This is a genomic window from Prevotella marseillensis (assembly GCF_900625065.1).
Classification (GTDB): Bacteria; Bacteroidota; Bacteroidia; order Bacteroidales; family Bacteroidaceae; genus Prevotella; species Prevotella rara.
The window spans coordinates 1-50,830 of the sequence record NZ_UYXY01000006.1 but is presented as its reverse complement, the minus strand read 5'-3'; the positions used below and the strand labels follow the sequence as shown (position 1 = coordinate 50,830).

The 50,830-nt window shown below is 47.0% G+C and carries 40 protein-coding genes and 1 tRNA gene; 24 read left to right on the top strand and 17 right to left on the bottom strand.

The window, feature by feature from the left end; translation table 11 throughout:
- Window positions 1-555: 555 nt before the first annotated feature.
- The 3 genes from EJL04_RS15170 to EJL04_RS15160 all read right to left on the bottom strand — a co-directional run bounded on the left by EJL04_RS15170 (window position 556) and on the right by EJL04_RS15160 (window position 4,017).
- Window positions 556-1,140, bottom strand: a complete 585-nt coding sequence (locus EJL04_RS15170) for a septal ring lytic transglycosylase RlpA family protein (protein WP_125105558.1) — start codon at window positions 1,138-1,140, stop codon at window positions 556-558.
- 16 nt (window positions 1,141-1,156) lie between these two features.
- Entirely contained in the window at window positions 1,157-2,500 is a 1,344-nt protein-coding gene (gene gdhA, locus EJL04_RS15165; RefSeq protein WP_021855223.1) for an NADP-specific glutamate dehydrogenase, read from the bottom strand.
- A 230-nt stretch (window positions 2,501-2,730) separates the two neighbouring features.
- Entirely contained in the window at window positions 2,731-4,017 is a 1,287-nt protein-coding gene (locus EJL04_RS15160; protein WP_021855224.1) for an O-acetylhomoserine aminocarboxypropyltransferase/cysteine synthase family protein, read from the bottom strand.
- A gap of 616 nt (window positions 4,018-4,633) precedes the next feature.
- Here EJL04_RS15160 and EJL04_RS15155 point away from each other — a divergent pair.
- From EJL04_RS15155 to EJL04_RS15135, 5 genes are all read left to right on the top strand, one after another.
- Complete coding sequence (locus EJL04_RS15155; RefSeq protein WP_125105557.1) at window positions 4,634-5,506, top strand: PepSY-like domain-containing protein; 873 nt, start codon at window positions 4,634-4,636, stop codon at window positions 5,504-5,506.
- A 361-nt stretch (window positions 5,507-5,867) separates the two neighbouring features.
- Entirely contained in the window at window positions 5,868-6,077 is a 210-nt protein-coding gene (locus EJL04_RS15150; protein WP_021855226.1) for a hypothetical protein, read from the top strand.
- 9 nt (window positions 6,078-6,086) lie between these two features.
- Window positions 6,087-9,056, top strand: a complete 2,970-nt coding sequence (locus EJL04_RS15145; protein ID WP_125105556.1) for a PEP/pyruvate-binding domain-containing protein — start codon at window positions 6,087-6,089, stop codon at window positions 9,054-9,056.
- Between the two features lie 864 nt (window positions 9,057-9,920).
- Window positions 9,921-11,750 (top strand): MutS-related protein, encoded by a 1,830-nt coding sequence (locus EJL04_RS15140; protein WP_125105555.1) that lies wholly within the window; start codon window positions 9,921-9,923, stop codon window positions 11,748-11,750.
- A gap of 582 nt (window positions 11,751-12,332) precedes the next feature.
- Complete coding sequence (locus EJL04_RS15135; protein WP_021855229.1) at window positions 12,333-13,343, top strand: class II fructose-bisphosphate aldolase; 1,011 nt, start codon at window positions 12,333-12,335, stop codon at window positions 13,341-13,343.
- Window positions 13,344-13,977: 634 nt separating this feature from the next.
- Here the strand turns inward: EJL04_RS15135 and rodA are convergent.
- From rodA to EJL04_RS15100, 7 genes are all read right to left on the bottom strand, one after another.
- Window positions 13,978-15,447 carry a rod shape-determining protein RodA gene (gene rodA / locus EJL04_RS15130; RefSeq protein ID WP_125105554.1) on the bottom strand — a complete coding sequence of 490 codons (1,470 nt, stop codon included), beginning with the start codon at window positions 15,445-15,447 and terminating at the stop codon, window positions 13,978-13,980.
- On the bottom strand, window positions 15,428-17,281 hold the full coding sequence (gene mrdA, locus EJL04_RS15125; protein ID WP_021855232.1) for a penicillin-binding protein 2: 1,854 nt from the start codon (window positions 17,279-17,281) through the stop codon (window positions 15,428-15,430). The genes rodA and mrdA overlap by 20 nt, the downstream gene beginning before the upstream one ends.
- Before the next feature lie 27 nt (window positions 17,282-17,308).
- On the bottom strand, window positions 17,309-17,809 hold the full coding sequence (mreD, locus tag EJL04_RS15120) for a rod shape-determining protein MreD (protein WP_021855233.1): 501 nt from the start codon (window positions 17,807-17,809) through the stop codon (window positions 17,309-17,311).
- Window positions 17,810-17,825: 16 nt separating this feature from the next.
- Window positions 17,826-18,689, bottom strand: a complete 864-nt coding sequence (mreC, locus tag EJL04_RS15115; protein ID WP_021855234.1) for a rod shape-determining protein MreC — start codon at window positions 18,687-18,689, stop codon at window positions 17,826-17,828.
- A 3-nt stretch (window positions 18,690-18,692) separates the two neighbouring features.
- Window positions 18,693-19,715 carry a rod shape-determining protein gene (locus EJL04_RS15110; RefSeq protein WP_021855235.1) on the bottom strand — a complete coding sequence of 341 codons (1,023 nt, stop codon included), beginning with the start codon at window positions 19,713-19,715 and terminating at the stop codon, window positions 18,693-18,695.
- 110 nt (window positions 19,716-19,825) lie between these two features.
- A complete protein-coding gene (locus tag EJL04_RS15105) occupies window positions 19,826-20,419 on the bottom strand; it encodes an IMP cyclohydrolase (RefSeq protein ID WP_021855236.1) in 594 nt (197 codons plus the stop codon).
- Between the two features lie 1,071 nt (window positions 20,420-21,490).
- A tRNA-Met gene (locus EJL04_RS15100) sits at window positions 21,491-21,564 on the bottom strand.
- A 130-nt stretch (window positions 21,565-21,694) separates the two neighbouring features.
- On the opposite strand from EJL04_RS15100, the gene EJL04_RS15095 reads away from it, so the two are divergent.
- From EJL04_RS15095 to EJL04_RS15050, 10 genes are all read left to right on the top strand, one after another.
- A complete protein-coding gene (locus EJL04_RS15095; protein WP_021855238.1) occupies window positions 21,695-22,093 on the top strand; it encodes an START-like domain-containing protein in 399 nt (132 codons plus the stop codon).
- A 303-nt stretch (window positions 22,094-22,396) separates the two neighbouring features.
- Window positions 22,397-24,316: an LptF/LptG family permease gene (locus EJL04_RS15090; RefSeq protein ID WP_082335109.1), complete on the top strand. Its 1,920-nt coding sequence runs from the start codon at window positions 22,397-22,399 to the stop codon at window positions 24,314-24,316.
- A gap of 26 nt (window positions 24,317-24,342) precedes the next feature.
- Window positions 24,343-25,551 carry a bifunctional 3,4-dihydroxy-2-butanone-4-phosphate synthase/GTP cyclohydrolase II gene (locus EJL04_RS15085; RefSeq protein ID WP_021855240.1) on the top strand — a complete coding sequence of 403 codons (1,209 nt, stop codon included), beginning with the start codon at window positions 24,343-24,345 and terminating at the stop codon, window positions 25,549-25,551.
- A 122-nt stretch (window positions 25,552-25,673) separates the two neighbouring features.
- On the top strand, window positions 25,674-26,867 hold the full coding sequence (locus EJL04_RS15080; protein WP_125105553.1) for a pyridoxal phosphate-dependent aminotransferase: 1,194 nt from the start codon (window positions 25,674-25,676) through the stop codon (window positions 26,865-26,867).
- Window positions 26,868-27,082: 215 nt separating this feature from the next.
- On the top strand, window positions 27,083-27,916 hold the full coding sequence (locus tag EJL04_RS15075; protein ID WP_053397316.1) for a MotA/TolQ/ExbB proton channel family protein: 834 nt from the start codon (window positions 27,083-27,085) through the stop codon (window positions 27,914-27,916).
- A gap of 29 nt (window positions 27,917-27,945) precedes the next feature.
- Window positions 27,946-28,557 (top strand): ExbD/TolR family protein, encoded by a 612-nt coding sequence (locus EJL04_RS15070; RefSeq protein WP_021855243.1) that lies wholly within the window; start codon window positions 27,946-27,948, stop codon window positions 28,555-28,557.
- 3 nt (window positions 28,558-28,560) lie between these two features.
- Window positions 28,561-29,208: an ExbD/TolR family protein gene (locus EJL04_RS15065; RefSeq protein WP_021855244.1), complete on the top strand. Its 648-nt coding sequence runs from the start codon at window positions 28,561-28,563 to the stop codon at window positions 29,206-29,208.
- A 30-nt stretch (window positions 29,209-29,238) separates the two neighbouring features.
- Window positions 29,239-30,066: an energy transducer TonB gene (locus EJL04_RS15060; protein ID WP_053397317.1), complete on the top strand. Its 828-nt coding sequence runs from the start codon at window positions 29,239-29,241 to the stop codon at window positions 30,064-30,066.
- A gap of 9 nt (window positions 30,067-30,075) precedes the next feature.
- Window positions 30,076-31,035 (top strand): PstS family phosphate ABC transporter substrate-binding protein, encoded by a 960-nt coding sequence (locus EJL04_RS15055; RefSeq protein ID WP_021855246.1) that lies wholly within the window; start codon window positions 30,076-30,078, stop codon window positions 31,033-31,035.
- Between the two features lie 104 nt (window positions 31,036-31,139).
- Complete coding sequence (locus tag EJL04_RS15050; protein ID WP_021855247.1) at window positions 31,140-32,546, top strand: tetratricopeptide repeat protein; 1,407 nt, start codon at window positions 31,140-31,142, stop codon at window positions 32,544-32,546.
- Between the two features lie 462 nt (window positions 32,547-33,008).
- Here the strand turns inward: EJL04_RS15050 and EJL04_RS15045 are convergent, their stop codons facing one another.
- From EJL04_RS15045 to EJL04_RS15035, 3 genes are read right to left on the bottom strand one after another with little or no spacing between them, the layout of a single operon-like run.
- A complete protein-coding gene (locus EJL04_RS15045; protein ID WP_125105552.1) occupies window positions 33,009-33,479 on the bottom strand; it encodes a gliding motility lipoprotein GldH in 471 nt (156 codons plus the stop codon).
- Complete coding sequence (locus EJL04_RS15040; RefSeq protein WP_021855249.1) at window positions 33,476-34,684, bottom strand: PSP1 domain-containing protein; 1,209 nt, start codon at window positions 34,682-34,684, stop codon at window positions 33,476-33,478. The genes EJL04_RS15045 and EJL04_RS15040 overlap by 4 nt, the downstream gene beginning before the upstream one ends.
- 45 nt (window positions 34,685-34,729) lie before the next feature.
- Window positions 34,730-35,869 (bottom strand): DNA polymerase III subunit, encoded by a 1,140-nt coding sequence (locus EJL04_RS15035; RefSeq protein ID WP_125105551.1) that lies wholly within the window; start codon window positions 35,867-35,869, stop codon window positions 34,730-34,732.
- A 303-nt stretch (window positions 35,870-36,172) separates the two neighbouring features.
- Between EJL04_RS15035 and xylE the strand changes: the two genes are divergently transcribed.
- Window positions 36,173-37,648, top strand: coding sequence for a D-xylose transporter XylE (gene xylE / locus EJL04_RS15030; RefSeq protein WP_021855251.1), 1,476 nt, complete (start codon window positions 36,173-36,175; stop codon window positions 37,646-37,648).
- Window positions 37,649-38,241: 593 nt separating this feature from the next.
- Here xylE and EJL04_RS15025 read toward each other — a convergent pair.
- From EJL04_RS15025 to EJL04_RS15015, 3 genes are all read right to left on the bottom strand, one after another.
- A complete protein-coding gene (locus tag EJL04_RS15025) occupies window positions 38,242-39,579 on the bottom strand; it encodes an MATE family efflux transporter (RefSeq protein ID WP_125105550.1) in 1,338 nt (445 codons plus the stop codon).
- A 388-nt stretch (window positions 39,580-39,967) separates the two neighbouring features.
- On the bottom strand, window positions 39,968-40,159 hold the full coding sequence (locus EJL04_RS15020) for a hypothetical protein (RefSeq protein WP_021855253.1): 192 nt from the start codon (window positions 40,157-40,159) through the stop codon (window positions 39,968-39,970).
- Between the two features lie 121 nt (window positions 40,160-40,280).
- Window positions 40,281-41,462 (bottom strand): phosphoribosylaminoimidazolecarboxamide formyltransferase, encoded by a 1,182-nt coding sequence (locus tag EJL04_RS15015; protein ID WP_125105549.1) that lies wholly within the window; start codon window positions 41,460-41,462, stop codon window positions 40,281-40,283.
- A gap of 505 nt (window positions 41,463-41,967) precedes the next feature.
- Between EJL04_RS15015 and EJL04_RS15010 the strand changes: the two genes are divergently transcribed.
- The gene (locus EJL04_RS15010; RefSeq protein ID WP_021855256.1) at window positions 41,968-42,522 is read left to right on the top strand and encodes a C40 family peptidase; all 555 of its coding nucleotides are present in this window, start codon (window positions 41,968-41,970) and stop codon (window positions 42,520-42,522) included.
- A 1-nt stretch (window position 42,523) separates the two neighbouring features.
- Window positions 42,524-43,648, top strand: coding sequence for a CapA family protein (locus EJL04_RS15005; protein ID WP_125105548.1), 1,125 nt, complete (start codon window positions 42,524-42,526; stop codon window positions 43,646-43,648).
- A gap of 554 nt (window positions 43,649-44,202) precedes the next feature.
- Here EJL04_RS15005 and rplS read toward each other — a convergent pair.
- Window positions 44,203-44,568 (bottom strand): 50S ribosomal protein L19, encoded by a 366-nt coding sequence (gene rplS / locus EJL04_RS15000; protein ID WP_021855258.1) that lies wholly within the window; start codon window positions 44,566-44,568, stop codon window positions 44,203-44,205.
- A 202-nt stretch (window positions 44,569-44,770) separates the two neighbouring features.
- Between rplS and EJL04_RS14995 the strand changes: the two genes are divergently transcribed.
- From EJL04_RS14995 to EJL04_RS14970, 6 genes are all read left to right on the top strand, one after another.
- Entirely contained in the window at window positions 44,771-45,541 is a 771-nt protein-coding gene (locus EJL04_RS14995) for a 5'-nucleotidase C-terminal domain-containing protein (protein WP_125105547.1), read from the top strand.
- Window positions 45,538-46,380, top strand: a complete 843-nt coding sequence (locus EJL04_RS14990; protein WP_053397324.1) for a bifunctional metallophosphatase/5'-nucleotidase — start codon at window positions 45,538-45,540, stop codon at window positions 46,378-46,380. The genes EJL04_RS14995 and EJL04_RS14990 overlap by 4 nt, the downstream gene beginning before the upstream one ends.
- Window positions 46,381-46,493: 113 nt before the next feature.
- Window positions 46,494-47,237, top strand: a complete 744-nt coding sequence (gene porT, locus EJL04_RS14985) for a type IX secretion/gliding motility protein PorT/SprT (protein WP_021855261.1) — start codon at window positions 46,494-46,496, stop codon at window positions 47,235-47,237.
- A 129-nt stretch (window positions 47,238-47,366) separates the two neighbouring features.
- Window positions 47,367-47,534, top strand: coding sequence for a 4Fe-4S binding protein (locus tag EJL04_RS14980; RefSeq protein WP_021855262.1), 168 nt, complete (start codon window positions 47,367-47,369; stop codon window positions 47,532-47,534).
- A gap of 594 nt (window positions 47,535-48,128) precedes the next feature.
- Window positions 48,129-49,859 (top strand): hypothetical protein, encoded by a 1,731-nt coding sequence (locus EJL04_RS14975; protein ID WP_125105546.1) that lies wholly within the window; start codon window positions 48,129-48,131, stop codon window positions 49,857-49,859.
- 124 nt (window positions 49,860-49,983) lie between these two features.
- Entirely contained in the window at window positions 49,984-50,370 is a 387-nt protein-coding gene (locus EJL04_RS14970; RefSeq protein ID WP_125105545.1) for a hypothetical protein, read from the top strand.
- The last annotated feature ends 460 nt before the right edge of the window (window positions 50,371-50,830 follow it).

Genomic DNA, 50,830 nt, shown 5'->3' with positions numbered 1-50,830 from the left:
ATTCCCAAAAAACTTACACCTGAAGAGCGAAGATCTATCACTTTTTGAAGATATTGACCCTTTTGTGATTTATTTTTCCTCATAATTATTTTATTTATGAGTCAACTTTTTTCAGGGTAAGACAATGTCCTCTTCTAAATTTTAAGAACTTAAACAGGGTATATCTTGATAAAGCCCAAATTGGGTATTTGATTTTTGAGTGAAATCTCTTCGGTTAAGCAGACAGCTGTTGAGGCTTGGCTCTGTTATTCGATGAATAGAATATTATTGTGAAATTTAAGGCATGCATTTTGTACTTGACGTATGCCGGTATGCACATATTGCTTGTATTGCTGCGTGCTCGGTTATGCCATATTGTGGCTGAAAATATTAATATGTGATGAGTTGTGATGAGTTGAGAATGCAACTCGTCACACTGTATGTTGTTGAATACGAATGTGTTACGTGCAGATGTGATGAGTGACGTTTCTCTTTGAAAAACTTTTTCTGTTGCGTGTGCGTTGCGAGTTTTGCCGTGTAAGCCACGCGTTATGCATACGGGACACATAAGTCAGACTATTGTTTTTTGTTCTTCTTGTTATGTTCCTTATGTTCTTTATGCTTTTTGTTTTCCTTATGTTTCTTGTCTTTTGGCTCCTTGCCTTTGTGCTCTTTGCCTTTCTTGCTGTTCGTCTTGCTTTGCTCTGTGCTGTTTCTCATCCATTCCGGCGTGAAGTCGTCGTCCTTCTCCGTTATCTCATAGTCAAGTTCGGGCAGCTCAATTTTTTTCTCGTTTCTGAACGGAACGCCCTTCTCCTCTTCATATTTTTCCACCCTGACCATGGCCACGCCAGCCCTTATGATGCCTATCTCCTTTGCCGCGGCGTATGACAGGTCGATAATGCGATGACCGCTGCATCTGTCGGCCACTCTCACGACAACGCTTTTGCCGTTTTTAATGTTTGTAACCTTCAGCATGGTGCCCAGTTCGTATTTCTTGTGGGCGCAGATGAGGCTGTCTCTGTGGTATCTTGTGCCGTCGCTCATCCTCCGTCCATGCAGACGGTTAGAATAATAGCTGGCCATACCTTTCTCCTGTGCCGGGAGAAAAGTATGGCCAAGCCATAAAAATGTAATTATGAGAATTATTCTGTTTATCACTTATATCTCTAAGGTATTAGATAATACCCTGCTCGAGCATAGCCTGAGCCACCTTCATGAAACCTGCGATGTTAGCACCCTTAACGTAGTCGATAGTGCCGTCGGGCTGTGTACCATATTTAACACAAGCCTCGTGTATGCTCTTCATGATGAAGTGGAGCTTAGCGTCAACCTCTTCAGCTGCCCATCCTAAGTGAGCTGCGTTCTGTGTCATTTCAAGACCAGATGTTGCAACACCACCTGCGTTAACAGCCTTACCAGGAGCGAACAGTATGCCGTTAGACTGGAATTCGTGGATAGCTTCAGGTGTACATCCCATGTTAGATACCTCGCAGCAGCACCATGTACCGTTAGCGATAAGTTCTTTAGCGTCGTCACCGTTCAGCTCGTTCTGGAATGCGCAAGGAAGTGCGAGGTCACACTTAACAGACCATGCTTTCTTTCCAGGAGTGAATATAGCCTTGCCAGGGAATTTGTCTGCCATCATAGAAACCTGGTTGCGGTTAGAAGCGCGCATTACCAACATGTAGTCGATCATGTCCTTTGTGATGCCTTCAGGTATCTCGCATACGCCGTCCGGACCAGATATTGCGATAACTTTTGCACCGAGTTCAACAGCCTTTGTTGCAGCACCCCATGCTACGTTACCGAATCCAGACAATGCAATTGTCAGACCCTTGATGTCTTTGCCAGCCTTGTGGAGCAAGTGCTGTGTGAAGTAGAGAGCACCGAAACCGGTTGCCTCAGGACGAAGGATAGAACCGCCCCATGTAGCACCCTTACCTGTTAACACACCTGTGTTGTATTCGCGAGCGAGCTTTTTGTACATTCCGTACAAGAAACCGATTTCACGTCCGCCAACACCAACGTCACCTGCAGGAATATCTGTGTCAGGACCGATGTTCTTCCAAAGTTCGAGCATGAATGCCTGGCAGAAACGCATGATTTCAGCGTCAGACTTGCCTACCGGGTTGAAATCAGAACCACCTTTACCGCCACCCATAGGCAGAGTGGTCAATGCATTCTTGAATGTCTGCTCGAAGCCTAAGAATTTAAGCATAGATACGTTTACAGCCGGGTGGAAACGCAAACCGCCTTTGTACGGGCCGATAGCGCTGTTGAACTGAACGCGGTAACCGAGGTTGTTCTGTACCTCACCTTTATCGTCAACCCATGTTACACGGAATGTGATGATACGCTCAGGTTCTACCATTCTTTCAACAATCTTGGCTTTCTCAAACTCAGGATGCTGATTGTAAGTGTCTTGAATTGATTCCAACACTTCTCTTACGGCTTGTAAGTACTCTTTTTCGCCCGGATGCTTCATTTCCAGGTCTTGCATTATTTTCTGGACTTCCATAGTATATGTTTTTAGTTAAACTAACATTGTGTCGTTTTCTTGATGACAAATGTAGTCTTTTCTTGTGTAACTGCCAAGGAAAATCCAATTTATTTGATATATGAAACTTACTTTTTGTACTTTTTTACATTATAATTGGCATTTTTGCCCCCTAATGGCTAAAAATAAGCGGAGGCAACATGTGTTACAATGTCGCCTCCGCTGTTGTCGCTATATGAAAAATGTAACTTTTAGTCGATTTTCGACAGAGCCTGCTTCAGGTCGTCAATGAGGTCGTCGGCATCCTCGATACCTATCGACAGACGTATCAGGTCGGGGGCTATGCCGGCTTCTTTCAGCTGCTGTTCGCTCAGCTGGCGGTGTGTGTGGCTTGCCGGATGCAGCACGCATGAGCGGGCGTCGGCCACGTGTGTGGCTATGTTTATAAGCTCGAGCGAGTCCATAAACTTTATTGCTGTGTCGCGGTCGCCCTTCAGTCCGAACGACATTACGCCGCATGAGCCGTTGGGCAGGTACTTGCGGCCCAGCTCGTAGCTTGCGTCATCCTTCAGTCCGCAGTAGGTTACCCATGCCACGTGCGGGTCATTGTGCAGAAACTCTGCCACCTTCTGGGCATTGGCGCAGTGCTGGCGCACGCGCAGCGCGAGTGTCTCGAGCCCGAGGTTGAGCAAGAAAGCATTCTGCGGCGACGGTATAGAGCCGAGATCGCGCATCAGCTGTGCCGTGAGTTTGGTCATGTAAGCCATCTTGCCGAAGGCCTTTGTGTATGTAAGTCCGTGGTACGACTCGTCGGGAGTGGTCAGTCCGGGGAATTTGTCGGCATGTGCGTCCCAGTCGAAGTTGCCGCTGTCAACCACGCAACCGCCCACCTGTGTTGCGTGTCCGTCCATATATTTAGTGGTAGAGTGGGTAACTATGTCGCATCCCCATTCAAACGGGCGGCAGTTTATTGGTGTAGCAAAGGTGTTGTCTATGATGAGAGGCACGCCGTTCTTGTGGGCGATGCGTGCAAACTTCTCAATGTCGAGCACCTTGCAGCCCGGGTTAGATATTGTTTCGCCGAACAGAACCTTTGTGTTAGGTCTGAAAGCCTTCTGTATTTCCTCCTCGCTGCTTTCGGGGTTGACGAAGGTGCACTCTATGCCGAGCTTCTTCATCGTTACGCCGAACAGGTTGTAGGTTCCGCCGTAAATTTCGTTTGACGTTACGATATGGTCGCCTGCCTCACAGATGTTGAACACGGCGTAGAAGTTGGCAGCCTGACCTGACGATGTAAGCATAGCGCCGACGCCGCCCTCAAGGGCAGCAATCTTCTTTGCAACATTGTCGTTTGTCGGGTTCTGCAGGCGTGTATAGAAATATCCTTCCTTTTTGAGGTCGAACAGCATTGCCATCTCTTCGCTGTTGTCATATTTGAATGTGGTGCTCTGAACTATCGGCGGCTGCACCGGTTCGCCGTTTTTAGGTTCCCATCCTCCGCGCACGCAGAGTGTAGACGGTTTCAGATTTTTCTTCATCTTTCCAGTTTTGTTAGTTTATATATGTTATGCTTTTTTGTTATCCTCTATGCAGCGGCCTGTTGCTGAGGGCCTGTCTTCAGCGGCATAATGATGTGCCGCTCATGTCCAGGGGCCGTTCTGCCGGGTTGTTACCTATTGTTTGCTTTGTCGTCGCCGTTGCCTTATTGTCAGCATAAGTGTGCTTATGTCTGTCAAAATGCCATGTGCGTTGCTTAAAATACAATGACATTTAAACGGTATGCACGCTTTGTCTTACATGGCTGACAGCTGAGTTAAGTGTTGCAAAGTTAGCATAAAATTTTGATTGAACGAATATTCTATGGCTTAATTGACTTTTGTTATGATGCGTTTACGCATTACTAATATTATAATAAGGTGTAAATGCCGCCGCATGAACTTTTCGCTGCTTATGGCCGGATAAAATAAAAAAAGCAGAAAATAATCTCATATTTTCCTGATTTTTCAGATTGTTTTCAGATTCGGTTGCTTTATTTGCAAAAAACAAAGGGAGAATATATGCCGCGCGGCGATGTTGCCTAGGGGCAGACAAGGCTCCTCTGAGAAAAATAAATGTAAAAAAGAAACAACAGTATAAACAGAAAAAAGGATTATTATGAGAACAATTGATTTTTTGAAGATGACAGCAATCTGCGCTTTCGGCGCACTGGTTACAACATCCTGCAATGACGACGACGATGACGACAAGGTTCAGGTGCCTGGCGTTGTGCAGGAAGCCTTCAGTCAGAAATATGCCGGAGTGCAGCATGTAGAGTGGGAGATGGAGGCCAACGGATATCTCGTTGCCGAGTTTATCAAGGACAGCAAGGAGCATGATGCATGGTATATGGGCGACGGAACATGGATGATGACCGAGGTTGACCACGGCCGCGACCTTACGGCTCTGCCGCAGGCTGTGCAGGACGGATATGCACTTACGGTGTATGCGCAGCAGCAGTGGACTGTGGACGACATCGACGAAATACAGCGCAAGGGCTATGAGACAATTTACAAGATTGAGGTGGAAAAAGCCGGACAGCCCGACCACGACCTCTACTTTGACATAGCCGGAACACTGTTCAGAGACGTTCAGGACCAGGACGACGACCGCAACGAAGGACTGCTGCCGGGACAGATGCCAGCCGAAATACAGGCTTATGTAGACGCCAACTATGCAGGAGCCATGGTGGTTGACTTTGAGAAGGAGCGCAACGGATACGAGCTTGACATCCGCCACGGCGGCAAGAGCATAGAGATACGCTTTGACAGCTCATACAACTGGGTGCAGACTTCAACCGACTGCAAGAGAGACATTCCTGCCAACATTCTTGCTGCTGTCAACGCCGCATATCCCGGAAAGGTTATAGACGACTGCGACTATATCGAGACAGCTGCCGGAGAGGCTTATTATCTGATTGATCTCGACAACTATGACAAAGACCTTAAGGTTACCGCCGACGGCGCTATAACCGAGGTGATAGATTACTAAATAATTTTAACGCTGCGGGCGGGGGCACATGTTTGTGCCTCCGTTCGTTTTTTAGTGGGATAATGTCAAAAAACTTTGATATTGTTTCACTCTTTTCTTACTTTATTAGTATCTTTGCGGAAAAAGACTTTTAACCCAAATCGTTATTAGTATTCGGTCAGGATTTTGCTTAATATAGAGCGGCTTTTCGTTAGATTTATTTCAGGCATAGCGTGCTATGTCAAGAAGAAGCCGGCAAAAAGACGCCAATAGAGACAAAAATACGGGCTGAAAGCATGAAAGCACAAAATAGGTAAAGCTATGTGCGGTCTAATGACCGGTTGGGGTTTAATCTTGTCTAATCTGAGAAAGACTGTAAAGTATGGGCTTGTTTAAGTTTTATTCGCATTTAGCCAAGCCGGTGGCACGTCGCCGTGAGCTGTTCCTGCTGCTTTTGGGCGCAGCCATGCCAGCCCTGTTGCTGCTGCCTTTTGTCGGCAGTTTCAGCCTGTTTGTCATTATTCTCATGTTCTGGTGCATGCTTGTAGCCACGCTTTATTGTCTTTATAAGGAGAAAAAACATAATAACTGACATAACGATATGAGCGAAAACGAGCCACAGCAGTGGAAAAAATTTTATCTGAAGGATGTGTCGTTCATGAACCTTATGACACATCGCATATTCAATGTGCTTATAGTTGCCAATCCGTATGATGCCTTCATGCTTGAGGACGATGGCCGTGTTGACGAAAAGATATTCAACGAATACACCGAGCTAGGTCTTCGCTATCCGCCGACGTTCACCCAGGTGAGCACCACGGAGGAGGCTGCCGAGGTGCTGGCCTCTACCAGCATCGACCTCGTGATATGCATGCCCGGTAATGCAGACAACGACGCCTTCACGGTGGCACGTTCCGTAAAGGCAAAGTTTCCCGACATTCCCTGCGTCGTTCTTACGCCCTTCTCTCACGGCATAACGCGCCGCATGGTCAACGAAGACCTGTCAATCTTTGAGTATGTGTTCTGCTGGCTGGGCAACACCAACCTGATTTTGTCCATCATAAAACTGATAGAGGACAAGATGAACCTTGAACACGACATTGCCGAGGCAGGCGTGCAGATGATTCTGCTCGTGGAGGACAGCATACGCTTCTACTCGTCTTTGCTGCCCACTCTCTACAGTTTTATCCTCGCCCAGAGCCAAAGCTTCGCCACGGAGGCACTCAACCCCCACAGCGCCGCGCTGCGAATGAGGGGCAGGCCTAAGGTGGTGCTGGCAAGAAACTATGACGAGGCTATGGAGCTCTACACGAAATACCGCGACAATACGCTCGGAATAATCTCTGACTGCCGCTTCCCGAAGGGCGAAGAGAAAGACCCCGAGGCCGGACTGAAACTGCTCCGCGAGATAAGGAAGGACAACGAATACATACCGCTGATACTGCAAAGCAGCGAGAGCGAAAACCGCAAGAAGGCCGAGGCCGAACGTTTCCTGTTTATTGACAAGAACTCAAAGAAGATGAACCTCGACCTGCGCAGACTCATGGAGGAGCACATGGGCTTCGGCGACTTCATATTCCGCGACCCGAAGACGCACGAGGAAGTGATGCGCGTGCGCACGCTGAAGGAGCTGCAGGACAACATTTTCAAGATTCCTTACGACTCGATGCTCTATCACATATCCCGAAATCACATGAGCCGATGGCTGTGTGCCAGGGCGATATTCCCCGTTTCGGAGTTTCTGAAGAACGTTACGTGGCACAAACTGCAGGACGTTGACCTTCACCGCAAGATTATCTTTGAGGCCATTGTGCAGTATCGCCACATGAAGAACATAGGCGTCGTGGCCGTGTTCGACCGCGGAAAGTTCGACCGCTACGCCCACTTTGCACGTATCGGCGACGGCTCTCTTGGCGGAAAAGGCCGCGGACTGGCCTTCCTCGACAACATAATAAAGAGCCATCCTGAGTTTAGCGAGCGCGAAGGCGTCAAGGTGTCGATACCCAAGACGGTGGTGCTCTGCACCGATGTGTTCGACAGGTTCATGGAGAGCAACAACCTCTATCAGATAGCCCTGAGCGATGCCAGCGACGAGGAAATACTGCACCACTTCCTGAAGGCGCAGCTTCCGGACAAGTATATATCAGACTTCCTCACCTTCTTCGAGGCAACCGACCGTCCTATAGCCATACGTTCGTCGAGCCTGCTCGAAGACTCTCACTATCAGCCCTTTGCCGGCATATATTCGACATATATGATACCGAAGCTCGACGACAAGTATCAGATGCTGCAGATGCTTGCCGCCGCCATAAAGAGTGTGTATGCCTCGGTCTACTATCGCGACTCGAAGGCATACATGACGGCCACGAGCAACGTGATAGACCAGGAGAAGATGGCTGTCGTGCTGCAGGAAGTGGTCGGCAAACAATACGGAGACCGCTATTATCCTAATATATCAGGCGTGTTGCGTTCCATCAACTATTATCCTGTAGGCAACGAGACATCAGAGCAGGGCATTGCGAGTCTTGCGCTCGGACTGGGTAAGTATATCGTAGACGGAGGACAGACGCTGCGCGTAAGTCCGTATCATCCTGACCATGTCATGCAGACAAGTAAGGTGGAGCTTGCGCTTAGTCAGACGCAGACACAGTTTTATGCTCTTGACATGAAGGATGTAGGCGACGACTTTAAGGTTGACGACGGATTTAATATTCTCAAGCTTGACGTGTCTGATGCCGACAAGGACGGTGCCCTGACATACATAGCCTCTACTTTCGATCCTTATAACAACATGCTGCGCAAGGGGGCGTATGATGAAGGCTGGAAGGTGGTTTCGTTCTGCGGCGTCTTGCAGAACGGGGCTTTCCCGCTGCCCGAACTGATGCAGATGGCTATGAAATACGGAGCCGAGGGCATGAGGCGTCCGGTTGAGATAGAGTTCGCATGCAATATAAACAACGACCGCACGGGAGAATTCTATCTGCTGCAGATGCGTCCTATCGTAGACTGCAAGCAGATGCTTGACGAAGACTTGACCAAGATTGACGACAAGCGATGCCTGCTGCGTTCTCACAGTTCGCTCGGACATGGCGTCAGCAACGAGATAATGGACATAGTATACGTTAAGGCAGACGAGAATTTCACGGCGGCAAACAATCCGCTCATTGCAAGTGAAATAGAGCATATCAACCATAAGTTTGTTGAAGAAAACAGGAACTACATTCTTATCGGACCGGGCCGCTGGGGCTCGAGCGACTCATGGCTTGGCGTTCCCGTAAAGTGGGCATACATCAGTGCTGCCTGTCTGATTGTTGAGGCCGGACTGGCAAACTATCGCATCGATCCGAGTCAGGGCTCACATTTCTTCCAGAACGTAACAAGTCTTGGCGTTGGCTATTTTACCATTGACGATTACAAAGACGACGGTATCTACCGTAAGGATTTGCTCGACGCCATGCCGGCAGTGTACGAAACGGAGTTTGTGCGCCACGTGCGCTTCAGCCGTCCGCTTAAGATAATGATGGACGGCATGAAGCAGGAGGGCATCGTTCTGCTGCCTGAAGATGACTGACGCTTACTTTTTATTATTATATCGCGGCTGTTCCACTTAGCGGTGGGGCAGCCGTTTTTTTTGTGCTGTCATGTGTTATGGAGGTGCCTGTATGCACATTTGTTAGACGGTTGCGTATTTGCTTCTGATAAGTTCCATGTGTCGTGAGAACAGAAAACTTTGCGGTCTGAACAAACCGGTTGAGCCCCTGAGACGGCAGTATTTGAAATCGGAATGCATTTTGGCGTGAAAACGGCAGAAAATGTGCAGTTTCTGTAATTCTCTGATATGTAGTGCTTTACGGCGTTTATTGTGGCTTGAGAAACAGAAATTCTGCCTATCCCGTTGTGAAATGCAGTCTTTTACATGGCAAAACATGGCCTTTTATGTTATGAAAAGCAGTGGATTGCAGTGTGAAAACATATCTTTTTGAGCGTAAAACGTCTTTTATGTGTTAAATACATTAACCTTTCTGCCTTTTGATGTCAAATGCCTTAACATTTCGTAAGACTTGAATTTCTATTTCGTCAGAAAACTTTGTAAAAGTTTTTCTTGCCCTTTCTGTCAGCCTGCTCCTGTATGTTCGGTGGCACGTATTGGCTGTTTGTAGTGTCATGGCATGACGTAACGCTTTCATTAAGTAAACGTCAGGCCGGATAAAGGCTGTTGTAAGTCTGCCTGAATGATGCTGAAAGACAAATGAAAGCATTATGGCGCCTGGCGGATGAAAACAATATTAGGCCGGGAGTGCAGATAGGGGTTTAACTCTTTTTACGTAGGCAGATGCCCCGAAAGCCGCGTTAAAGCATTATTTTTGCAGTGAAATTAACGCCGTTCTGGCAAAACCGAAGACATAATAATAACAATAAAAAGAAAAAACAGAATATGGACAACAGACAAGAGTTTTATTCGCGGCAGGTAGAAAGCCTGTCGGCCATGATACAGCGGCTGAAGCGCAAGGGGCGCACCTATGTGGCAATGGAGCTTGTAACGTTTTGCCTTGCCGTGCTGGCCTTTGTGTTCTTCTGTCTGCGCGGACTGCCCTTAGGTCTGCTTTGCCTTGCCGTGGCGTTTATGGCAGCCTATGTAGTGGCTCGCCGTGCCGACGTGCGCAACAGCGAGACCACCGACATGCTGCGCCGCCGGCGCCAGGTGTATGAGAAGGAACTGAGCTATCTGCGCGGCGACTACAGCTGCTTTGGCAGCGGAAGCCGCTACATCGACTCGTCGCATGTGTTCACTTACGACATGGACGTGTTCGGCCGCGACTCGCTCTTCAACCGCATTAACCGCACGGTAACCACCGGCGGAAGCGACTTTCTGGCTTCATCGTTCCAAAGTCTGCTTAAAGACAAGGCTGAGATAGAGGCACGCCGCCGCGCCATAGCCGAACTGGCGGGCATGGAGAGCTGGCGCACGGAATTTCTGGCGCTCGGTCAGCGCCTGGCGTCGGACACAAAGAAGAAGGGCGAAGCCATAGACACGGCGATGATAAACCGTGTTGTAAGTGAGATTAGCGCCATGAACATTGCTCCTCAGGCAGGCAGCATGCTTGCCCTCGTGGTGGCATGGGCCGCCATAGCAGGCTTCATTGCCGTTATGGTATTGGCAATAGTGGGCATTGTCCCGTCGTCGCTTGCCGTCATGTGGGGCGTGGTGCAGATGTTCCTCGTCATAGCCCTCAACATGAGGTCGCTGCGCCAGATAAGTCGCGCCGTCGAGAAGCTGCACGCACATCTGCACGACTATATCGGACTGATACGCCACATAGGCAGTGAAGAGTTTGAGAGCGAATGCCTGCGCGACTTGCGCAACAGGCTGACATCGGGCGGCGACGGCGCGCTGACTTCGTTTGGAGAGCTGTCAGATATTCTGAAAAGTCTCGACCGCCGTGGCAACTTCATCGGACTTATTCTGTTCAACATGTTTGCCCTGAGCGACTTTTTCCTCGTGCGCCGTTTCCTCAGATGGCAGCGCCACTATATGGAGCGTATAGCCGACTGGACCGGATGCGTGAGCCAGATCGACGCTCTTGTGTCGATGGCCGTATACAGCTACAACGAGCAGCAGGCTGTGGCGGCAGAGGTGGTTGAGGCAGACGGAGTGGTGTATGAGGCCAAGGGCATTTATCATCCCTTCCTCGGAGCCAAGGCCGTGCGCAACGATTTCACCATTGATGACGGCAACTATTATATCGTAACCGGTGCAAACATGGCCGGCAAGAGCACCTTCCTGCGCTCTATCGGCGTCAACTACATTCTAGCAATGAACGGAATGCCCGTGTTTGCCGAGTCGCTGCGCGTGTCGGTGTTCAACCTTTTCAGCAGCATGCGCACCGCCGACGACCTGAGCCGCGGCATATCCTACTTCAACGCTGAGCTGCTACGTCTGCGCCAGTTGATAGAGAGCTGCAAGCATGCAGCCCGCACGCTGATAATACTCGACGAGATTCTGAAGGGCACCAACTCGCTCGACAAGCTCAACGGTTCGCGTCTTTTCCTTCAGGAGATATCCCGCCTGCCCGTGTCAGGCATAATAGCCACCCACGACCTCGAACTGTCGAAGATGGAGGACGACGCCCCGTCGCGCTTCCACAACTGGTGCTTTGAGATAGAGCTGGGCGGCAACATAACCTACACCTACAAGATAACGCCCGGCGTGGCACGCAACCAGAACGCCACGTATCTGCTTAAGAAGATAATCGAGGAGATATAGTTCCGTTTAAGGAGTTAAAGTAGTTAGAGGAGTCAGAGTAGTTAAAGTCATTAGTATTCAGGTTATGTCCGGTTTGTAAAGATAGCAGAAAATTTATTGAAATATATCAACAAAACCAATGACTTTAACTACTCTGACTCCTCTAACTACTTTAACTCCTCGCCTTAAATATTGATTTAAATCAACAAATCACTGTTATATTGCATTTTATACACTCAAAATATTGCATATTAGTAAAAAATCCGTACCTTTGCATCGTGTTTTTCATAGTATTAGATTTAAGGTTAACAAGGTTGGAGTACAGCGGTACTCCTTTTTTTATGCCCTTATCTAAATAACCGTCTTTTAACAGTTTTGCTTCCTTTATGTTTTTATGCCGCGGCACATGTCTGGCATTCTGCAATTAATTGTAAAACTCACATTGCAAAATATTATGCCGTTTTTGGGCAATGTACAATTAATCTGAAAATTCACCGGAATGCAACACTAAAAGTTGGATTATTCTTTTGTATTGAGAAATTAAAATACTAACTTTGCGCTGTGTAACAGAACGTTTATTTATAAAACATAAAAAAAGGTATTATGGTAAGTTATAAGACACTAGGCTTGGTAAACACCCGCGAGATGTTTAAAAGAGCCATTAACGGCGGTTACGCCATTCCGGCATTCAACTTCAATAACATGGAGCAGCTTCAGGCTATCATCAAGGCTTCTTCAGAACTGAAGTCTCCGGTAATCCTGCAGGTTTCTAAAGGTGCGCGCAACTATGCCAACCAGACACTGCTCGAGTATATGGCTCAGGGTGCTGTAGAGTATGCTAAGGAACTTGGCTGCGCTCATCCTGAGATAGCACTTCACCTTGACCACGGTGACAGCTTCGAGCTTTGCAAGAGCTGTGTAGACATGGGCTTCTCTTCTGTTATGATAGACGGTTCTGCCCTGCCTTATGACGAGAATGTTGCTCTTACTAAAAAGGTTGTTGAGTATGCTCATCAGTATGACGTTACTGTAGAGGGTGAGCTCGGTGTGCTCGCCGGCGTTGAGGACGAGGTTGCTTCTGAGGTTTCTCACTATACAAAGCCTGAGGAAGTTATCGACTTCACAAGCAAGACTGGCGTTGACTCTCTCGCTATCTCTATCGGTACAAGCCACGGAGCTTACAAGTTTAAGCCGGAGCAGTGCACACGCGACCCGAAGACTGGCCGCCTGGTTCCTCCTCCATTGGCATTCGATATTCTTGATGCTATCATGCAGCAGCTTCCCGGATTCCCAATCGTGCTCCACGGTTCTTCTTCAGTTCCTCAGGAGTATGTTGACATCATCAACCAGTACGGCGGCAAACTGCCTGACGCTGTTGGTATTCCTGAAGAGCAGCTTCGCAAGGCTTCTAAGAGCGCCGTTTGCAAGATTAACATCGACTCTGACTCTCGTCTGGCTTTCACAGCTGCTGTTCGTAAGACATTGGCTGAGAAACCTGCTGAGTTCGACCCGCGTAAATACTGCGGACCTGCACGCGACCTCATGGAGGAAATGTACAAGCACAAAATCACAAACGTGCTCGGTTCAGACAACAAGCTGGCTCAGCTCGACTAATTCTGACATTCGGCACATTAAGAAATATAAGTGCATAGATATTTATAAAAGTGAAAATTCCATAGTGAATTTTCACTTTTATTGTTTTCAGCCCTACCTCTCATCCCATTTCCCGACATTTATAATTGTTGATATCTTGCGGGATATGCCGTAATGCTGGCATTACTTTCATTTGTATATATGCTGCTATTGTTTGTAAAAGGCGCTAAACCGCATTGTGAAACGTGTGCTTTTGCATGCCGGAATACGTCCTTTTGCGTTGCGAAAGCTATGCTTTGGCATAGGCTGTGGCCAGTGTCGGTTTAATTGAAAAATATTTTTCTTAGAAACTCATCACTCATCACAAGCGCCATTAACGTTTTGACAGTCAGTGAGATATGGTGTGATGAGTTGAGGCTTCAACTCGTCACACTCTAAGATATTGAGATCCAATATGTTAAGCACTTATGTGATGAGTGATGAGTTTTTAAGAAAATTTTTTTAGTTAAAGTCTGTCCTGATTCTTGTTTCTGAGAAAATATAAATGCGGCATCACGTACCTGTTGTGCGTAATGCCGCATTTGTTGCTTTTATAATATATTTATGCGCATATAGCCTCGACGGCTTGTTGCCGTGGTTATAGCGGTTTTCTGCGTTATGTCCTTATCAGGTTGCGTCCCGCGTCAATTCTAAGGAAAATGAACAGCAGTATGGTGAAGCCCCATAATGACGAGCCTCCATAGCTGAAGAAGGGCAGGGGGATACCTATGACAGGCGTAAGACCGAGCACCATGCCCACGTTGATGAACACGTGGAAGAGGAATATGCTCAGCACGCAGTAGCCGTAGACACGGCCAAACTTGAACGGCTGCCGTTCGGCCATCTTTATAAGGCGAAGTATGAGCGCAAGGAACAGCAGCAGCACTCCTGCCGAACCGAGGAAGCCTTCTTCTTCTCCCACGGTGCAGAAGATGAAGTCGGTGTCCTGTTCGGGCACGAATTTCAGTTTGGTCTGTGTGCCGTTCAGGAATCCTTTGCCTTTCAGTCCGCCCGAGCCGATGGCTATCTCGCTCTGGTGGACGTTGTATCCCGCTCCGGCAAGGTCTTCGTCGAGGCCAAGCAGAACGTTGATACGCACCCTCTGGTGGGGCTCCATGATATTGTTGAGCACATAGTCGGCCGAATAGAAGAAGGCTATTGAGCCGATTGTGAAAAGCAGAATATAAAGATAGTGCTTTATGCGCCTGTTCATCCATAGGTAGACCAGATATCCCACAAGACATGCGCTGACAGCCAGCTGCACCCATACGATGTCGAACGGGATGACGAACACGGCGAAAAGAAGCGCAAGGAGAGTTATGCCTACAGAGTAGACAAGTATGGTCAGGGCCTGCTGCTTGTCCTTGCAGTAGACGTAGACCATGCCCGACGTGAATATCTGTACGAGCAGCAATACGGCAAACTTGCCTATTGATGTCGTAGTGTCGAACATCAGAGCTTCCTCGTAACGTATGCCCACAACGAAATAGATAACCATTGCAACGCCCGTGAACAGTACGCTGCCGGTCATTCCCTCGCGGTAGAACATGAGGAAGAAGGATATGTAGACCAGTGCCGAGCCTGTTTCTTTCTGTGCCACGATGAAGAGCATCGGCAGCAATACCACCGCGAAGGCGGCCGCCATGTCTTTCCATCTGTGCATGTTGAAGCCGTATGTGCTCATAAGTTTCGACACGGCAAGGGCTGTGGCAAACTTGGCAAACTCGGCAGGCTGCAGTCGCAGCGGGCCAAGCACGAGCCATGAGCGCGAGCCTTTTATCTCGTGGGGGTTGAATATCGTTGCAAACAGCAGCAACAGCAGTATGGCGTATATGATATAGGCGAACGTGTCGTAGAAGCGGTCGTCGAGCATCAGCAGCACGAAGCCGAGGCAGATAGACGTGCCTATCCACACTATCTGCATGCCCGAGCGTGTGCTCAGACTGAATATGTCGGTGTCTCCGTAGGTATAGCTTGCACCGCACACGCTCAGCCAGCCGAACGCCAGCAGAGCCAAATATATGCCTATCGTCCACCAGTCGAGCGAACGAAGTACGCTTGGTTGTTTATCTGTTTGCTGCCCCATAACTTATACGTCTGCGCTGGAAGTCGGTCGCCCTCTTCTCTGATTCGGGCGAGAGCTTGCCTTTGATATACTGTTCCATCATAAGTGCGCCGATAGGCACACCATAGTCGGCGCCGAATCCGCCGTTTTCAACATACACGGCGATGGCTATCTTAGGATTGTTCATCGGCGCGAAGCCCATGAATATAGAGTGGTCTTGTCCGTGGTTCTGTGCCGTACCGGTCTTTCCGCACACCTCATAGTCGGCCCTGTCGGCGGCGCGGCAGGTTCCTCCGGTTACTGCACGCCTCATGCCTGCCACGATATATTCGTATGCCCTGCGGCTGGCTTTTGTGTAATGTTTCTCTCTGAACTTGGCTTCAAGCTGTTCGCCTTTCACCTTCTTCACCACGTGCGGTGTGTAGAAGTATCCGCGGTTGGCTATCGTTGCCCCAAGGTTGGCTATCTGCAGCGGCGTAAGCAGCACCTCGCCCTGTCCTATGGCGATGCTGATTACGGTCAGGGCATTCCATGAACCCCTGTATGCCTTGTCGTAATATTGTGCGTTTGGTATCAGGCCTCGTTTCTCTCCGGACAGGTCGATGCCCAGTTTGTAGCCGAATCCCATGCTCACCATGTAGTCGCGCCATGTGTTCATGCCTTCCTGTACATTCTTGTATTTCTTCCTGTTGCCGAGCATATAGTAGAGTCCCCAGCAGAAGTAGCCGTTGCAGGATGTTCCTATTGCTGGTACAAGGCTTATGGGTGAGGCGTGGCCGTGGCATCCTACGTGGAGTCCGCGGCAGTAGAATCCGTGGTGACAGGGGAACGATGTGCCCGGGCCGATTATGCCTTCGGTAAGGAAGGTGAGGCCTTGTGTGGTCTTGAATGTTGAGCCCGGAGGATACATACCCATGATTGAACGGTTGAGCAGCGGCTTCCACGGGTTGCGTGAGAGCATGGCGTGCATCTTTCCGCGCTTGCGTCCAGTTACCGTCCTCGGATCGTATGTAGGCGATGATACCATGCACAGCACCTCGCCGGTGGACGGCTCGATGGCCACGATGCTGCCTATCTTTCCCTCAAGGAGCCTCTCGCCCAGTGCCTGCAGCTTTATGTCGAGGCTCAGAGTGAGGTCTTTGCCCGGCACAGGCCTGCGGTCGAACTTTCCGTTCATGTAGCTGCCCTGTATCCGTCCGTGGGCGTCGCGCAGCATTATCTGCACGCCCTTCTCGCCGCGCAGCTGCTTTTCGTATGACTTCTCCACGCCCATCTTGCCTATGTAGTCGCCGGGCTGATAGTAGGAATCTTCCTCTATGTCGGCTGCCGACACTTCAGCCACGTCGCCAAGTACGTGTGCGGCATACGGCATGGTGTATTGTCTTACGCTTCGGCGCTGTACGTAGAAGCCCGGAAAACGGTAAATCTTTTCCTGGAATACGCTGAACTCTTTTTCTGACAGCTGGCTCATGAAGAGCTGCTGCGTGAAGCGTGAGTAGCCGGGATTCTTGTTGCGGTCTTTTATCTCCTCCATTCTCTTGATGAAAAACTCTTTTGTTATGCCAAGAGAATTGCAGAATTCGGTGGTGTCGAGTCTTCCTTTCTCCTCGTTCATCACCACCATTATGTCGTAGGCATTCTGGTTGTATACGAGCAGTTTGCCGTTTCTGTCGGATATGACGCCACGCGCCGGAAACTCAACTTTCTTGAGGAAAGCGTTGCTGTCGGCGTTTTTCTTGTAGTCGTCGCTCATTATCTGCAGCGTGAAAAGGCGTATGATGTAGACGGTGACTATGAATATAGCCACTCCCGCAATGACATAACGTCTGTATTCAAGTCCGTATTCCTTGTCCATAATCCGGCCTTTCCTGCTTTTAGAACATTATCTTTTTCTGACGTTTTCGATTACAATTATAAGGATTACGGTGAGCACGGTGCTTCCACCGATGTTTTTGAGCCATTGCAGCCAGTTGAAGAAGTTGAACGACTCAATGGTGAAGAATATGATGTTGTAAGCGAAAACGCATATTATTGTGTAGTAGATAAATTTTGCCATGCCCAGCGATCTTATCGTAGGCTTGAGGTCTTCAGGCGAGTCACGCTGTATGAACAGGTTGAGGACGTATGGCTGCATCAGGCCGAGCAGTGTGGTCGACGTTGCCGCCACGCCCGGAGTGTTGGAGAAAATGTCGATGCAGAGGCCTGTGAAGAAGCTCCAAAGCAGTGTGCCCCATCGGGGATAGTCGTGTCTGAACAGCAGTATGAAATATACATACAGCAGCGGCGTGGCGCAACCGAACAAGTTGATGTGGTTGAGCACCAGGGCCTGTGCCAGACATAGGATGATGAATGTGAGAAACTGTTTTATTATTTCTATGTTCATTCTGTTGTCGTTATCCTTAGTTCTGCTTTATTTTTAATGAGTCTTCAGCCGAGCGGAGCAGGTTGATGCGCTCCTCCATTGCCGAATTGTCAATGATGCATACGTCGCGGATGTTGCCGAAATCAGTTGTAAGACGCACCTGTATTCTGTAAGAGAGTCCGTCGTGCGAGTTGTATACGTGCAGTATCTGTCCTACGATAATGCCCGGAGGGAATATCGAAGAGTAGCCGCTCGTCTCAACAAGGTCGCCGAGGCGGAAGTGTGCGTGGCGCGGGATGTCGTCTACATAGGCCAGCTCTGCCGCACCGCCTGTCCAGTGCAGATATCCGTAATAGCCGCGCTTCTTGATGGTGACGCTGATGTTCGACTTGGAGTTGAGCACCGGTATGACCACAGAATAATGCTCTGACACCATGTAAACTACGCCCACGACGCCGTTTCCACAGGCCACGCCCATGTCCTTGCGCACGCCGTCGGCCGAGCCTTTGTCAAGGGTTATAAAGTTGTCTCTCTTGTCGATAGAGTTGGTTATAACCTTTGCCGGTATGAGCTTGTAGTCTTTCAGTATCTCCATCTGTGCGCGCTGAAGGCGTGTAGAGTCGCCCGTGTTGCTCTTTATCTGTTCAGACAGCTTCCTTACTGTCTGCTCGAGATAAAGGTTGCGCGTATTGAGTTGCTGGTTTATCTTTGTCAGGTTGAAGAATGTCTTCACTGCAGCGTCCCATTCGTATACCTTTCCGGTTACGGCATTGGCCGACGAGAAGAACACGCTGCCCTGATAGCTGTTGAATCTGAACAGCAGCGTCAGGCTGATAACTTCAAGTATGACAAAGAGAAACCAGTGGTTATATTTCGCAAGAAATTCCAGTAGGTTGCGCATGGCTTATCTCATCAAGAACGAGAAGCGGTCAACGTTCTTCAATGCAATACCCGCTCCTTTTGCTACGCTGTGCAAAGGATCGTCGGCCACGTGGAACTGGATGTTAATCTTGTCGGTGAGACGTTTGTCGAGACCTCTGAGCAGTGCGCCTCCTCCGGTGAGGTAGATACCGTTCTTTACGATGTCGGCATAAAGCTCAGGCGGAGTCTTCTCGAGAGCAGAGAGCACGGCGTTCTCTATCTTGGCGATGGTGCGGTCAAGACAGTGGGCTATCTCCTGATAGCATACGGGCACCTCCATAGGCAGGGCCGTAATCTTGTTAGGTCCGTGTACTACATAGTCTTCGGGAGCTTCTTCTCCAAGGTCTGTCAGTGCCGATCCTACGTGTATCTTGATGCGCTCGGCCATACGTTCGCTGACCTTGACATTGTGCTGGCGGCTCATGTACTCCTGAATTTCGGCAGTGAGGTCGTCGCCGGCAGTGCGGATAGAGTTGTTCGACACGATGCCTCCGAGAGAAATTACGGCAATCTCGGTGCTTCCGCCGCCGATGTCGACAATCATGTTACCTTCGGGAGCTTCAACGTCGATGCCGATGCCGATGGCAGCAGCCATAGGCTCGAATATGAGGTAGACGTCGCGTCCGTCGGCATGCTCGGCAGAGTCGCGCACGGCGCGCAGCTCAACTTCGGTTGAGCCAGACGGCACGCCTATCACCATGCGGAGTGAAGGCGAGAAGAAACGTCTTCCGGTGTGTACCATCTTGATAAGTCCGCGCATCATCTGCTCACAGGCAGTGAAGTCGGCTATGACGCCGTCGCGCAGCGGGCGTATCGTGCGGATGTTGTCATGAGTCTTCTCATACATCATCTTAGCCTTTTCGCCTACGGCTATCATTTTGTCTGTGCGGCGGTCGAGCGCTACTACAGACGGCTCGTCAACAACAATCTTGTCATCACTGATAATGATGGTGTTGGCCGTGCCGAGATCCATTGCGATCTCCTGGATAAAAGAAAAAAATCCCATTACTTGATAAAGTTTATAGCTATAAATATAATTTTATTGTCTCTTCTTGAAGTCTTACGTCTTTCGCCCTGCAGGGCGAAAGACGTCGAGCGGATTGTCTTGTCTGTGTCTTATTTTTCAAACCATTCGTGAATGGCGGTGTCGTAGTGGCTGCTTACGCCGAAGGCGCGTGTAGCCAGCATGCGGCGGTCTTCGATGTCGGTCTGTGCGCCCTTCTTGTTGAGGATGTCGAGCAGCACGCCATATTCAGCCTTGCTGGGCACGATCACCACGTCTTTGAAGTTCTTTGCTCCGGCGCGTATCAGAGATATTCCGCCAATGTCTATCTTTTCGATTATGTCGGCCTCAGAAGCTCCGCTTGCAACGGTCTGCTCGAAAGGATAGAGGTCTACGATAACCAGGTCGATTTCAGGTATTTCATACTGCTTCATCTGCTCCTGGTCGCCTTCGTTGTCGCGGCGGCCGAGGATGCCTCCGAATACTTTGGGGTGAAGAGTCTTCACGCGTCCTCCCAGGATAGAGGGATATGTCGTTACGCTCTCTACGGCCTGGCATTCATATCCGAGCGACTCGATAAACTTCTGTGTGCCGCCTGTAGATAAAAACTTTACTCCTTCTTCGTTCAGCTTAGCCAGCAGCTCGTCGAGTCCGTCTTTGTGAAACACGGACACGAGTGCGGTCTTGATTCTTTTTGTTTCAGCCATGTCTTTAAAAATTATCTGTTTTTTAGAGTGCAAAGTTACTAAAAAACGTTGATTTTACAATATATTTCAACCAAAAATTATAAATGTTTTGATTTAGGACAATAAATGCGGGCAGTGCATGGTGTTTTGGCGTTTGAAATGTGTCTCGCCGGGTTTTGCCGGGCCTTTCCGGCTTTGGCTGCGCCGGACTTGTCTTTTTGCGGTATGCTGCGTCATGTCCGTATCGTGTTTTGCGTGTATGTTATGGCACGTTGCTGTGCGTCTTATGGCCTGATACCGAGTGATTTGGCAGTCTTCCGTCCGTGTGCTTTGATGCTTGATTCTGCTCCGGCTGTTGTCTGCCTGCGGTCAGGTTCTGTGTCGTAGGGTGTAAGCATTATGGCTGTTTTATGGTGCAATGTGTCATTGTGATTTTGTACGCGTTTCTGCTCGAAATAGAATTTGTGCAGCCGTTGTTTTGCGGCTTGTTCGGAATTTTCTTTACGAAACAATGCAAAAGCATAGGTTTCACATTTCCGTTTGATGCCTTTCGCTTTGTAAAAGGCAAGTTTTCGCGTCCGTATTGACCGGCTTTTGTTGCTTGAAATGTGGATTTTCGTGCTGCTTTCCGGTGATTTTTTGTTGCACATTTTATCTGTGTCATTCGTATCGTCCGGTATTACAGTGCTTTATGATTGCACACGATTTGCGCGTTATTTTAAGCCGTATGCGTGTCTGTTTCTGAAAGGCTGAGTTCTGGAGCCTTATTGTAAATCAAAATGCAAGCGTTTTGGGGCTTATTCTGTCAATGTGTCGTGTGCTGCCGTGGCTTGTCTGATAGTGATTTGCCTGTTACTGCTTGATTTGGTTGTCTGTTGTGGTCGTCTTGTCTTGTTGTCTATTTTGTGCTTTGTCTGCTTCGGGGTTTCTTTTGTGTGAGCGGCAACTTGTTTTACGTGCAGGCTTTGTCTGTTCATGCGTTGACCGGTTGCCGGCCTTTTTTTGTTGGTGCGTGTGGGGATGGTTGGGGCTTAAATCGGCTTAAGAGAATATAAAATAAAAGAGCCGCAACGTCTGTTGCGGCTCTTGTTGTAGCGGGGGTGGGACCCGAACCCACGACCTCCGGATTATGAATCCGACGCTCTAACCAGCTGAGCTACCCCGCCATCATTTTTCTTTGCGGTTGCAAAGGTAATACAATTTCTTTAAACACCAAAAAATATTTCAACTTTTTATCAAAATCTTATGCGAAAGACGTAAATTTGTGGCAAATAACCAATGAAATGCCTTTAAACTATGGAGAAAAACAAAGTAAACATTGAACATGAGCTGCGTTCTAAGTCGGCCGGATTTATATGGTCGATGCTGAGCACGCCTGAAGGATTGGCCAAATGGCTTTCGGATGAAGTGAGGCTTAATGGCGATTTGTTTACCTTCACATGGGGTAACGTGTGGAGCGACCATGAGATAAGAACTTCGGCTGTGATAGACAAGAAGAAGTTCGACTATATACGCTTCAGATGGTGTGGCGAGGAGTATAAGGACACGTATTGGGAGCTGAAAATGAACAAAAGTGACGTAACGGGTGATTTTGTCCTGATGATAACCGACTTTGCCCCCGAGGGCGAAAAGGATACCGTGGTGGATATCTGGCAGGCAAATCTCAGTGCGCTTAGACGGGCTACGGGGCTTTAGAAGCTTCGTAGCCTTTGTTTTTTGCGTGTCCGTCATCCCGCGTAGCGCGGCTTCGCGGCTCTCGCCGGCATATTGTTTCATGCCGGTGTCCGTGGCTTTGGCATGCCGTTTGCATGCGCTTTTAGGGCGCGGTGCTGTGCCTTGTGCTGTTGACTGCTTTGCGTTGCGGCATGGCAGGATGGCGGTGCCATATACATCTTTTATTAAATAAAAAACGCAAAACGTTGTGGTTTGTGATATTTTTGTGCTAATTTTGCAAGCTGGTAAATCTGCTGTATAAATGTCAGAATTAGCATAAAAATGATTCTTAGAGTCAAAAAATTAGATAAATTTATCGCAAAACAGTTCGGACTCCTCTTTGTCGGAACGTTCTTTATATGTCAGTTTGTGCTGATGATGCAGTTTCTTTGGCGCTATGTCGACCAGCTCATCGGTAAGGGTCTGACCATGGACGTGCTGGCCCAGTTCTTCTGGTATATGAGTCTTATGCTCGTGCCGCAGGCGCTTCCGCTGGCCATCCTGCTTTCGTCGCTTATCGCCTTCGGTAACTTGGGCGAGAGCAGCGAGCTTACGGCCATCAAGGCTGCGGGCATATCGCTTATGCAGGCGTTCCGCTCGCTTGTGGTCATCGTCATATTCATAGCCTTGGGCTCTTTCTATTTTCAGGACGTAGTGGCTCCGAGCGCCAACATGTCGTTCTCGAGACTGCTCCTTTCCATGAAGCAGAAGAGTCCCGAACTGGAGATTCCCGAGGGTATATTCTATGACGGCATTCCGCAGTGTAACCTGTATGTGCAGAAAAAGGACATAAAGACAGGCATGCTCTACGGTGTGATGATTTATAAGATGACCGACAGCTATGACGATGCCGCCATAATTCTGGCCGACTCGGGCATGCTGCAGTCTACGGCAGAGAAAAAGCATCTTGTGCTTACGCTGCACAGCGGCGAATGGTTTGAGAACATGAAGTCGCAGGAGTTTTCGGCAGGCGTAAGCGTGCCTTATCGCCGCGAGACCTTTGTCAAGAAGAGGATAGTGCTCGATTTCGATGCCGACTTTAACGTTGCCGACGCAAGCGCGCTCTCGAACAACGCACGCGGAAAGAGCATCGGACAGATCAACCGCGACGTCGACTCGCTTAACCACGTGTACGACAGTGTCGGCCGTGTGTTCTACAAAGATGCCAAGATGTCGTATTATTCTCCCGTGGCTGTGTCAAAGAAAGACTCTCTGAGAGCCGTCAAGATGGCCGGGACAAAGACTTACAGCTTCGACTCTGTCTATTCGAGACTTTCTGCCGACAGAAAGCTTGAGGCTGTTGATGCGGCCCTCAGCAAGGTGCAGCGCGAAATGAACGACCTCGACTTTAAGGGCATGATAACGGCAGACGGCGACAAACTTATACGACAGCACAAGATAGAGGCCATCAACAAGTTTACATTGTCGCTTTCGTGTCTGATATTCTTCTTTATCGGTGCGCCCCTGGGCGCCATCATCCGTAAGGGCGGACTTGGCGTTCCGGTGATTATCTCCGTGCTGGTGTTCATCGTGTATTACATTTTCGAGAATACAGGCTACCGCATGTCACGAGGCGGTATGTGGGCAATCTGGTTCGGTAAGAGCATCGCTACGGCAGTGCTTACGCCGCTCGCAATATTCTTCACATACAAGGCCAACAACGACTCTGTCGTGTTCAATCTCGATCTCTACCGCAACTTCTTCATGAAGATATTCGGACTCAGGATAAAGCGTGCCGTGTTCAAGAAGGAGGTTATAATAACCGATCCCGACTATGCGGCCGACTCGGCAACTCTGACCGAAGTGAACCGTGAGATTGGCGACTATGCCCGCGAACACAATCTTTGGCTTGCGCCTAATATAATTAAGGTGTTCTTCAAGTACAGACCTGACCATACAATCGAGGAAATCAACGAGAAGATTGAGACTGTCATCGAGGATTTGTCGAACACGAAGGACAAGGTGATACTTTCATGTCTTAATGCCTATCCTTTCATGGCAGTAAAGGCGCATACGCGCCCGTTCGACCGCAAATGGATGAATGTGGTTGCGGCAATCATCGTTCCGGTGGGCCTGTTCCTCTATTTGCGCATGTGGCGCTTCCGTCTGCGGCTCATGCGCGACCTGAAGGTCATCAGACAGACCAATGATGCCGTGATAGCACGTATAGAAGAGTTAAATAGCTCAGGCACGTCAAAGGCCTGATATATATAATAAGGTAAACGCTGTTTATGGAAAATTTAAAAATTAATACAATCGAAGAAGCTCTTGAGGACTTCAAGAGAGGCGAGTTTGTAATTGTCGTAGACGATGAAGACCGCGAAAATGAGGGCGATCTTATTATTGCCGCTGAAAAAATTACAGCAGAGAAGGTTAATTTCATGCTGAAGCATGCTCGTGGCGTGCTCTGTGCGCCGATAACGATAAGCAGATGCGATGAGCTTGACCTTCCGCGTCAGGTTGTAGAAAACACATCTGTGTTGGGCACTCCTTTCACTGTTACAGTGGATAAGCTCGAAGGCTGCTCTACCGGTGTGTCGGCTCACGACAGGGCCGAGACAATCAAGGCTCTTGCCGATCCGGAGGCTACGCCAAGGACATTCGGACGCCCTGGCCACGTAAATCCGCTTTATGCACAGGACAACGGCGTGCTCAGAAGAAGCGGACACACGGAGGCAACAATAGACCTCTGCAAGCTCTCTGGCCTTTATCCGGCAGGTGCGCTGATGGAGATAATGAACGACGACGGTACGATGGCACGTCTTCCGCAACTCGTGGAGTTCGCAGCAAAATATAATCTTAAAGTCATAACAATTAAGGACCTCATTGCATACAGACTGCAGCGCGAGTCGCTGATAAGCGTAGGCACTATGGTGGATATGCCGACTGAATACGGACATTTCAAGCTTGTTCCGTTCCGTCAGACCAGCAGCGGACTCGAGCACATGGCCCTGATAAAGGGTGAGTGGAAAGAAGACGAGCCTGTGCTCGTGCGTGTTCATTCTTCATGCGCCACCGGAGATGTATTCGGAAGCATGCGCTGCGATTGCGGACAGCAGTTGCACAAGGCAATGCAGATGATAGAGAAAGAAGGCAAGGGCGTGCTGATATATATGCAGCAGGAAGGACGCGGCATAGGACTTATGAACAAAATTGAGGCCTATAAGCTGCAGGAAGAAGGCCTTGATACCGTTGATGCAAACATACATCTCGGATTCAAGCCCGATGAGCGCGACTACGGCTGCGGCGCGCAGATGCTGCGCAAGCTCGGCGTGCACAAGATGCGACTTATCACCAACAATCCTACAAAGCGTGTAGGCCTTGAGGCTTACGGCCTTGAAATTGTTGAAAATGTTCCAATCGAAATAACGCCTAACGAGTACGATTATAAGTACTTGAAGACCAAAAAAGACCGCATGGGACATACTTTACATTTGTAATTGTAAAAAAAACATTTGTAAAAAAATCATTTTAATAATTGGAATAAAAATATAACATCATTTATTTTTATAGAACGAATAAATTGCTTAAATTTGCAGGAGCATAAATTTAATATATGACAATGGCACAATTATCAGACCGTCTTAATCGCTTGGCACCTTCAGCCACTCTCGCCATGTCACAGAAAAGTGGCGAGATGAAAGCACAAGGTATTGACGTTATTAATATGAGCGTGGGTGAACCAGACTTTAACACGCCAGACCACATTAAGGACGCTGCCAAGAAGGCTGTTGACAACAACTTCTCAAGATATTCACCTGTTCCGGGATACATGGATTTGAGAGAGGCTATTGTTGCAAAGCTTAAGAATGAGAACGGCTTAACATATACAGTCAATGAAATATTAGTGTCTAACGGCGCAAAGCAGAGCGTTTGCAACGCTGTGATGGCACTCGTTAATGAAGGTGACGAAGTTATCATACCGGCACCATATTGGGTTAGTTATCCGCAGATGGTTAAACTGGCAGGAGGAGAGCCTGTAATTGTAGAGGCAGGGTTCGAGCAGAACTTCAAGATGACTCCGCAGCAGCTTGAGGCGGCTATTACACCTAAAACTAAAATGCTGATATTGTGCTCTCCGAGTAATCCTACTGGAAGCGTCTATTCAAAGGAAGAACTCGAAGGACTGGCTGAGGTCATAAAAAGACATGAAGACCTGTATGTCATTGCCGACGAGATTTATGAGCATATCAACTATATTGGCAAGCATAACAGTATAGCGCTTGTTCCCGGAATGAAGGAGAGGACAATTATCGTAAATGGTGTGTCAAAGGCTTATGCAATGACCGGATGGCGTATCGGATATATTGCTGCTCCCGAATGGATTGTGAAAGGCTGCAACAAGCTTCAGGGACAGTACACCAGCGGTCCTTGCTCAGTTAGCCAGAAGGCTGCAGTTGAGGCATACACTGCTTCGCAGGAGTGTGTCGAGACAATGAGACAGGCGTTCCACCGCCGTCGTGACCTTATAGTAAAACTTGCAAAGGAGATTCCGGGCCTTGAGGTTAATGTTCCCGAAGGAGCTTTCTACCTGTTCCCGAAGTGCAGTAATTTCTTCGGCAAGAGCTATGAAGGACATGTAATAAATACTTCTACAGACCTTGCGATGTATCTGCTCGAAGTGGCTCACGTAGCTACAGTGGCAGGCGATGCTTTCGGCGATCCTGCTTGTTTCAGAATGAGCTATGCCACAAGCGACGAGAATATTTGTGAGGCTATGAGGCGTATAAAAGAGGCGCTGGCTAAGCTTAAATAACAGCCGAGATAACGATTGCACAAATATATTTTAATGTAAAATACAGAGGAAACGCTGTTAAAACTTATTAATAAATCTTCTTATTGATCATTAATTGTTATCTTTGTGCAGTCTTATTTGGGATCTTGTTTGCAAATATAGGGAAAAACTGTAATTTCATTAATCGGAAACTTTATAACTTAAATTATTAATAACTAAAATTTAAATTCAAAATTATGGCAACTACACAAAAAGCAGCAAGCCCTACAAAGAAAAATCAGGGCTTCCAAGGTATTAGAGCAGCGATCTGGGTTATCGTTGTATGTTTCGTTATTGCGCTTTGCATTTTCAAGTATCTGCTTGGTAATCCGGCAAACTTCGCAGGTAACGATCCCGCAGGTCACCCGACAAACTTGCTCGGTACAATTTACAAAGGTGGTGTTATCGTGCCTATCATCCAGACACTTTTGCTTACTGTAATCGCTCTGAGTATCGAGCGTTGGATCGCTCTTCGTTCTGCATTCGGAACAGGCTCACTTGCTAAGTTCGTTCTTAACGTTAAGGCTGCTGTAAGCAAAGGCGACTTCGCTGAAGCACAGCGCATCTGCGACAAGCAGAGAGGTTCTGTTGCTAACGTTGTTTCTGCTTCTATCCGCGCTTACAAGGAAATGGAAGCTACAACAGGTATGAAGAAGGCTCAGAAGGTTTCTAAGATCCAGCAGGCTCACGAAGAGGCTACTCAGCTCGAGATGCCTACACTGCAGATGAACCTTCCTATCATCGCAACTATCGTTACACTCGGTACTCTTACCGGTCTTCTCGGTACCGTTATCGGTATGATTCGTTCATTCCAGGCTTTGGCTGCCGGTGGTGGTGGTGACTCTCTGGCATTGTCTACAGGTATTTCTGAGGCTTTGATCAACACCGCATTCGGTATTTTGACTTCTTGGGTTGCTGTTATTTCTTATAACACATTCACAAACAAGATCGACAAGCTGACATACGCCCTTGATGAGGTTGGTTATTCAATTGCTCAGACATACGAAGCCAATCACGCAGACGAAGCTTAATTTTACTAACCCTTTAAAATTTTATTACTATGGGTAAAGTAAAAATTAAGAAAAAAGCGATCTGGATCGATATGACTCCGATGAGCGACGTGATGGTCCTCTTGCTTACATTCTTCATGTTGACATCAACATTCGTTAAGAATGAGGCAGTTAAGGTTCTCACGCCGGGTTCGGTATCGGAGCTAAAGGTTCCGGAGAATAACGTCTTGAGCATACTGATCGACAGTAGGGGCAAGGTGTTCTTGGGCTGGGACAAACCTGGCGATATGGAGGCCGCGCTCAGCACTATGGCTGATCAGTTTGGCGTAAGCCTTAACGGCACTCAGATGAAAAACTCTCGCAGCGCAACCAATATCGGTGTGTCTATGGAAGATATGGGCGCATTCCTGAGTCAGGATGCAGCTCACATGAACGACTATCAGAAAGATAAGGGCGTTCCTACAGACAGTATCGACGGCGGTATGAGCGAGTTCCAGTTGTGGGTTAAGACAGTTACAGACAATAACTCAGATATGAAACTGGCTATCAAGGCTGACGAGAAGACACCCTATAAGGTTATCAAGAAAGTAATGTCTGAACTTCAGGACATGAATCAGAATCGTTACTATCTTATCACTTCTTACAAAAAAGTGGAGGAATAAGTCATGGCAAAGCAGAAAGAAAGCAAACAGAAGAAGATTGACCTACGCGTAGACTTTACGCCTATGGTGGACATGATGATGCTTCTTATCACATTCTTCATGCTGTGTACGTCATTGAGCAAGCCTCAGACAATGCAGCTGACGATGCCAAGTAACGATGAGAACGTGCAGAAAGAGGACAGAACTGCTACCAAGGCTTCGCAGACTATTACAATCTACGTTGCAGGTAATGACAAAATTTACTACGTAGCAGGTATTCCTAATTACAATGATCCTAATTGCCTTAAAGAAACAACTTGGGGCAAGGAAGGTATCCGTAAGGTCCTTATCAACCATGTCACTGAAGACGGTACCATACCGGTGTCTACGATTATGAAGGCTAAGGCCGAGCTCGACAGCAAAAAGTTGAGCAATCCTGGAAAATACCCAGATTCTGTATATAATAGAGAATTGGAGAAGCTGAAGAATGGTGAAGTTGACGGGCAGAAGATTCCTACCCTGACAATCATTATCAAGGCAACTGACAATGCTTCTTATAAGAATTTGGTTGATGCTCTGGATGAGATGCAGATTTGCAGTATAGGTAAGTATGTCATCGATAACATTACTCCTGAAGACAAAGGCCTTCTTACTAAAAAAGGAGTGAAGTAATCGTTGAGTAACATTTAAAATGAAAAGACAATGTCAAAAATAGATCTTATATCTAATGCATGGTGTGACCTCGTGTTCGAGGGAAAGAATCAGGCATATGGAGCATACAAGCTCCGTAAGGGTACCGCAAAACGTAACCTTTGGTCTATCATTATCGTACTTATTGCTGCAGTTGCTATTTTCTCGGCTATAGCTATTAAGAATGTTATTGAGGCGAACCAAAAAGTTGCGATTGTCACTGAGGCTAAATTGTCTAAAATAGACAAGACGCCGAAAGTTGAGAAGAAAAAGGTAACTCCTAAAATCGAGCAGCCCAAAGTTGTAGAGAAGGTAAAGAGCTCTATCAAGTTTACTGCTCCTGTTATCAAGAAGGACTCTGAGGTAAAGCCTGAGGAGGAAATGAAAACTCAGGAAGACCTTCAGAAGACAAAAACTACTATCGGTGCGTTCAACGTAGTTGGTAATGACGAATTTGACGGCGAAGTGCTCAAAGCTAAGGAAGAAATTGCCCAGCCTGAACCTCCAAAGAACGAGGAGGAGAACAAGGTGTTTGACGTGGTTGAAGAGCAGCCTTCATTCCCTGGTGGACAGGGCGCTTTGATGGCTTGGCTGAGAGACAACATCAAATATCCGGTTGTTGCTGCTGAGAACGGTATCCAGGGTAAGGTTATTGTACAGTTCGTAGTAGGTAAGAATGGTTCTATTTCTAATGTGAAAGTCCTGAGGTCTGTTGACCCGTCTCTCGACAGAGAGGCTGTGCGTGTTGTTAGCAGCATGCCTAACTGGACTCCTGGAAAGCAGAACGGTACGTCGGTTAACGTAAGATATACGTTGCCAGTAACATTCAAACTGCAGTAATTACGTGATATGAGAAGAAAACTATTCTACAATTTGGTAGGATTGATGCTGCTGTCGGGCATGTTGGCCGCTTGTGCCGACAAACCCAAAAGCGGCAGAACAGATACTTATTCGTCAGGAGCGATTTCGTTCGCTTCTGACGAAAGTTTTAGTCCTATAATCGACGAAGAAGTTCAGGTCTTCGAAAGTATATATCGGGATGCCAAGCTTACTCCGATTTATACAAATGAGTATGATGCTATAAAGATGCTGATGAATGACAGTCTGCAGCTGGTTATTGCATCAAGAAATTTCACAAAAAATGAGTTGGAGAATCTAAAGTCACGCAATTATTTGCCCGTGGCTATACCTTTGGCTTATGATGGCTTGTCGCTTATCATAAACAGAGAGAATAAAGATTCTTGTATTTCTGTCAAGAACATAAAGCGTGTTCTCAGCGGAGAGGCAAAGAAATGGAGCGATATAGTTCCCGGTTCAAGTCGCGGCGAGATACTTGTGGTGTTTGACAACAGCAAGTCGAGTACGGTTTCATTCTGTGTTGACTCGATATTGGACGGAAAGCTGATAAACAGTCCGAACATTGTTGCCACAAACACGAGCAAGGAGGTTATCGATTATGTCGAGAAAACTCCTAATGCCATTGGTATCATCGGTTCAAATTGGCTTAATGACAAGCGCGACACAACGAACACTACATTCAAGAAGAATATAACTGTTATGTCGGTAAGCAGGTTTGACTCGGCTACAGCCATGAATAGCTGGAAACCATACCAGGCATACTTACTTGACGGTCGTTATCCGTTGGTAAGAACGATATATGCATTGCTTAATGACCCTATCAATGGTCTTCCATGGGGCTTTGCCCATTTTATAGAGCAGCCTAAGGGACAGCTGATAATATTCAAGTCAGGCTTGTTGCCTGTACGCGGTGATATTACAATAAGGTCAGTAAATGTAGGTGATGATTAAACCTTTGCATCCTGAGGCAGTCAATATTAATAAAGGCTGCCTTGTTTATGCAAACGGTTCTGAGTGAGAAAACTTAAACTATTTACAATTTAATTATAGCGATTATGAATGCGATTAAATATTTATTGGCTGGAGCCGCTCTCACATTGTTTTCGGCTCCTATGATGGCGCAGGACGTACAGTCTCAGATTGACGCTATTACTAAAGTTATTGTTAACAGCAAGTCTAATCCTGATGCTGCAAAGGACCAGGTTAAGGACTTTATCAAGGAAAACAAGAAGAATGCAGTTGCTATTGCAGGTGTTGGCCGCGCATATCTCGACATTAAGGACACTCTTAATGCCAAGAAATATGCAGAGATGGCTATCGACCGTGACAAGAACAACGCTGCCGGTTATCTCCTTATGGGTGATATCGAGGTTGTAAACAATGATGGCGGTGCTGCTGCAACATGGTATCAGCAGGCTACTCTTATGGATCCGAAGAATCCTCAGGGCTACATCAAGTATGCAAATATTTACCGTAAGCGCAGCCCGGAGCTTTCAGTCCAGATGCTCGAGAAACTTCGTACAGTTCAGCCTGATTATCCTGTAGATGCTGAAGCAGGACACTTCTTCTATACAGCTAACCGCTTTGACAAGGCCATTGAATATTTCTCAAAGGTTGATCTAGGCAAATTCAATGAGAACTATCTGACAGAGTATGCAACTGCCACATATCTTTCTTCTGATTCAAAGAAGAGCCTTGAGATTTCTCAGTATGGTGTTCAGAAGAATCCGCGTGACGCAGCCATGAACCGTCTCTGCTTCTATAACTACACAGACCTCAAGGATTATCCTAATGCCTTGAAGTATGCTGATGCACTTTTCAACAAGTCAGACAGCGCTAAGTTCTCTGCTCGTGACTATCAGTATTACGGATATGCACTGATGGGTGACAGCGCTTTCGACCAGGCTATTGCTCAGTTTGAGAAGGCACTTGAACTTAACTCTTCACTCAATGATGTTAAGAAGCAGCTTTCTGATGCATATATTGCAAAGAAAGATTATGTTAAGGGACTTGCTCTTTATGATGAATATCTGAAAGCTGTTGAGAAACCTTCTGTAGGTGATATCGACGGATTGGCTAAACTTTATGCTGATCAGGCTGCAAGTATTGCAACTCTTAACGAAGAGAAGATTGCTGCTTTGAAGAAGGCAGATGAGGTTTATGGCATGCTCGGAGAGAAATATCCTACCAACCTGCTTTATGCAACAATAATGAGGGCACGTATCAACTCACAGCTTGACCCGGAAACAACTCAGGGCTTGGCTAAGCCTTATTATGAGCAGTATATCGAGTTGGCTAAGAAGGAGAATCCTGATAATCCGAAGCTTCTTATTGAGCCTTACTCATATCTTGGATATTATTATTACATAAAAGAGGACAAGGCTAATTCTGATAAGTATTGGAAACTTATCCTCGAGATAGATCCTAATAACACTACTGCAAAGCAGGCATTGGGTATCTAATAAAGTAGTAACAACAATACGTAGTTTACATAAATATAGCCTCTGGCGCATTCTAATGCACCAGAGGCTTTTATTTTGTATTGTATGGGAATTTCTATATATGGCAGCTATTTGGCTGATACAGAAAAGGAAATCCACCATTTCCTGAAAGATGGGAAAATGGTGGATTTTGTTATATTTATACCTTAATGTGTATTCTAAAGCCAATCTTGACTTTTACTCCAAATTGTCTTTATGTCTCGGCCGGATTGCCCGTTTTATATTGATTTTATTGCCATTTGCTTATTTCAGACGCAAACCATGCCAAGGCGATGCAGATTGTATGCCCGCTATGTGGGATAAAAGCTGTATGAAACTTCTTAAAAACTGAAAAATCAAACTATAGATGCCTAGATAAACTCTTAGTTTGCAGAGTGAAGCGTTCGGACTTAAACTCCTTTTAGGTATTTAGGTGCCCTATGTTCAGCGCTTTGATATCTTCAGTCCTATGTCCGAAATGCCGGGCATAATCTCGCGCTTCATGATATGGCGGACGCATATATGAAGCGAATCGCCTTTGCGCAAGTCTATGTCAGAAACAATGAAACTATACTGAAAGCAGCTTACACCACGTCCGAGCACGTTACCTTTGTCATCAGCCAGCCGGCAGTTCACGGTGTCTGTATATAGCATGTGTCCCGGTTCTACGGTGCGGTCGACAACAAGGCTCAGGCCGGTGAAGGGGAACGAGGTGCTGGTGCGAAGTCCAAGTTCAAGACGGTAACGGCCAGATTCCTTCATTGGAGGTACGTCGAAGGCTAGAGTATCGTTCTTTTCCCATCCTGTCAGCTGAGTATGGTTGTATTTGTCGTACACAACATCGCTGTTACATGAGCACAAAGCCATGGCCACACAGGCCACGGCTGTAAGAATATGTAATCTTAATCTCGTCATTGCTTGTCTGCCTTCTCTTGCTTTTCGGCTCCATGAGGCTTCTGCTGTCCTTTCTCGGCCTGAGCCTTGCCGCGTCCTTTTGCTGAAGCCTGTCGTGCCGGGCGGTTCTTTGAACGGCGTTTCTTCTTGCTCTTGTCAAAACGCGTAAGACTCTCGTTGGCCAGCAGGTCTGCAGGATGACTGCTCTGCTCCTTTATGTTGCCGTCGCTCTGCAGCGACATGGGCTTTTCGCCCCTTCTGTTCATGTCTATTATGTCGAGCGCTCTCTTGGCTGTTATTGTCTCGAGGTTGGCCGGCACCTTCTTGTCTGATGAATATGTTACAAGTCCGGCAAGGATGTCAGACTTGAACAGATAATATTCGCCGTCTTGTGTCTCAAGCACAACTTCGCGGCTTGGCAGCCTGCGGCTCGCCTCGATATAGTTGTCAACCTCGTAGTTAAGACAGCATTTCAGTTTTGCACACATACCTGCCAGCTTCTGCGGGTTGAGTGATATTTCCTGATAGCGGGCTGCACCAGTGCTTACCGACACAAAGTTTTTCATCCAGGTGGCGCAGCACAGTTCACGGCCGCACGGACCTGTGCCGCCAATACGTCCTGCCTCCTGACGCGCTCCGATCTGTTTCATCTCTATGCGCACGTGGAATGTCTCTGCCAGCACCTTGATAAGCTGGCGGAAGTCTACTCGCTCGTCTGCTATATAATAGAATATAGCCTTGTTGCCGTCGCCCTGATATTCAACGTCGCCAATCTTCATCTGCAGATTAAGGTTCTTGGCTATCTGTCGGCTCTGTATCATCGTAGCATGCTCGCGGCTTTTTGCCTCGCGGTATTTTTCCATGTCCACGGGCTTTGCTATGCGGTATATGCGCTTGATGTCGTCGGCCGATTTCAAGTTGGCCTTCTTTATCTGCAGCTCTACCAGTTTGCCGGTAAGCGTAACTACGCCAATGTCGTGCCCCGGGTTAGCCTCTACGGCAACGATGTCACCCTTTCTGAGGTCAAGATTGTTGACGTTGTGATAATATCCTTTGCGGGTGTTCTTAAACTGCACCTCAACAAGGTCAGTACTTTGGGCGTTGCCCGGTACGTCTGCCAGCCAGTCGTAGGTGTTCAGCTGGCGGTCCTGCCGGCCACATCCTCTCAGGCACAGACCACGGTCGCACCCGTTGTATATAAAGAATTTCTTGTTTTTATAATCCATCTGCTGTTGCAATTAAAAAATATATATGTTATTTCGGCATAAAGCCTACGGTTTTCTGATAAGTGAAACTATGATGTGCGTTGCCATATCGAAGAACACTATTTTCGGATTTGCGTTTTGTCCGATGTCTCTTATGGCGCGGCTCATTAGTTCTGAGAGCTCAATTACATTGGCCTCGTTGACAAAGCGTGCAAAGTTTCGCGCAAAGTTTTCCTCGTCCTGCGTCATATAGTTGAGTTCGCCTATGCGGAAGTTGTAGACAAAGTTTTCGCGAATCAGGTGTACAAAATATGTGAGCATCCTGCGCTGGCGTTCACGCCCGTATGCCGCAGCCGTATCGCTCCATTTGCGCAGCTCCTTGATGTTGCGCGTATAGGCAAGTCTCATCAGGCTGACAAACATGTCGAGAAATAGCTTTTTCTCACTGTCTGAGTTGAGAGCCTCAAGAGCGTTAAGCCAGCTTCCGTTTGCGGCTCGTGCTATGCGGCGTGCTGCGTCTGCATCTATGCCCCTGCGGTCAATGAGAGCAGTCTCGATGCTTTCTGTCTCAATTCGCTTAATGTCTATGCGCTGAGCGCGACTCCTTATGGTGTCCAGCAGCTTTTCGGGCTCTTCGCACACCATTATGAACACTGTCTTGTGTGGAGGTTCCTCTATAATTTTCAGCATCTTGTTGGCGCATTCGGCGTTCATGCGTTCAGGCAGCCATATTATGCACACCTTATATCCGCCCTGACTCGACTTCAGACTAAGCGCACGCATCACCACATCGCTCTCGCCCACACCCATCTGAGCCTGCTGGTTGGCCGCGCCCATGGCAGCAAGCCATTGGTCCATTGTGAAGTATGGCCCCTGAGACAGCAGATGACGCCACTCGCCCGTAAAGTCCTCACTCGACATCTTGTGTTCAGAGCCGGTGCCCGATGGGCGTATGACAGGGTAGGAGAAATGAAGGTCTGGATGAGCCAGCTTGTCTGTCATGACGCACTGTCGGCAAGATCCGCAGCAGTCGTCGCCCGAATTGTTCTCGCACAACAGATATGAAGCAAAGGCAAGGGCCAGAGCCATTTTGCCGCAGCCTTGCGGGCCGCACAGCATAATGGCATGAGGCACACGGTTTTCTGCAACCATCTGCCGAAGACGCTCTTTGGCGTCGTCCTGTCCGATAACTTCGCTGAACTTCATGTCTACAAAATATGCAATTTGGTGCAAAAATACAAAAAACCGCCGTAATAAACGAAAAAAATAAATTAATAATGAATAATTATGACAACCGGTAGCGCTAAATTTATTACCTTTACAGGCAGAATAAACACAAGTGGTACGCCCTTCTCCTTGCAATACACCGTCTGCCGATAATCGGCAAGATGCTGTGTCAAATACAAAAATGCATCGAAACACACAATAAAACATAGGGATTAGGGTTTTATAAACGTAATAAAACGGAATAATATTTATCTTTAACTATAATTAAAATCTAATCAAACAATGAATCAAGACAAAGGCGGTAGCAAGGCCTACCTATTTTCAATTGTGCTTGTGGCTGTATTGGGAGGACTCCTCTTCGGATACGACACGGCTGTAATTTCAGGAGCCGAAAAAGGACTTCAGGCTTTTTTCTTAGGAGCAACTGACTTCAGATATACTGATGCCATACATGGCTTTACATGTGCCAGCGCTCTTATTGGCTGTATCATCGGAAGCGGAATATCAGGCTATCTGGCATCAAACTGGGGACGAAAAAAGTCGCTCATCTTTGCCGGAATAATGTTCTTCATTTCTGCGTTAGGCTCAATGGAGCCCGAGTTTCTGATTTATGAGCATGGCGTACCGACATACTCACTTCTCGTAACATTCAACATCTATCGTGTCATCGGCGGCGTGGGCGTTGGTCTGGCTTCAGCCATCTGCCCTATGTATATAGCCGAGGTTGCTCCGTCTAACATCCGCGGAACGCTCGTTTCATGGAACCAGTTTGCCATTATTTTTGGCCAGCTGGTAGTATATATGGTCAACTTCTGCATCCTCGGCGACCATACCAACCCCGTAATTGAGTCTATCGGACAAGGTTTCAACGCCGTTGCTCCGGGCAGCGATCCCTGGACAATCTCTACAGGCTGGCGTTATATGTTCGGAAGCGAGGCTGTGCCGGCAGGACTTTTTGCCATATTGATATGCTTCGTACCCGAGACTCCGCGCTATCTCGTTATGGCAGGACGCGACAGCAAGGCTCTGTCTGTACTGCAGAAAATCAATGGTGTGGCTGAAGGACAGAAAATTCTTAATGAGATAAAGAATACTATTACAGAAAAGACCGAAAAGGTGTTCACCTATGGTGTGCTGGTTATCTTTGTCGGCATCATGCTCAGCGTGTTCCAGCAGGCTGTCGGCATCAACGCCGTGCTTTATTACGCGCCACGAATATTCGGCGACATGGGTATGGAGAATCCTATGGTGCAGACCGTCATCATGGGCGTTGTGAACATCCTGTTTACGCTTGTTGCCGTGTTCACTGTTGAGAAGTGGGGCCGCAAGCCGCTGCTTATCACCGGTTCAATAGGCATGGCCATTGGCGCTTTCGGTGTTGCCCTCACATTCGGCAACATGGACATGGCCGTCGTAACAATGGTCAGCATCATGATCTACAGTGCATCGTTCATGATGTCGTGGGGCCCTATTTGCTGGGTGCTCATTGCTGAGATATTCCCCAACACCATCCGCGGCGCAGCCGTAGCCATAGCCGTTGCATTCCAGTGGATTTTCAACTGGATTGTCAGTGCTTCGTTTGTGCCCATGTTCAACATGCAGCTCGAGAGCGACGCCAACTTCGGCCACTGGTTTACTTACGGCCTTTACGGCACAATCTGTGTTCTCGCTGCTCTGTTCGTATGGCGACTTGTGCCTGAGACAAAAGGCAAGACGCTTGAAGATATGTCTAAACTCTGGAAGAAGGAAGACAAATAAACCGGTATCAGTTGGTTTGTATCCGAATCTGATAATTTATATATGTGGGTTGCTTAATCATTTTAAGCAACCCTATTTTTTTTATTCAGCATGACGATTTCGCGTTGATTTCATAAGAGGGAATCGGTATTCAGCTTTTATTCGTCTATATGTTTTCCGTTATCGTCTTGCCGTCTGATTTTTCTTGATATACTGGTAGAAGCCGTACAAAGTTTTTCGTTTATCGTCTTTTTCATCCCGGCTTGCACGGCAAGACTGCGTCAGACATAAAATAAACCTATGGTTTGCGTGTAGAAAACAAGCCACTTTCATATAAAAAGTGGCCGAGTTTTGGGTCGTAACTCGGCCACTAACAGTTTGAAAGTAAATGAATGTGATTGCCTTAATAGATTGCTGCTAAATACCGTGCAGACTTTCAGTATAAAACATATTAAGGCATATAAGTTACGGTTTTCAGAGCCTTTTGACTTTCATAGGTCATGATGCCATAAAATACAGGCTGATTTGGCCTTTTGGAATAATGAATTATTATGGCCGGCTTTGCCGTGGGGATGGCTCTAGACTATCTATTGACTTGCGCCTTACCGCGTTTCTCAGTCATCACGTAAAGCCTTAAATCCGCTCATGGCTATCGGCACTGCAAGGCCGAAAGACAATACGTCGGCCCATGCCTGGCACATCTCTACGCCAAGAAGACCGAAGAAATGGGGCAGGATGATTATCAGCGGAATGAAGAACAGGCCGCTGCGGGCAGATGCGAGCACATTGGCCTGCCATGGCTTGCGGATGGTCTGCATCATCATGTTGGTGTACATGACTATGGCACCCAACGGAAGCGTGGCCAGCTGCCAGCGCAAGGCAACGGTGCCGATAGAAACAACGTCGGGGTCGCGGCGGAACACGTCGATGCATTCCTCGCTGAAGAAGAAACCGAGCACAGCGCATACGGCCATAAACAGAAAGCCTACACGCACTATGAACCAATAGCCTTCGCGCACACGTGCGTATAATTTTGCGCCATAACAGAAGCCGCACATAGGCTGAAATCCCTGTCCGAGGCCAATCATGGCGGCAAATATCACGAAGGCTATGCGGTTGACGATAGACATGGCAGCTATTGCTGCATCACCGTAAGCTCCGGCAGCCACGTTGAGCAGTGCAACGCTGATGCTGGCCATGCCCTGGCGCGTCAGCGAAGGCGTGCCTCCGGCAAATATCTCTTTCAGCATAGCCACGTTTGGCGTAAAGTTGCGGTGGCTGATATGTATGTTGCGCTTCATGCGGCTCATCCACAACAGCACAAGCATGCTGCACGACTCACCCGTAAACGTGGATATGCCGGCACCGGTTATGCCCATGTCGAACACAAATATAAGGATAGGGGCCAGCACGACGTTGATGCATGCTCCCGTAAGTATGCCGAACATTGAATAAGCTGCGTTGCCCTGAAAGCGCATCTGGTTGTTCAGGCATAAGGCGCCGCACATGAACGGTGCAGCCATAAGCACAAACGACAGATAGGTTTCGGCATAGGGCAATATTGTCGGCGTTGAGCCTAGGAGCAGCGCGAGCGGACGCAGAAATATCAGTCCGATAAGGGCAATGACAAATCCTGTCCCAACGGCAAGAAAGAAGCCCGTGGAGGCCATGCGGCATGCGTTGTCGTGTCGCTGCGCGCCAAGTTCGCGCGATATGTAGTTGCCCGAGCCCTGTCCGAAGGTGAAGCCTATGGCCTGTATGATGGCCATAACCGAGAAGGCTATGCCCACGGCGGCAGTGGCCTGTGTGCTGATGCGGCCAACGTAGAATGTGGTTACGATGTTGTAGATACTGGTAACGAGCATACTGATAATGGTCGGAACAGCCATTACTAGCACTACATGATGAACAGGTGCAGAAGTTAGAAACGTAAAATTATCCCTGTCTTTCATAAAACTTGCAGCATTCAAAATAGACAAGAGCGCACGCAGCCAAAAATAGAGAATATGTATCAAGGACATGCGCTTTGACACTGCAAAATTAAGAAAAACAAAGTTATCTGCAAAATTTTACTGACAATTACCTTCCCTGATGCAGGGTTAAGTTGAGTTAAAAGCCCTTTGCAGAATATATGTCAAACAGTTGTAATTGTCAGTAAGACAATCAGTTATTTAAGTTATGCACAATAGGAACACAACAGTGGATAAACCACGTTACAGAAAAGAACATAACTCAAAAAGCAAGAAAAATGGCGCATAGAAACAACACGCATAAGCAATGCCGGGCTTATGCCACATAAACATAAACCGCAAACACAAACCGGCTGCGCCCAGGCAGCCGTTATTTGTGTTTGCGGTTGGCGCGTGCTTCGCGGTATTTGGCTTTCTGTCGTGCCGAGCCGCTGCCATGAGCGCCGGTGATATATTTCTTCTTCTTGGCCTTGGTCTTCACCTTGCCGTCATTGCCGTTGTCTGTCTTTGCCTTTCGGAACACTATTCCGCCACCGGCAATTATGTCGTCGATATCGCTCATAAAATGTAAAAAACTAATTATGCTTAATGAGAAAAAGAGCCGGGAGACAGACTCTTGATACGGGGCAAGCCTTGTGCCGCCCTTGAGAATGATGACTCCCGGCGCTGAAAAAAACAGTTTATCAATGATGGAACAGACGAACGCCGGTGAAGGCCATTGCTATTCCGTATTTGTCGCAGGTCTCGATGACATTGTCGTCGCGTACAGAGCCTCCGGCCTGAGCTATATACTCAACGCCGCTCTTGTGTGCGCGCTCAATGTTGTCGCCGAACGGGAAGAATGCGTCGCTGCCCAGAGCCACCTTGGTGTTCTTGGCTATCCATTCCTTCTTCTCCTCCATGGTCAGCACTTCGGGTTTCTCCTTGAAGAGTCTCTGCCATGTTCCTTCAGCCAGCACGTCGTCGTGCTCGTCGCTGATATACACGTCGATGGTGTTGTCGCGGTCAGCGCGGCGTATGCCGTCAACGAAAGGCAGGTTCATCACTTTCGGATGCTGGCGCAGCCACCATATGTCGGCCTTGTTGCCAGCCAGACGTGTGCAGTGTATGCGGCTCTGCTGTCCGGCACCGATGCCTATGGCCTGTCCGTCCTTCACGTAGCATACAGAGTTGCTCTGAGTATATTTCAGCGTGATAAGACTTATTATTAGGTCGCGCTTAGCCTCTTCGGTGAATGTCTTGTTCTGTGTGGGTATATTCTCAAAGAGTGACGGGTCGTCGAGCTTAATCTCGTTGCGTCCCTGCTCGAATGTTATGCCGAACACCTGCTTGTGCTCAACTGGAGCCGGAACATATTCGGGATTAATCTTTATTACGTTGTATGTGCCCTTGCGCTTGTCTTTCAGTATCTCGAGGGCTTCGGGTGTGTAGCCCGGCGCAATCACGCCGTCGCTCACCTCACGCTTGATCAGCGTTGCGGTAGCCTCGTCGCATACGTCGCTCAGAGCCACAAAGTCGCCGTAGCTGCTCATGCGGTCGGCGCCGCGTGCGCGTGCATAGGCACATGCCAGGGGCGAAAGCTCAATCTTTACGTCGTCTACAAAATAAATCTTCTTCAAAGTGTCGCTGAGCGGCAGACCTACTGCGGCTCCTGCGGGCGAAACATGCTTGAAGCTGGCTGCTGCAGGCAGTCCTGTTGCGGCTTTAAGCTCCTTTACGAGTTGCCAACTGTTAAGTGCATCGAGGAAGTTGATGTAGCCCGGACGGCCATTCAGCACCTCAATAGGCAGTTCACCTTCTTCCATGTATATGCGCGAAGGTTTCTGATTCGGATTGCATCCGTACTTTAATGCTAATTCTTTCATGCTCGATAAAATTTCTTCTTCGGCTGCAAAGATAGTGCAAATTGGGCGCAATACAAAATAAATGTCGATTAAACCCCTGCCGGCGGCCGGCTTTTTGCCGTTTCTAGCCTTGCCGGATGTGAATAAAAGAACATACGGCACATGTGCCCGGCGGCAGTCAGGCGTGCGGATATATCAATAAATCAGGCATATAGCATCTGTCTGCCAGGCATGGCAGATGTGCGCCGAGGCGACAAAAAGAACAGAAAATGCGCCAAAGTAGTTAAATAATGAAAGACTTATTTCTTAAAGAATGTAAAGAAAAATGGTTGAACCTTTTTTGCAGTTATTTTGGTCTAAATTACACTATAACAATACTTAACGGCTTGCGGAGCTTTGCCGTGGCATGCTTTTTGCTTATCCCAAAAGATGTAAACAAACTTTGATTTCCGGCATTTTTTCGTTAACTTCGCAATCGTAAAATCAAGAAAACCCCTTCATTATACTATTACAGAAAACATCGAACATGAAGAACCTGAAAATATTTGCCGTTGCCATGATGCTGTTGACCGCAGGAACGCCTGTGATGGCCGACAACGAGAAGGACGGCGACAATAAGGAACAGCAATGCGAAGAAATAGATAACTACGATTTTCTTTATAACAACGAGAATTATGACGAGGACTTCGAGTTTGAGCCTATAAACGACGTGCTCGACGAGGCCTTCTCGCACATGGGCGCACGCTACCGCTCAGGTCAGGCAGGTCCTAACGCCTTCGACTGCTCAGGATTTACGAGCTATGTGTTCAAGAACATGGGCATAGACCTCAACCGCTCGTCGCGCGCGCAGTTTAATCAGGGTGACCCTGTTGACAAGGACAAGCTGCAGATAGGCGACCTGGTGTTCTTCACCAGTCCGCGTTCGGGCCGCTCCATAGGCCATGTAGGCATCGTGGTCGACGTTGATCCGATAAGCGGAAGCTTCAACTTCATACACGCAAGCACCAAGGGCGTAAAGGTAAGCAACTCTAACGAAAGATATTATTCACGCAGATACGTAGGAGCACGCCGCGTAATGTAACATGAAACCACATATTTTTATTATATCTTTGCTTATATGCGGGTCGGCTGTGGCCTGCACTACAACGGGTACCGGCAAAAAGCTGCCGGTGCCCGTTGTCGATATTGACAGCGCAGAGCAGAAAGCTGAGGACAGCATACTGAGCCATATTCAGGACACGTTCACAATAGCCATGGCCGGCGACATCATGATGGGCACCACTTACCCCAAGCCTGCGCTGCCGGCAGACGAGGGCAGGATGCTGTTCAGAGACGTAAGGCACATCCTTCACAGGGCCGACATCGCCGTGGGAAACCTTGAGGGAACGCTGTGCGACAGTGCCGAGAACAAGAAGGAGAAGTCGGTTTACAACTATTCGTTCCGCACGCCGCTGAGCTTTGCGCCACGCCTGAAGGAGGCCGGGTTCGACTTTCTGAGCATGGCTAACAACCATGCCTTCGACTTCGGCATAGAGGGAGTCAGGTCAACGGAGCGCGCCTTAAGGGATATAGGCATAAAATATGCCGGACTGAGGGGCAGGACAGACGCCGCCATAATAGAGCGCAACGGCATAAGATACGGCATGTGTGCGTTCGGCCACAACTCTTACACGCTGAAGCACAAGGAACTGTGGACGGTGAAGGGCATACTTGACAGCCTGCGGGCCAATGCCGACGTGGTGATAGTGTCGTTCCACGGCGGAGCCGAAGGCAAGCAGTACAGCCATCTGCCATACGGCAAGGAAGAGTATCTTGAGGAAGACCGCGGCTCGCTGCGCGACTTTGCACACTTCTGCATAGACAACGGCGCCGACATAGTTTATGGCCACGGCCCGCATGTGGTAAGATGTGTCGAGGTGTATAAGGGCAAGTTTATAGCCTACAGCCTAGGCAACTTCTGCACGCCTTACGGAATAAGCATAACAGGAATATCGGGCTATGCGCCGGTGATAGAGGCAAAGGTGAACCGCAGGGGCGACTTCATTGAAGGCAAGATCCACTCGTTCATACAGCGTCGCGGCCTCGGTCCGCGCAAGGACACGGCCAATGCCGTGGCCCAGCAGATAAAGCGGCTCACACAGAGCGACATAAAGGACAGCAAGATAACCATTGGTGCCGACGGAACGATAAGGCTGAAAAGAAATTGATAAATGAGAGAAACTAGGTTTGGCTCAGACCGTTTGTGGCTTGCCTTATCGTCAGGGCTTTGCTGTTGATTGAGCCAATGTCCGGAAAAAGATTTTGTTAAAAAACTCGTCACTCGTCACATCGCATTATAATGTTTTGTAAATCAGATAGTTACGGTGTGACGAGTTGGCGTTTCAACTCGTCACACCGTAATGTGTTGTCTGTAAGGGGGTTATGCCCGAATGTGACGAGTGATGAGTTTATAAGAAAAACTTTTTATGCTTATTGTCAGCCTGTTTTCCTTATTTCGGTTGACTTCAAACATACATTTTCCTGGTTAAGGTTTACTCCGCTTAGGCTTATGCCTGCTGTAAGCCGGCTTTTATGTTCTTGCGATACATGCCCTTTCATGCTGCGAAAGGCCTTCTTTAAGCGTGCAAAAGCATACCTTTCGCGATGTAATTAGCCATGTTTTACAAAAGTTCGATATTATGTATTGTTACAAATAACAAAGAAGCAGACCTGACACAAGGACAAGTCTGCTTCTTTATTTCTTAAAGATAAGATTTCAGAATTAGTTTTTCTTCTCTGTGATAACCTTCTTCTCAGCGATACGAGCTTTCTTACCTGTAAGTTTACGGAGGTAATAAAGTTTAGCGCGTCTTACCTTACCGTGCTTGTTAACCTCAATGCTGTCGATGTTCGGAGACTCGATAGGGAAGATACGCTCTACACCTACTGTACCTGACATCTTGCGCACTGTGAAACGCTTCTTGTCACCATGACCAGAAATGCGGATTACTACACCACGATAGAGCTGGATACGCTCTTTTGAACCCTCAACGATTTTGTAAGCGACAGTGATAGTGTCACCTGACTTAAACTCAGGGAACTTCTTGCCGGTTGCAAATGCTTCTTCAGCAACTTTAATTAAATCCATTATTATTTGATAATTAAATTTGTTTATCGTTCCGGCGTAACATAACTAGGCTACTCTTCTTCCTGTCAGCGATTACGCGGAAAGCGGTGCAAAGTTACTACTTTTTCGTTTCTCTTCCAAATATGCGAGGTTTTTTTTATCTTTTTCTTTGACTTAATAGCGTTTTTAACTAACTTTGCATCACTTTTCTAAGATTATCCTTATGTATAAGAAGTTGATTTTATGCGAATTGGCATCACTTGCGATGCTTCTTGCATCATGCTCATCACACTATCAGCTCACAGGCGTGAGCCGTTCGAGAATACTCATTGACAGCACTTACGACAGTAGGCCCGACGACAGGGCGTGGAGTTTCATAGCTCCCTACAAGCTGAAGGTGGACAGCATAATGAGCCCCGTGGTGGGCAGGGCTGCCTCATATCTGAATGCCGAAAGGCCCGAGAGCAAGCTCTCCAACCTGCTTGCCGACATACTCGTATGGTGCGGCGGCAGCTACGGCGAGAAGCCCGACTTTGCCGTCTACAACATCGGCGGCATGCGCTCGGCATTTGCCAAGGGCGACATAACATACGGCGACGTGCTCGACGTGGCGCCGTTTGAAAACAAGATATGCTTCGTAACGCTAAAGGGCAGCAAGGTGATCGAGCTGTTCGGCCAGATAGCATCAGTGGGCGGCGAGGCCGTGAGCCACGGCGTCAATTTGGTTATCAGCAAAGACGGCAGGCTGCTGTCGGCCAAGCTTAACGGAAAGGACATCGACCCCGAGGCCGACTACCGGGTGGCTACGATAGACTATGTTGCGCAGGGCAACGACAAGCTTGAAGCCTTTAAAAGCGCCACCGGGATGAAATCGCCCTCTGGTGCCGATGACAACGTGCGCCAGGTAATAGTGAAATACATGAAGGCTAAGATGGCTCAGGGCGAAGACATCGACTCAAAGATTGAAGGACGAATAATAATAGCAGACAAATGAAACGCATACTTACAATACTGACAATAGCCGTGGCCGTAACCCTTACGGCGGCTGCAAAGGGCAGACAGCTGCTCATTCTGCACACCAACGACACTCACAGCTGCGTGCTTCCGCTCAACCCTAACCTTGCCGACACAATGCTTGCCGGCCGTGGCGGCTTCTTGCGCCGTGCAGCCATGATTGACCAGATGCGCAAGGAGGACAAGGACCTGCTGCTGCTCGACAGCGGCGACTTCTCGCAGGGCTCGCCATATTACACCATGTTCAAAGGCGACGTTGAGACAGAGCTGATGAACATCATGGGATATGATGCGGCAACGATAGGCAACCACGAGTTCGACTTCGGTCTCGAAAACATGGCAAGAATATTCAGAAAGGCAAAGTTCCCCATCGTCTGCGCCAACTACGACTTTACGGGCACCGTGGTAGAAGGCCTTGTTAAGCCCTACGTCATAATAAAGCGCAAAGGAGTGAGGATAGGCATCTTCGGACTTTCGCCAAAGCTTGACGGTCTGGTCATGGCAAGCACCTGCGCCGGAGTCAGATACAGCGACCCGATAAAGACGGCAAACGCAGTGGCCGACAAGCTGAAGAACGAGGAAAAGTGCGACGTGGTGATATGTCTGTCTCACCTCGGATGGGACGAGGCCGGACTCAACGACATGGAGATGATGGCAAAGACACGAAACATCGACCTCGTGCTGGGCGGCCACTCTCACTCTTATTTTAAGATGCTCAACCATGTGCGCAACCTCGACGGCAAGGACGTTCCTAACGACCAGAACGGCAAGCACGGCATATTTGTGGGCAAGATAACGCTCAGCCTCGAGAAGAGATAACCCCCGCCGGTGCACTTACGTCATGGCTTATGACATGTGCCGGGATGTCATTTTTATGCCTTTTTCACACAGCCGGATGTAATATCGGCGTCAATAAATCGTTATATTATCAAATGAAAAGACTGTTCACCATAATAACCGTCCTGACAGCTGCACTATGCGCCATGGCACAGGGCAAGACCGTTCAAAACAGACCTTACACCGACCTGAGGCCGTTTCACTTCGGAGTGGTGGTAGGCATGCACCTTCAGGACATCGAGTTTATGAACGTCGGTCCGCAGATTATTACAGGCGCCGACGGGACAACGGCCGAAAAAGTCATCACCTGCGACCAGGACAGATGGGACCCGGGATTCACCGTGGGCGTGCTGGGCGAGTTCCGCCTGAGCAATAATTTCGCGTTCCGCATAGCTCCCGCCATGTATTTCGGCAACAGACACATCACCCTGACAAACCTCACCGACAAGCTTGAGAACGGTGAATATGTCACGCAGAGACAGGATCTTAAGACGGTGTATATATCATCGGCACTCAATCTGCTGTTCAGTGCCCCCAGACTCAACAACACGCGTCCGTATCTCATGGCCGGAATAAACCCCATGATAAACCTTTCGGGCAAGGACAACGACTACATAAAGCTGAAGCGTTACGACGTGTTCCTCGAATTTGGTCTGGGCTGCGACTTCTATCTGCCTTATTTCAAGCTGCGCCCCGAACTGAAGTTCTGCTATGGACTTATCAACAGTCTCGACACCAGCCATCCCGACAAGTTGAAAGACCAGAACATGATCATGTATGCCAAATCGGTCAAGGAGGCACGCAGCAAGATGATTGTATTGTCGTTCTATTTTGAATAGACAGACTGCAATCGTTAAATAAATTAAAAACAGATACCTAAAATTAGGTATTTAAAATAAAAGCACTACCTTTGCAATGTACGAAAATAGGTACAAAAACATTATTAATTAAATAAAAACAAGATTATCATGGCTTACGTAATTGGTGACGATTGTATCGCTTGCGGTACATGTATCGACGAATGTCCGGCAGGAGCTATTTCTGAAGGCGAAAAATATTCTATTAATCCTGACATGTGCACAGAGTGTGGCACTTGCGCAGATGTTTGTCCTTCAGAGGCTATCAGCCTTCCTTAAGGAATTGCTCCAGGAAATTCTATTAAGGCGGTCCGTTTATTACGGCCGCCTTATTTTTATTTTATGCCTTTACACGGCCGTCAACGCTTAAACCAAATGGGATAGGAGTCGGTCTGTATTTTTCTTTATATTGAGCGGATTTACGTTAGATTTTTTGCAGGCATAGCGGGCTATGTCAAGAAAAAGCAGACTAAAGAACGCCAATAGAAAACAAAAAGACAACTGAAAGCATAAATACACAAAACGATAAGACGATATGCGGTATAATGACAGATTTGAGTTTAAATTACGGACATAGAATTATTCGTCTTTTAGCACAAATCATCGTGACTGCATGCTGATTGTGCCGATACAAATATCTGACAATCAGCCACATATAATTTTGTAGACTTTTGTAGACAAACAATATTATAAAAGTTTCGCAACAAAGTCGAAACTTGTTATATTTGCACAATGGAATAAGAGACAGAGATGTTTAGCAAACAACACATTACATAATAAAAAAGGCACAAGCAAAAATACATTGGTATTTTTTACTTTACGTATTACTTTTTTGTTTAATAATTTATCCTTTTAAATTCTTACTTTTGTAACATGAAGAGTTTGTTTTACATCATTGCAACCTTATTCCTTCTCTTGTTTTCGTGTACCGACAACAACCGACAAACAGCCATGCTTGTACAGGCCGACAGCATTGCCGACAGGAACCCTGACTCTGCACTGATTATGTTAAAAAGCATAAAACCGCTGATAGATAACTCGCCTGCCCCTGTGCGCTATCGTTACTTAATGATTGAAGCAAAGGCAATGAACAAGGCATACGTGCCGTTCACGTCCGACAGCACAATGAAAAAAGTTGTAAGATATTACGACAGACATGGTTCTGACAACGAACGCATGCTTGCACATTATCTGCTGGGATGTGTATATCGCGACTTAGACAGCATTCCGCTAGCATTACAATGCTACGAAGACGCTGCCGAAATGGCCGATACCACAGATGAAGACTGCGACTATGCAACGTTAAGTCGTATTTACGGACAAAGTTCTGAACTATTTAGCAAAGAATGGATGTCGCAAAATATCCTAACGTCATCAAGAATGTGTTATAAATATGCTATGAAAGTAAAAGATACATTAACAGCATTGATAGCATATCATTCAAGCGTAGAAGCTTACAACTTACTTGAAGAATCCAATAAACAAATTGAGATATGCGAAACTGTATCAAAATTATATTTCATGTACGGCTATAAAAACTATGCAGCAATGGCTTTAGGAGCTCTCGTCCTGACTTACTCAAAAAATAAAGATTTTAAGAATGCATTAAGATGCATAAAACGCTACGAATGTGAATCAGGATATTTCGATGAAAAGGGAAATATAGAGAACGGTAGAGAGATTTATTATTACTATAAAAGTATATATTTCCTTGGTATTAATAGAACTGATTCTGCAATAATATATTTAAAGAAATTACAACATGCAGATAAGCAGACACTAAACACAAAGATTGCTATTGCTCATGGCTTATCACTATATTATAAAAAGTTAGGTAAATCAGACTCTACCGCAAAATATGCATTACTCAGCTATGAACTTGACGACAGCCTATGCACCCATCTCATGAGGTCAAGTTGTTCAACCATACAAGCACAATATGATCATAATAAACTTCAAAACGAAATAAATAAGAAAGAGATAAAAGCCCAAAGGGCTACCAATACAGCATTAGTAATCGCTATAATATTGATAATCGTTGTGTTTTCATCATTTCTGATTATCAGAAGAAAGCGTGAATTAGCCTTAAAACAAAAACAACAGTTAGAAAGAGACAACGAAACATTATTGCAGGCACAAATGTCACTACAGGCCATGCTCGCACAAACACAGGAAGAGCGAAACACAATAGCTGAAGAATATAAAAAGACTATCAGTGAACTGACCTTAAGACAGAAAAAAGTTGATACTGCCACTGTGGAAGAAAGACTGCACAATTCTGAGATAGCAAAAAAATTCAAACAAATTGCAGACACCCCAAATCTTTCACCAGATAAAAACGAATGGCATGAGTTGCGATCAATGTTTAACAGAGAAATTCCACAATTTTATTCTACTGTAAACAGTCGACATACATTAAGACCTGACGAATACGACCTGTGCATGCTAGTGAGACTTAACTTTAAGACTCTTGAAATGAGCAATCTTATGCATTGTTCAAAACAGAACATTTCTGCCATGAGACGGCGAATGCTGCAAAAGATGCTCGGACACGACGGCTCACCAAAAGAATTTGATGAATTTATTATGGGCATAATAGAATGAATCCTAGCATATAATAATTTGATAATCAATAAGATATAAATTTGTAGACTTTTGTAGACTGAGAAAGGTTAAAAAGTTTTATGAATAAAGAGAAACTTATTATTTTTGCAACAAAATAATTATTATGAAAACAATCATTATTATATTATTGGTATTATTATGCAGTTCAAACATAGAGACCAAAGCACAAGATTTTACAATTGGTGACGAATATAACCAACTTATCTTTAATATTAAAAATTTAAGCAAGGTGAATCCAAATGACTCAAGAGGGAAAAATTCACGGACGATATATGAAATGCCATCAATGGTACAAATTGGACATACTATATATATACATAACATAACATCTTGTTCTTTATACCTTTTAGACACAAACGATAACATAATTTATGAAACGCCATTAGAAGGAAACGAAAAAGAAGTACAGTTACCAAGTAATATTGAAGGTAATTTTGAATTACAAATTATTATAGAGAATATTTGTTATTACACAAACATACAACTTTAATTGAAAGATATGAAAACATTATTAAATTGGTTTCCACCAGCAAATCCAAATATGTCATCTGCATCAATGACTATATTACAAAATTTTCTATTATCAAATGGATATGAAACAAAAGTAATATATTGGAATATTATCCTTCATGATATTTTAAGTGAATTTTATAATAGAAAAAAATTAACGATTATGAACGTGCTGAGTTGGCTCTATTTAATATAATATTAGCAACTGAAACATGCGATAAAGATGTGATAGAGAATTACAAAATAATGTTTATGTCATTACACCCCAATATATCATATCTAAATTTAAATTCTGATAAATATATTAAACATCTCACTAGTGTCCACTAAAAATTAGAGGACGAATTAAAAATTATAATTACTAAATAAATTTGGTCCATCAAGACCGCTTTGTTCTTTGACATCATTGAATTTAGTTTTGCTGAATAGATTTCTTAATG

What these genes read in the sequence shown, in the direction of transcription:
- EJL04_RS15160 (WP_021855224.1), bottom strand. Translation starts at nt 4,017, where the DNA reads ATGAAGAAAAATCTGAAACCGTCTACACTCTGCGTGCGCGGAGGATGG.
- EJL04_RS15035 (WP_125105551.1), bottom strand. Translation starts at nt 35,869, where the DNA reads ATGAAGTTCAGCGAAGTTATCGGACAGGACGACGCCAAAGAGCGTCTT.
- mrdA (WP_021855232.1), bottom strand. Translation starts at nt 17,281, where the DNA reads ATGGACAAGGAATACGGACTTGAATACAGACGTTATGTCATTGCGGGA.
- EJL04_RS15010 (WP_021855256.1), top strand. Translation starts at nt 41,968, where the DNA reads ATGAAGAACCTGAAAATATTTGCCGTTGCCATGATGCTGTTGACCGCA.
- EJL04_RS15040 (WP_021855249.1), bottom strand. Translation starts at nt 34,684, where the DNA reads ATGGATTATAAAAACAAGAAATTCTTTATATACAACGGGTGCGACCGT.
- EJL04_RS15095 (WP_021855238.1), top strand. Translation starts at nt 21,695, where the DNA reads ATGGAGAAAAACAAAGTAAACATTGAACATGAGCTGCGTTCTAAGTCG.
- rodA (WP_125105554.1), bottom strand. Translation starts at nt 15,447, where the DNA reads ATGGGGCAGCAAACAGATAAACAACCAAGCGTACTTCGTTCGCTCGAC.
- EJL04_RS15055 (WP_021855246.1), top strand. Translation starts at nt 30,076, where the DNA reads ATGAGAAGAAAACTATTCTACAATTTGGTAGGATTGATGCTGCTGTCG.
- EJL04_RS14980 (WP_021855262.1), top strand. Translation starts at nt 47,367, where the DNA reads ATGGCTTACGTAATTGGTGACGATTGTATCGCTTGCGGTACATGTATC.
- EJL04_RS15150 (WP_021855226.1), top strand. Translation starts at nt 5,868, where the DNA reads ATGGGCTTGTTTAAGTTTTATTCGCATTTAGCCAAGCCGGTGGCACGT.
- gdhA (WP_021855223.1), bottom strand. Translation starts at nt 2,500, where the DNA reads ATGGAAGTCCAGAAAATAATGCAAGACCTGGAAATGAAGCATCCGGGC.
- EJL04_RS14970 (WP_125105545.1), top strand. Translation starts at nt 49,984, where the DNA reads ATGAAAACAATCATTATTATATTATTGGTATTATTATGCAGTTCAAAC.
- EJL04_RS15005 (WP_125105548.1), top strand. Translation starts at nt 42,524, where the DNA reads ATGAAACCACATATTTTTATTATATCTTTGCTTATATGCGGGTCGGCT.
- EJL04_RS15105 (WP_021855236.1), bottom strand. Translation starts at nt 20,419, where the DNA reads ATGGCTGAAACAAAAAGAATCAAGACCGCACTCGTGTCCGTGTTTCAC.
- EJL04_RS15045 (WP_125105552.1), bottom strand. Translation starts at nt 33,479, where the DNA reads ATGACGAGATTAAGATTACATATTCTTACAGCCGTGGCCTGTGTGGCC.
- EJL04_RS15145 (WP_125105556.1), top strand. Translation starts at nt 6,087, where the DNA reads ATGAGCGAAAACGAGCCACAGCAGTGGAAAAAATTTTATCTGAAGGAT.
- EJL04_RS15085 (WP_021855240.1), top strand. Translation starts at nt 24,343, where the DNA reads ATGGAAAATTTAAAAATTAATACAATCGAAGAAGCTCTTGAGGACTTC.
- EJL04_RS15080 (WP_125105553.1), top strand. Translation starts at nt 25,674, where the DNA reads ATGGCACAATTATCAGACCGTCTTAATCGCTTGGCACCTTCAGCCACT.
- mreC (WP_021855234.1), bottom strand. Translation starts at nt 18,689, where the DNA reads ATGCGCAACCTACTGGAATTTCTTGCGAAATATAACCACTGGTTTCTC.
- EJL04_RS15060 (WP_053397317.1), top strand. Translation starts at nt 29,239, where the DNA reads ATGTCAAAAATAGATCTTATATCTAATGCATGGTGTGACCTCGTGTTC.
- EJL04_RS15075 (WP_053397316.1), top strand. Translation starts at nt 27,083, where the DNA reads ATGGCAACTACACAAAAAGCAGCAAGCCCTACAAAGAAAAATCAGGGC.
- EJL04_RS14975 (WP_125105546.1), top strand. Translation starts at nt 48,129, where the DNA reads ATGAAGAGTTTGTTTTACATCATTGCAACCTTATTCCTTCTCTTGTTT.
- EJL04_RS15070 (WP_021855243.1), top strand. Translation starts at nt 27,946, where the DNA reads ATGGGTAAAGTAAAAATTAAGAAAAAAGCGATCTGGATCGATATGACT.
- EJL04_RS15140 (WP_125105555.1), top strand. Translation starts at nt 9,921, where the DNA reads ATGGACAACAGACAAGAGTTTTATTCGCGGCAGGTAGAAAGCCTGTCG.
- EJL04_RS15155 (WP_125105557.1), top strand. Translation starts at nt 4,634, where the DNA reads ATGAGAACAATTGATTTTTTGAAGATGACAGCAATCTGCGCTTTCGGC.
- porT (WP_021855261.1), top strand. Translation starts at nt 46,494, where the DNA reads ATGAAAAGACTGTTCACCATAATAACCGTCCTGACAGCTGCACTATGC.
- EJL04_RS15020 (WP_021855253.1), bottom strand. Translation starts at nt 40,159, where the DNA reads ATGAGCGATATCGACGACATAATTGCCGGTGGCGGAATAGTGTTCCGA.
- xylE (WP_021855251.1), top strand. Translation starts at nt 36,173, where the DNA reads ATGAATCAAGACAAAGGCGGTAGCAAGGCCTACCTATTTTCAATTGTG.
- EJL04_RS15050 (WP_021855247.1), top strand. Translation starts at nt 31,140, where the DNA reads ATGAATGCGATTAAATATTTATTGGCTGGAGCCGCTCTCACATTGTTT.
- EJL04_RS15015 (WP_125105549.1), bottom strand. Translation starts at nt 41,462, where the DNA reads ATGAAAGAATTAGCATTAAAGTACGGATGCAATCCGAATCAGAAACCT.
- rplS (WP_021855258.1), bottom strand. Translation starts at nt 44,568, where the DNA reads ATGGATTTAATTAAAGTTGCTGAAGAAGCATTTGCAACCGGCAAGAAG.
- EJL04_RS15135 (WP_021855229.1), top strand. Translation starts at nt 12,333, where the DNA reads ATGGTAAGTTATAAGACACTAGGCTTGGTAAACACCCGCGAGATGTTT.
- EJL04_RS14995 (WP_125105547.1), top strand. Translation starts at nt 44,771, where the DNA reads ATGTATAAGAAGTTGATTTTATGCGAATTGGCATCACTTGCGATGCTT.
- EJL04_RS15110 (WP_021855235.1), bottom strand. Translation starts at nt 19,715, where the DNA reads ATGGGATTTTTTTCTTTTATCCAGGAGATCGCAATGGATCTCGGCACG.
- mreD (WP_021855233.1), bottom strand. Translation starts at nt 17,809, where the DNA reads ATGAACATAGAAATAATAAAACAGTTTCTCACATTCATCATCCTATGT.
- EJL04_RS15025 (WP_125105550.1), bottom strand. Translation starts at nt 39,579, where the DNA reads ATGAAAGACAGGGATAATTTTACGTTTCTAACTTCTGCACCTGTTCAT.
- EJL04_RS15065 (WP_021855244.1), top strand. Translation starts at nt 28,561, where the DNA reads ATGGCAAAGCAGAAAGAAAGCAAACAGAAGAAGATTGACCTACGCGTA.
- EJL04_RS14990 (WP_053397324.1), top strand. Translation starts at nt 45,538, where the DNA reads ATGAAACGCATACTTACAATACTGACAATAGCCGTGGCCGTAACCCTT.